40 protein-coding genes and 1 pseudogene (1 of these 41 running past the window's edge) are annotated in these 57671 nt (G+C 65.6%); 22 read left to right on the forward strand and 19 right to left on the reverse strand.

Annotated elements, in window-relative coordinates; all coding sequences use genetic code 11:
• Nucleotides 1–289: 289 nt before the first annotated feature.
• The 5 genes from ACVWZ5_RS10430 to ACVWZ5_RS10450 all read right to left on the reverse strand — a co-directional run bounded on the left by ACVWZ5_RS10430 (nucleotide 290) and on the right by ACVWZ5_RS10450 (nucleotide 4046).
• A complete protein-coding gene (locus ACVWZ5_RS10430; RefSeq protein ID WP_301141258.1) occupies nucleotides 290–1099 on the reverse strand; it encodes an OmpA family protein in 810 nt (269 codons plus the stop codon).
• Complete coding sequence (locus ACVWZ5_RS10435; protein ID WP_050704797.1) at nucleotides 1096–1449, reverse strand: DUF4398 domain-containing protein; 354 nt, start codon at nucleotides 1447–1449, stop codon at nucleotides 1096–1098. Before ACVWZ5_RS10435 ends, ACVWZ5_RS10430 begins: the two co-directional genes overlap by 4 nt.
• A gap of 9 nt (nucleotides 1450–1458) precedes the next feature.
• Nucleotides 1459–2280: a substrate-binding periplasmic protein gene (locus ACVWZ5_RS10440; RefSeq protein WP_062574664.1), complete on the reverse strand. Its 822-nt coding sequence runs from the start codon at nucleotides 2278–2280 to the stop codon at nucleotides 1459–1461.
• 86 nt (nucleotides 2281–2366) lie between these two features.
• On the reverse strand, nucleotides 2367–3296 hold the full coding sequence (locus tag ACVWZ5_RS10445) for an electron transfer flavoprotein subunit alpha/FixB family protein (RefSeq protein WP_028692906.1): 930 nt from the start codon (nucleotides 3294–3296) through the stop codon (nucleotides 2367–2369).
• The gene (locus tag ACVWZ5_RS10450) at nucleotides 3297–4046 is read right to left on the reverse strand and encodes an electron transfer flavoprotein subunit beta/FixA family protein (protein ID WP_062574665.1); all 750 of its coding nucleotides are present in this window, start codon (nucleotides 4044–4046) and stop codon (nucleotides 3297–3299) included.
• Nucleotides 4047–4588: 542 nt separating this feature from the next.
• Between ACVWZ5_RS10450 and ACVWZ5_RS10455 the strand changes: the two genes are divergently transcribed.
• Nucleotides 4589–6253: an electron transfer flavoprotein-ubiquinone oxidoreductase gene (locus tag ACVWZ5_RS10455; protein WP_062574666.1), complete on the forward strand. Its 1665-nt coding sequence runs from the start codon at nucleotides 4589–4591 to the stop codon at nucleotides 6251–6253.
• Between the two features lie 63 nt (nucleotides 6254–6316).
• Here ACVWZ5_RS10455 and ACVWZ5_RS10460 read toward each other — a convergent pair whose 3' ends face one another.
• The 4 genes from ACVWZ5_RS10460 to ACVWZ5_RS10475 form a co-directional block, all read right to left on the reverse strand.
• Nucleotides 6317–7966 carry a hypothetical protein gene (locus ACVWZ5_RS10460; RefSeq protein WP_062574667.1) on the reverse strand — a complete coding sequence of 550 codons (1650 nt, stop codon included), beginning with the start codon at nucleotides 7964–7966 and terminating at the stop codon, nucleotides 6317–6319.
• A 242-nt stretch (nucleotides 7967–8208) separates the two neighbouring features.
• A complete protein-coding gene (locus ACVWZ5_RS10465; protein ID WP_062574668.1) occupies nucleotides 8209–9534 on the reverse strand; it encodes an MFS transporter in 1326 nt (441 codons plus the stop codon).
• Nucleotides 9535–9587: 53 nt separating this feature from the next.
• A complete protein-coding gene (locus ACVWZ5_RS10470; protein ID WP_062574669.1) occupies nucleotides 9588–10073 on the reverse strand; it encodes a hypothetical protein in 486 nt (161 codons plus the stop codon).
• A 171-nt stretch (nucleotides 10074–10244) separates the two neighbouring features.
• Entirely contained in the window at nucleotides 10245–10721 is a 477-nt protein-coding gene (locus tag ACVWZ5_RS10475; protein WP_062574670.1) for a sigma-70 family RNA polymerase sigma factor, read from the reverse strand.
• Nucleotides 10722–10934: 213 nt separating this feature from the next.
• Between ACVWZ5_RS10475 and ACVWZ5_RS10480 the strand changes: the two genes are divergently transcribed.
• From ACVWZ5_RS10480 to ACVWZ5_RS10490, 3 genes are read left to right on the forward strand one after another with little or no spacing between them, the layout of a single operon-like run.
• Complete coding sequence (locus ACVWZ5_RS10480; protein WP_062574671.1) at nucleotides 10935–12113, forward strand: efflux RND transporter periplasmic adaptor subunit; 1179 nt, start codon at nucleotides 10935–10937, stop codon at nucleotides 12111–12113.
• A 1-nt stretch (nucleotide 12114) separates the two neighbouring features.
• Nucleotides 12115–14076, forward strand: a complete 1962-nt coding sequence (locus ACVWZ5_RS10485; protein ID WP_457340595.1) for a MacB family efflux pump subunit — start codon at nucleotides 12115–12117, stop codon at nucleotides 14074–14076.
• A 3-nt stretch (nucleotides 14077–14079) separates the two neighbouring features.
• Entirely contained in the window at nucleotides 14080–15483 is a 1404-nt protein-coding gene (locus ACVWZ5_RS10490; RefSeq protein ID WP_084942217.1) for an efflux transporter outer membrane subunit, read from the forward strand.
• Between the two features lie 72 nt (nucleotides 15484–15555).
• Here ACVWZ5_RS10490 and pvdP read toward each other — a convergent pair whose 3' ends face one another.
• Nucleotides 15556–17178 carry a pyoverdine maturation tyrosinase PvdP gene (gene pvdP, locus ACVWZ5_RS10495; protein ID WP_062574674.1) on the reverse strand — a complete coding sequence of 541 codons (1623 nt, stop codon included), beginning with the start codon at nucleotides 17176–17178 and terminating at the stop codon, nucleotides 15556–15558.
• 135 nt (nucleotides 17179–17313) lie between these two features.
• Here pvdP and ACVWZ5_RS10500 point away from each other — a divergent pair, with 135 nt between their 5' ends.
• On the forward strand, nucleotides 17314–18246 hold the full coding sequence (locus ACVWZ5_RS10500; RefSeq protein ID WP_084942218.1) for a siderophore-interacting protein: 933 nt from the start codon (nucleotides 17314–17316) through the stop codon (nucleotides 18244–18246).
• Between the two features lie 84 nt (nucleotides 18247–18330).
• On the opposite strand, the gene ACVWZ5_RS10505 is transcribed toward ACVWZ5_RS10500, so the two are convergent.
• From ACVWZ5_RS10505 to ACVWZ5_RS10515, 3 genes are all read right to left on the reverse strand, one after another.
• Entirely contained in the window at nucleotides 18331–19731 is a 1401-nt protein-coding gene (locus ACVWZ5_RS10505; protein ID WP_084942219.1) for an aspartate aminotransferase family protein, read from the reverse strand.
• 228 nt (nucleotides 19732–19959) lie between these two features.
• On the reverse strand, nucleotides 19960–21282 hold the full coding sequence (locus ACVWZ5_RS10510; protein ID WP_084942220.1) for an ATP-binding protein: 1323 nt from the start codon (nucleotides 21280–21282) through the stop codon (nucleotides 19960–19962).
• Nucleotides 21279–21962, reverse strand: a complete 684-nt coding sequence (locus ACVWZ5_RS10515; protein ID WP_062574678.1) for a response regulator — start codon at nucleotides 21960–21962, stop codon at nucleotides 21279–21281. The genes ACVWZ5_RS10510 and ACVWZ5_RS10515 overlap by 4 nt, the downstream gene beginning before the upstream one ends.
• Nucleotides 21963–22159: 197 nt before the next feature.
• Between ACVWZ5_RS10515 and dsbD the strand changes: the two genes are divergently transcribed.
• Genes dsbD through dsbG form a run of 3 tightly spaced genes read left to right on the forward strand, consistent with a single transcriptional unit; the run spans nucleotide 22160 to nucleotide 25468 of the window.
• On the forward strand, nucleotides 22160–23878 hold the full coding sequence (dsbD, locus tag ACVWZ5_RS10520) for a protein-disulfide reductase DsbD (protein ID WP_062574679.1): 1719 nt from the start codon (nucleotides 22160–22162) through the stop codon (nucleotides 23876–23878).
• Nucleotides 23878–24708: a TlpA family protein disulfide reductase gene (locus tag ACVWZ5_RS10525; protein WP_062574680.1), complete on the forward strand. Its 831-nt coding sequence runs from the start codon at nucleotides 23878–23880 to the stop codon at nucleotides 24706–24708. The genes dsbD and ACVWZ5_RS10525 overlap by 1 nt, the downstream gene beginning before the upstream one ends.
• Before the next feature lies 1 nt (nucleotide 24709).
• Nucleotides 24710–25468 (forward strand): thiol:disulfide interchange protein DsbG, encoded by a 759-nt coding sequence (gene dsbG / locus ACVWZ5_RS10530; protein WP_028692889.1) that lies wholly within the window; start codon nucleotides 24710–24712, stop codon nucleotides 25466–25468.
• Nucleotides 25469–25550: 82 nt separating this feature from the next.
• Here the strand turns inward: dsbG and ACVWZ5_RS10535 are convergent.
• The 4 genes and pseudogenes from ACVWZ5_RS10535 to ACVWZ5_RS10550 all read right to left on the reverse strand — a co-directional run.
• Nucleotides 25551–25730: pseudogene (locus tag ACVWZ5_RS10535) on the reverse strand (hypothetical protein); the annotation flags it as partial.
• A gap of 89 nt (nucleotides 25731–25819) precedes the next feature.
• The gene (locus ACVWZ5_RS10540) at nucleotides 25820–26239 is read right to left on the reverse strand and encodes a hypothetical protein (protein WP_028692888.1); all 420 of its coding nucleotides are present in this window, start codon (nucleotides 26237–26239) and stop codon (nucleotides 25820–25822) included.
• 11 nt (nucleotides 26240–26250) lie between these two features.
• The gene (locus ACVWZ5_RS10545) at nucleotides 26251–30810 is read right to left on the reverse strand and encodes an RHS repeat-associated core domain-containing protein (RefSeq protein ID WP_457340596.1); all 4560 of its coding nucleotides are present in this window, start codon (nucleotides 30808–30810) and stop codon (nucleotides 26251–26253) included.
• A gap of 150 nt (nucleotides 30811–30960) precedes the next feature.
• The gene (locus ACVWZ5_RS10550) at nucleotides 30961–43908 is read right to left on the reverse strand and encodes a non-ribosomal peptide synthetase (protein ID WP_457340597.1); all 12948 of its coding nucleotides are present in this window, start codon (nucleotides 43906–43908) and stop codon (nucleotides 30961–30963) included.
• A gap of 318 nt (nucleotides 43909–44226) precedes the next feature.
• Here ACVWZ5_RS10550 and ACVWZ5_RS10555 point away from each other — a divergent pair, with 318 nt between their 5' ends.
• Nucleotides 44227–44754 (forward strand): RNA polymerase factor sigma-70, encoded by a 528-nt coding sequence (locus ACVWZ5_RS10555; RefSeq protein ID WP_028692886.1) that lies wholly within the window; start codon nucleotides 44227–44229, stop codon nucleotides 44752–44754.
• Between the two features lie 138 nt (nucleotides 44755–44892).
• On the opposite strand, the gene ACVWZ5_RS10560 is transcribed toward ACVWZ5_RS10555, so the two are convergent.
• Nucleotides 44893–45693, reverse strand: coding sequence for a substrate-binding periplasmic protein (locus ACVWZ5_RS10560; RefSeq protein ID WP_081100318.1), 801 nt, complete (start codon nucleotides 45691–45693; stop codon nucleotides 44893–44895).
• A gap of 188 nt (nucleotides 45694–45881) precedes the next feature.
• Between ACVWZ5_RS10560 and ACVWZ5_RS10565 the strand changes: the two genes are divergently transcribed.
• Nucleotides 45882–46433 (forward strand): exonuclease domain-containing protein, encoded by a 552-nt coding sequence (locus ACVWZ5_RS10565; RefSeq protein WP_062574681.1) that lies wholly within the window; start codon nucleotides 45882–45884, stop codon nucleotides 46431–46433.
• Nucleotides 46434–46506: 73 nt separating this feature from the next.
• Nucleotides 46507–46791: a pyrimidine/purine nucleoside phosphorylase gene (ppnP, locus tag ACVWZ5_RS10570; RefSeq protein ID WP_028692883.1), complete on the forward strand. Its 285-nt coding sequence runs from the start codon at nucleotides 46507–46509 to the stop codon at nucleotides 46789–46791.
• 61 nt (nucleotides 46792–46852) lie between these two features.
• On the opposite strand, the gene ACVWZ5_RS10575 is transcribed toward ppnP, so the two are convergent.
• Nucleotides 46853–47545: an alpha/beta family hydrolase gene (locus tag ACVWZ5_RS10575; protein ID WP_062575756.1), complete on the reverse strand. Its 693-nt coding sequence runs from the start codon at nucleotides 47543–47545 to the stop codon at nucleotides 46853–46855.
• A gap of 49 nt (nucleotides 47546–47594) precedes the next feature.
• On the opposite strand from ACVWZ5_RS10575, the gene ccoN (ACVWZ5_RS10580) reads away from it, so the two are divergent.
• From ccoN (ACVWZ5_RS10580) to ACVWZ5_RS10630, 11 genes are all read left to right on the forward strand, one after another.
• Nucleotides 47595–49019, forward strand: a complete 1425-nt coding sequence (gene ccoN / locus ACVWZ5_RS10580) for a cytochrome-c oxidase, cbb3-type subunit I (protein ID WP_062574682.1) — start codon at nucleotides 47595–47597, stop codon at nucleotides 49017–49019.
• A gap of 13 nt (nucleotides 49020–49032) precedes the next feature.
• On the forward strand, nucleotides 49033–49641 hold the full coding sequence (ccoO, locus tag ACVWZ5_RS10585) for a cytochrome-c oxidase, cbb3-type subunit II (protein WP_028692880.1): 609 nt from the start codon (nucleotides 49033–49035) through the stop codon (nucleotides 49639–49641).
• Nucleotides 49642–49646: 5 nt separating this feature from the next.
• Nucleotides 49647–49841, forward strand: a complete 195-nt coding sequence (locus ACVWZ5_RS10590) for a cbb3-type cytochrome oxidase subunit 3 (protein ID WP_028692879.1) — start codon at nucleotides 49647–49649, stop codon at nucleotides 49839–49841.
• The gene (ccoP, locus tag ACVWZ5_RS10595) at nucleotides 49838–50779 is read left to right on the forward strand and encodes a cytochrome-c oxidase, cbb3-type subunit III (protein WP_028692878.1); all 942 of its coding nucleotides are present in this window, start codon (nucleotides 49838–49840) and stop codon (nucleotides 50777–50779) included. The genes ACVWZ5_RS10590 and ccoP (ACVWZ5_RS10595) overlap by 4 nt, the downstream gene beginning before the upstream one ends.
• Nucleotides 50780–51210: 431 nt before the next feature.
• Nucleotides 51211–52653, forward strand: a complete 1443-nt coding sequence (gene ccoN / locus ACVWZ5_RS10600) for a cytochrome-c oxidase, cbb3-type subunit I (protein WP_028692877.1) — start codon at nucleotides 51211–51213, stop codon at nucleotides 52651–52653.
• Entirely contained in the window at nucleotides 52653–53261 is a 609-nt protein-coding gene (ccoO, locus tag ACVWZ5_RS10605; protein WP_028692876.1) for a cytochrome-c oxidase, cbb3-type subunit II, read from the forward strand. Before ccoN (ACVWZ5_RS10600) ends, ccoO (ACVWZ5_RS10605) begins: the two co-directional genes overlap by 1 nt.
• Nucleotides 53262–53266: 5 nt before the next feature.
• Entirely contained in the window at nucleotides 53267–53458 is a 192-nt protein-coding gene (locus ACVWZ5_RS10610; RefSeq protein WP_028692875.1) for a CcoQ/FixQ family Cbb3-type cytochrome c oxidase assembly chaperone, read from the forward strand.
• Nucleotides 53455–54435 carry a cytochrome-c oxidase, cbb3-type subunit III gene (ccoP, locus tag ACVWZ5_RS10615; protein WP_084942223.1) on the forward strand — a complete coding sequence of 327 codons (981 nt, stop codon included), beginning with the start codon at nucleotides 53455–53457 and terminating at the stop codon, nucleotides 54433–54435. Before ACVWZ5_RS10610 ends, ccoP (ACVWZ5_RS10615) begins: the two co-directional genes overlap by 4 nt.
• Before the next feature lie 311 nt (nucleotides 54436–54746).
• Nucleotides 54747–56162 (forward strand): cytochrome c oxidase accessory protein CcoG, encoded by a 1416-nt coding sequence (gene ccoG, locus ACVWZ5_RS10620; RefSeq protein ID WP_069017297.1) that lies wholly within the window; start codon nucleotides 54747–54749, stop codon nucleotides 56160–56162.
• 15 nt (nucleotides 56163–56177) lie between these two features.
• Entirely contained in the window at nucleotides 56178–56705 is a 528-nt protein-coding gene (locus ACVWZ5_RS10625; RefSeq protein ID WP_062574684.1) for a FixH family protein, read from the forward strand.
• 129 nt (nucleotides 56706–56834) lie between these two features.
• Nucleotides 56835–57671, forward strand: the 5' end (the start) of a protein-coding gene (locus tag ACVWZ5_RS10630) for a heavy metal translocating P-type ATPase (RefSeq protein ID WP_062574685.1). 1635 nt of this gene lie beyond the right edge of the window; only the first 837 of its 2472 coding nucleotides appear in the window; the start codon lies at nucleotides 56835–56837; its stop codon lies beyond the right edge, outside the window.

Raw genomic sequence — 57671 nt, forward strand, 5'->3', positions numbered from 1 at the left:
GGGCGCAGCGCTTGACGGGCATCCATGCCCGTCACCTCCCTCCGCAAGAACTCCGCTCGGCCTCCTGAAGTCGCAATTGGCGGCGCCTGAACTATTGTGCACTTAGAAGCAACAGCAAGATCAAGATCAAGATCAAGATCAAGATCAAGATCAAGATCAAGAAATGCGAAGTGGTAGTTAGCCGATTGGCAATAAAGGAACGAGCTTGACCCTATTGCTTGCAAACCCGCTTCTACAAGTCATGTATAACTTCTTGTAGGAACGGGCTTGCACGAAATCAAAGCAGACTTTAACGCGCTGGCGCGAGTTTACCCTTGTCATCGGAGAAGACGATCTCGACCCGACGATTCTGCGCCCTGCCCCGCTCCGAGGCATTGGCCTCCACCGGATACTGGTCACCATAACCCTCGACCTGGATCCGCTTCTCGTCTACCCCCAGATCGACCAGCATGTCGGCGACCGACTGGGCGCGATCACGGGACAGCTTGAGGTTCTCTTCCGCAGCGCCAGTGCTATCGGTGTAACCCTCGATCCGCACCACCCGCCGTGGATTGAGCTGAAGGAACTGCACCAGCTTCAGTACAGTACGGCTGGCAGAATTCTTCAGGTCGGCCTGGCCGGTATCGAACAGCACGTCACCCAGAGTCATCACCAGGCCACGATCCGTCTGCTCCGACGCCAGCGCGACAATCTGCGCCTCGACGAACTTGCCCTGCTGCTGGACGCTGGCCAACTTGGCCTCGCGCAGCGCCAACTGCAGGCGCTGGCGCTCCAGATCAAGCTTGGCCAGACGCTCCTGGTTCAACGCCAGCTTGGCATGCTCGCTGGCAATCTCGCTGTAGCGCTGGCTCAGGTAGGCGTAATGACGCACATCGCTGCCGGTGCCGACATAGCCAGCCAGACGCTCCGCGCGCGCCAACGACTCGCCGGCGCGGATCACATCGCGAGGCGCGCTGCGCAGCACATCGGAATCGTCCTTGACCTTCTGGAACGCGGCACTGGCGTCGCCCAACGCCGACTCGCTGCGCTGGCTGGCACAACCCTGCAAACCGGCCAGGGCCAGCAAGGCCAAGGCCGCCATGGGCTTGAGGCGCTTCATGGCTGCACCTCCAGTTGCTTGCGCAGGCGCTTGATCCGTGACTGCATCGCCTGCAGCTGCTCCTCGCTCTTCTGGTTCAGCACCCGCGCCTCGGCCAGGCGCGCATCGAGCTCGGCCTGCTCGGCGCGCATGCGCGCATCGCGATGGCTCTCGCCAAGCATGTTGCTCTTGGCCCGGGCCAGCTTGTCTTCGGCCAACTTGAACTCCGGCACCTGCTCATTGGCGCCGACCGCCTTGGCCTGCTCCAACGCCTGTTCCGACAGGCGCAGCTGTTCATTGGGTGCCGGGTCGTTGGCACAGCCGGCCAGGCCAAGCACGGCCAGGGCGAGCATCAAGGGTTGGATTCTCACTCACGCTTCCTACTGTTTGGGGGCACCCTGCGACGCCTGCATCTGCGCCTTCCAACGCTCGACATTGCGCTGCAGCACAGCCTCGCTCGCCCCGGAGATCGGCAATTCTGTCAGTTTTTTCGCCAGTTGTCCGCGCAACCAGCTGTCGTTGCACGCCGAGTTGTGCGAGACCGCCAGGTACAGCCCCGGACGGTCCACCGGCAAACCCCGGGCGATGAGGTCGTTGCCCACGCCCAGGCTCTGCGCCATGGCCATGCCCGAGTAGCGCCCGGCCAACACATAGTCGACCTGGCCGAGCACCAGCTTCTGGAAGGCCTGCGTCAGGTTCTGCGCCGGCTCCAGCTTGAGCTGGGCCTTGGCGAAGGCATCGAAGGCCGGGGTCAGGCGGGCCTTCTCGGACAGCGCGCCGCGGTACTGGGCGAGGTCTGCCGGGCCCTCGAACACCAATGTGGCGTCGTGGCGGGTCCAGACCAGGTACTCGTTGAGCTGCAAGGCCGGATGGATGTAGTCCAGGCTGGTCAGCTGGGTGACCTGCATCGGCGTGTCGAGCAGCAGGTCCATGCGCCCGCTGCGCACTTCCTCCAGGGCCTGCTCGCGCTTGCCTGCGTGCAGCACCTCGATCTTCACCCCAAGCTCGGCCGCCACCTGGCGCAGCAGGTCGACATTGGCGCCAATCAGGTGTTTCGGATCCTGCGGGTCCTGCCAGGAGTACGGCGGCGCATCCGGGCTGCCGGTGGCGACCAGGCGCTCGCACTTGCCCACCGCCAAGGCCTGCGTCGACAGCAGCGCCAGCACGCAGGCCAGCCCTCCCTTGCTCCAGCGAAACGCCATGCAACCTCTCCCCGCCCCTGAAAAAACCATGAAAAAACCCGGACCGCCAAGGGCGGGCCGGGTTCTTTATAAGTGAAGCAGGCGGATCAGACCAGCTTTTCCAGCTCCGGAACCGCTTCGAACAGGTCGGCAACCAGGCCGTAGTCGGCGACCTGGAAGATCGGCGCCTCTTCGTCCTTGTTGATCGCAACGATCACTTTCGAGTCCTTCATGCCGGCCAGGTGCTGGATCGCGCCGGAGATACCGACGGCGATGTACAGCTGCGGCGCGACGATCTTGCCGGTCTGGCCGACCTGCATGTCGTTCGGCACGAAGCCTGCGTCGACCGCCGCGCGCGAGGCGCCGACGGCGGCGCCGAGCTTGTCGGCCAGGGCGTACAGGTGCTTGAAGTTGTCACCGTTGCCCATGCCGCGGCCGCCGGAAACGACGATCTTGGCGGCGGTCAGTTCGGGACGGTCGGACTTGGCCAGCTCTTCGCCAACGAAGGCCGACTTACCGGCGTCATGGGCGGCAGCGACGGCTTCGACAGCGGCCGAACCACCTTCGGCGGCCACGGCGTCGAAGCCGGTGGTACGCACGGTGATGACCTTGACTGCAGCGCTCGATTGCACGGTGGCAATGGCGTTACCGGCATAGATCGGACGCTTGAAAGTGTCGGCGGATTCGACAGCGATGATCTCGGAGATCTGGTCGACGTCCAGCAGCGCGGCAACACGCGGCAGGATGTTCTTGCCATTGGTGGTGGCCGGGGCCAGCACGTGGCTGTAACCCTTGGCCAGTTCGACCAGCAGCGGCGCGACGTTTTCCGGCAGGGCGTGGGCGTAGGCGGCGTTATCGGCAACCAGCACCTTGGCTACGCCGGCGATCTTGGCGGCGGACTCGGCGACGCCACCGACGTTCTGGCCGGCGACCAGCACGTGGATATCACCACCGATCTTGGCGGCAGCGGCGACAGTGTTCAGGGTGGCCGGGGCTACGGCACCGTTCTCGTGTTCAGCGACAACCAGGATAGTCATTTAGATTACCTTCGCTTCGTTCTTCAGCTTCTCGACCAGTTCGGCCACCGACTTGACCTTGATACCAGCGCTGCGGGCGGCAGGCGCTTCGACCTTGAGGGTCTTGTTGGTGGAGGCGATGGACACGCCCAGCGCGTCTGGAGTGATGGTCTCCAGCGGCTTCTTCTTGGCCTTCATGATGTTCGGCAGCGACGCGTAGCGCGGCTCGTTCAGGCGCAGGTCGGTGGTGACGATGGCAGGCAGGTTCAGCGCGACAGTCTGCAGGCCGCCATCGATTTCACGGGTGACGTTGACCTTGTCGCCGGCGACTTCGACCTTGGAGGCGAAGGTGCCCTGGGCGAAGCCGGTCAGCGCGGCGAGCATCTGGCCGGTCTGGTTGTTGTCGCTATCGATGGCCTGCTTGCCGAGGATGACCAGCTGCGGCTGCTCCTTGTCGACAACAGCTTTCAGCGCCTTGGCCACGGCCAGGGAGTTCAGGTCGTCAGCGGCCTCGACCAGGATGGCGCGGTCGGCGCCCAGGGCCAGGGCGGTACGCAGTTGCTCCTGGGCGGCGGTCGGACCGATGGAGACGACGACGATTTCGCTCGCCACGCCCTTCTCTTTCAGGCGGACGGCTTCTTCCACGGCGATTTCGCAGAAGGGGTTCATGGACATCTTGACGTTTGCAAGGTCGACGCCGGAGTTGTCCGCCTTGACGCGAACCTTGACGTTGTAGTCGACCACTCGTTTGACAGCTACAAGAACCTTCATGGATTCCTCGTTACTCTCCGGTGAAAAGAAGATCGCCTGGGGACTGCCCGGCGAATGCGCGTGGGTACAAGGGCACCTCTAAAAACGTTCCGACGCCGACAAAGCTCAATTGACCGATCAGTCCTGTTTCGACCCTTGCGGGTAAAACCCGCGGGTCATTTTCTGTCGTGGCGTGTAGACTCCACTACAAAACCTGATTCGGCCCGTAAACCCTGCTCCACGCCTGGTCTTTAGGGGTGCACCTGCGCCCGACGGTCAGCCTACGGCGAACGCGAAAGCGCTCGTATCTTGACCGTAACACCCAATCCGGTCAATACGGCAAATTGGCCAGCCTCCAGCCGCCCACCTGCGATTCTACGGGCCTCCGGCAAATTCAAACAAACGTTTGTATTGGACCCGCCAAGTGGTGTAGATATAATGCGCGGCCAAGACAAAACGGTGTAGTCCATCACCTGCGAAGCTACAGCCTCTGCACGCCGCACGTGACCGTGAACACCCATAAAAGACAAGCAACGCGATGAGCCTTGAGTAGGAGAGAACCTGTGGAACGCGAATACATGGAATTCGACGTGGTCATCGTCGGCGCAGGCCCGGCGGGTCTGTCCGCCGCCTGCCGCCTGAAGCAGAAGGCCGCCGAAGCCGGTAGCGAGATCAGCGTCTGCGTGGTCGAGAAAGGCTCCGAAGTCGGCGCCCACATCCTCTCCGGCGCGGTGTTCGAACCGCGCGCCCTGAACGAACTGTTCCCCGACTGGAAAGAACTCGGCGCGCCGCTGAACACCGAAGTCAAACGCGACGACATCTATGTGCTCAAGGATGCCGGTAGCTCGACCAAGGTCCCCGACCTGTTCGTGCCCAAGACCATGCACAACCAGGGCAACTACATCATCTCCCTGGGCAACCTGTGCCGCTGGCTGGCCCAGCAGGCCGAGAACCTGGGCGTCGAGATCTACCCGGGCTTCGCCGCCCAGGAAGCGCTGTTCGATGAAAACGGCGTGGTCCGCGGCATCGTCACCGGCGACCTGGGTGTCGACCGTGAAGGCCAGCCGAAGGACGGCCTGTACACGCCGGGCATGGAACTGCGCGCCAAGTACACCCTGTTCGCCGAAGGCTGCCGTGGCCATATCGGCAAGCAGCTGATCAAGCGCTTCGACCTGGACAACGAGTCCGACGTCCAGCACTACGGCATCGGCCTCAAGGAAATCTGGGAAATCGACCCGGCCAAGCATGAGCAGGGCCTGGTGGTGCACACCGCCGGCTGGCCGCTGGATGTGATGAGCGCCGAGAACACCGGTGGCTCCTTCCTTTATCACCTGGAGAACAACCAGGTGGTGGTCGGCCTGATCGTCGACCTGTCGTACTCCAACCCGTACCTGTCGCCATTCGACGAGTTCCAGCGCCTCAAGCACCACCCGGTGATGAGTCAGTATCTCGAAGGCGGCAAGCGCATCAGCTACGGCGCCCGCGCCATCTGCAAAGGCGGCCTGAACTCGCTGCCGAAGATGGTTTTCAATGGCGGCGCGCTGATCGGCTGCGACCTGGGCACCCTGAACTTCTCCAAGATCAAGGGCAGCCATACCGCGATGAAGTCCGGCATGCTCGCCGCAGAGGCTGTGGCTGACGCATTGATTGCCGGCAGCGAAGGCGGCGACCAGCTCAACGGCTATGTCAGCGCATTCAAGGCCAGCTGGCTGCATGAAGAGCTGTTCGCCAGCCGCAACTTCGGCCCGGCCCTGCACAAGTTCGGCCCGTTGCTCGGTGGCGCGTTCAACTACATCGACCAGAACTGGTTCGGCGGCAAGCTGCCGTTCACCCTGCATGACACCAAGCCGGACTACGCCTGCCTCAAGCTCGCCGCCGACTCGAAAAAGATCGACTACCCCAAACCGGACGGCAAGCTCAGCTTCGACAAGCTCAGCTCGGTATTCCTCTCCAGCACCAACCATGAAGAGGAACAACCCTGCCACCTGAAGCTGACCGATCCGAATATCCCGATCGCCAGCAACCTGCCACTGTACGACGAACCGGCACAGCGCTACTGCCCAGCCGGTGTGTACGAAGTGGTCACCCAGGAAGACGGCAGCAAGCGCTTCCAGATCAACGCGCAGAACTGCGTGCACTGCAAGACCTGCGACATCAAGGATCCGGCCCAGAACATCACCTGGGTCACCCCTGAAGGCGCCGGTGGGCCGAACTACCCGAACATGTAAGCCCTGCCCTGGCAGCAAGCAAAAGCCCCTTGATCGTGAGACCCGGGGGCTTTTTCATGATCGCTATCCCTTGTACGAAACCACGGTTTGCGTGGTGTCCAGCCCCAGTTGTTCGAGCCGTTCCAGGACATGCCCCAGGCACTGCCCGCCATCGGGCTTGTAGTGTCCGGAGGCATCATTGACCAGACCAAGGATGTCGCTCACCGCGTTGCTGGTGGTCTTGCGGTCGATGCGCATTTCTCCGGCGCACACCACCGGCTGGCCACCGCCAAGCTGGCTGTGCCGGGTATAGCGCGTACGGTCCAGGGACTGGTCCCAGAACTTGACCAGAATGCTTTTTTGCGGGGTATAGACCCAGGTGTAGGCATCCTGGGCAGTATTGGGGCGCAGATAGGTCAATCTGCCGCTCTTGAGCTCATACGCCAGTATCTGACCGCGCTCCTCGCCGATCAGTTGGCAGACGCCATCGAGGGTTTCAGGCTGATAACTGCGCCATTTCAGCACGTCGATCAGCCATTGCTGCAACTGCACCGGGTAGGTGTAGCCGGCAAAGTCCAGGGGCGCCGAGATATCGGCCTTGCGCCAGTCCAGCCAGTTCACCCGGCCTTGCCATGCGACGCCGTCCCTGGCCTCGATCCAGCGGTTGTCGCTCCCTACCACGCGGTTGTTCAGTTGGTCATTGACCTTCAGGTCCAGCGACTGCATCTTCCAGGCCGGGCCGTACCCCCCCGCACTGGCCTGGTAGATCTCGACCGAGCGCAGCTCATCGGCATAGATCACGCTGCGCTGGAACATCTTGGCCAGGTCGACCTCGACCTTGAAGTGCGCCCCACGCTCGAAGTTGCCAGCCAACGGCTGTCGGTACTGGCTGCCATTGATCGAGAACGAAAGGGTATCACCTGTTCCGGCACTGTAGTCGACAGAGACAGCGAGGCACACGTTCAGTTTGTCTACGACCATGCTCGGCGCCTGACCCCGGCGGGGGAGCTGGGGCAGTCGTACCCGCCAGGCTTCGGAAGGCAGCGCCTCGCTTCGTCGCTGCAACCAGACCTCACCCGAAGTCGGCGCACTGCACAACGTACGACTGCCGTCACCATAGACAAGCTCGCCCTTTGAAGACAGCCGCCAGCGATCTCCCGAAGCTGCGCTCGCCTTGCCGCAGATTCCAAGCCCCAGAGCCTGCCCTGTGGTGGCATTGACCAAGTGCCCGCTCTTGTAGACCCACAGCATGGTCTTGGGATCAGGGTTCACGGCCAGGCACACGCCCTCCTCGTCCGCCATCAGGTAATCATGGCCATTGGTGAGCATGAACGGGATGCCGCTGGGCAGGCCGTTCACGGAGCCCCCGGCACCACCACTGCCATCCAGAGCCTTCAACTGGGTGAATTCAAGCGTTTGCTGGCGCTGCGCACTGTCGGTCAACAGCACCGCATGACTGTTGCTGGCCAGCTGGATACGGCTGATGTGGCGAAAGTCATGGAGGGGGTGTACGCCGGTCAATTGCTTGCCGTCACCGTAGACCACCACCCAGGCCTGGTCATGGTGGTTGCGGGACTCCAGCACGAAGGCCAAGCTACGACCCCAGCGAATAACCGGGGTCCTGGCCTGATCATCCGGTTTCGAACTGGCGGGGTTCGCAGCCGAAAAACTCATCTGGGGCGGAAACACCGGCAGTTGGGCCCGCGTCATCCAGGCGATGTTGAAACTGGACATGCATTCTTCTCCTGACTGTATGAACGGAGGGGTCCGTCAACGATCAGTCGAAATTACGCCCACATCCACGAAGGCGCTGTAGGGGTGCAGAGCTGCGGACGCTCAAAATCACTACCCTGCCTGTAGGACCTGTTGACTGCCCGGGCGTATCAGGCAGTCCTGACTTCATCGATTCGGCCAATAGGTTATTCCAATAACCCCCGCCCGGAAGTCTGCCTCACTGCCCAGCAGTCATTGCCGCCTTATTTGTCACCACACATGAGCGGCAACGACTGCGCAGCGAACTCCAGCGGCTCACGGCGCCCGAAATACAGCGCCGTCAGCAATCCGACCATGCCCATGACCATACAAAAGCCGACACACACCCATGGGCTCCAGGGCATCAAGGCGATCAGCGCCAACGGCGTGGTGCTGGCCCACAGGGCGTAGGCGACGTTGTAGGTGAAGGAGATGCCCGACACCCGGATCTCGGCCGGGAACAGCCCAACCATCACCGACGGCACCACCCCCACCACGCCACAGGACAGGCCAGCCAAGGCATAGGCCGCCCAGGTCTGCCCCCACTGCCCCACCAGGCTGGCGTACAAGGCGCCAATACCCAACGGCAAGAGCAGGCAGTAGAGCATCAGTGCCCGCCAGGCACCGATACGATCCACCAGCAGCCCAGCCAGGACGCACCCAATATTGAGGAAGACGATGCCCACACTGCTCAAGGCGAAGGTGTGCCCGGCTGTCATGCCGAACCGCTGTTGCATCACGGTCGGGGTAATCACCACCAGCACCACCACCGCCGAGGTCAGCACACAAGTCAGCAGCGCGGCTGGAATCAAGGCCCGTCGGTGAGTGCCCAGCACCCGTCGCAGGGGGAAGGCCACCGGCTGCTCCTGCTGCGCCCGCAGGGCCAGGAACACCGGGGTTTCACTCAACCAACGACGCAGCCAGACACCGATCACGCCAAACACACCGCCTAGCAGGAAGGGATAGCGCCAGGCGTAGTCGAGGATCTCCTGGGGCGTGAAAAGCTGCGCCAGCAGGGTCGCGGTCAGCGCCCCGAGCAAGTAGCCGAAGGTCAGCCCGGCCTGCAGGAAGCCCAGTGCATAGCCGCGACGTCCAGGGGGCGCATGTTCGGCGACGAAGGTCCAGGCGCTGGGCACCTCGCCGCCGACCGCCGCCCCCTGCAGGATGCGCAGGGCCAGCAGGATCAGCGGCGCGGCGTAGCCGATGTCGGCGTAGGTCGGCATCACCCCGATCAGCAGGCAGGGCAGCGCCATCATCAGGATGCTCAGGCTGAACACCCGCTTGCGCCCCAGGTGGTCGGCGAAATGGGCCATGAGGATGCCACCCAGCGGCCTGGCCAGGTAGCCGGTGACGAAGATCCCGAAGCTCTGCAGCAGGCGCAGCCACTGCGGCATCTCGGGCGGGAAGAACAGCTGGCTGAGGGTCAGCGCGAAGAACACGAAGATGATGAAATCGTAGATTTCCAGGGCGCCGCCCAGCGCGGCCAGCCCCAGGGTCCGGTGGTCGCGACGGCTGAACCGTGGCGGGCGGGTGGTATCGATGGCAGTCATGGCAGCTTCCGCAGCGAGGCAAAAGGCCAGAGGATAGCAAATCAACCCGCTGCTCAGGGATTGCGGCAGAACACCGTCTGCGCGAGATTGGTGCGCCGCCGGGCGTGGTTCGACGCCCCCGCCAACCCCGGCGGCAACGGCAACTGCCCGACCAGCACCGGCATGTCGATGATCGCCATGAACGACTCCAGCGCCTCGCTGTCGGGCGCATGGGGCAGGCTGATGCTGACGGCATGGCGATCGCTCGGCGGTACGGCCGGCACTTTCAGGTGAGGTGAATGGTAAAGCAGTGCATGCTGGATCTGCGAACTGACCCGGCAGAAACGCGCCAGGTCGACCCCGGCATGACTGGCCAGCTCGATGTTGCCCACCAGCAGGTTGAAGGGTTCCAGGGCGCTATGCACCAGGCGCTGCAGGTCGTCGAAACTTTCCACCGGGGCGATCCGGTAATAACCCAGGCCATTGAGCATCTTCTCCAGCTGCAGGCGCTGGCCGGGGTGCTCGTCGGCGATGAGGATGCGCATGGATTTGTTAGGCATCGTCCGGACCTGGGCAGTTGGGTGGTAACGGTAGCTCCATGACCATACTGCGCCGGCAACGGCAACGTCAGGCGGGATGCCTGAACGGGGGGTCTTTATTGATAGTTGTCGTGAACCCGGGAGAAATCAAGTCGCCCACTCACGGAATTTTCACATCCGCAGGCGGCCCCCTCAGGACTCCCACTGGCGCATGCGCACACGGCAGTGCTTCATGGCATTGACGATGTGCTTTTCCACCAGGCTGCGGGAAATGCCCAGGCGCTCGGCGATCTGCTGGTGCGACAGGCCATCGAGCTTGCGCAGCAGGAAGCTGTCGCGGCAAGGCCCGCTCAATTCATCCAGCGCCTGGCGCATCAGCGCCAGGCGCTGGTCGAGCTGCATGCTCTGGGTCAACGCCGGGGTATGCCAGCGCTCGTCGCTGTCAAGCACCTCCAGCGGCTCGGCTTGACGCACCAGATGTCGACGATGATGATCGACCACGAGATTCATGGCCGTGCGATAGAGGAAGGCGCGCGGGTGTTCGATATGCTCACCCTCCGTACGCTCCAGCACCCGGATGTAGGCATCGTGGGCGACGTCTTCGGCCGACTGGCGATTACCGAGTCGGGCGGACAGGAAGCTCACCAATTCGCGATAGTAATGTTCCACGACGGCACCTGGCGTCACCCTGCTCCTGCGTTGCAAGCCAAGGGCAGAGGTCTGGATGATATCAGCGTGCGATCTTACAAATTATAATTATTCGCAGCAACACGCAGCCCCCTTCTCTGCGCTAAATCGCCATCGATATCATTCGTTTAACTGGGACCCCCGAGCGCACGCCCCATCGCTGCACTCGGCCACTACCTCCGGCTGGAAGCCCGCATGACACGCACATCCAATACCCGCCGCCGAGTGCTGATCGGCGCCCTGGGCCTGGCCGGCCTCGGCAGCCTGGTGGCCTGGCAGGTCCTGCCGCTCGGCGGCGCGCCGGTCAGCACCGTGCCGGTGATCCGCGCCGACATCGAAAGCAGCGTCACCGCCCTGGGCACCCTGCAACCGCGCCGCTATGTCGATGTGGGCGCCCAGGCCTCGGGGCAGATCCGCAAGCTGCATGTGGAGCCCGGTGACGAAGTGCGCCAGGGCCAACTGCTGGTGGAGATCGACCCGTCCACACAGCAGGCCAAGCTCGATGCCGGGCGCTACTCGATCGAGAATCTCAAGGCCCAGCTCGCCGAACAGCGGGCGCAGTACCGGCTCGCCCAGCAGCAATACAAGCGTCAGCAGGATCTGGCCGCGGCCGGAGCCAGCCGCCAGGAAGACCTGCAGACGGCCGCGGCGCAACTGAAGGTGACCCAGGCGCGCATCGACATGTACCAGGCGCAGATCCGCCAGGCCCAGGCCAGCCTGCGCAGCGACGAGGCGGAGTTGGGCTACACGCGGATCTACGCGCCCATGAGCGGCACCGTGGTGGCGGTGGACGCCCGCGAGGGCCAGACCCTCAACGCCCAGCAGCAGACACCGCTGATCCTGCGCATCGCCAAGCTGTCGCCAATGACCGTGTGGGCGCAGGTATCCGAAGCCGACATCGGCAAGGTCAAGCCGGGCATGACCGCCTACTTCAATACCCTGGCCGGCGGCAAGCGGCGCTGGACCAGCACCGTGCGGCAGATCCTCCCTGTGCCACCCAAGCCCCTGGACCAATCCAGCCAGGGCGGGGGCAGCCCGGCCAGCACCACGGCCGGCACCACGGGCACCAAGGTGGTCCAGTACACCGTGCTGCTGGACGTGGACAACCCCGACGGCGCCCTGATGGCGGAGATGACCACCCAGGTGTTCTTCGTCGCCGGCCAGGCCAGCCAGGTGCTCAGCGTGCCATTGGCCGCGCTGGACGAGACCCCCGAAGAGGGCTTGCGCCTGGCCCAGGTGCTGAACGGCAAGGGCCAGGTCGAAGCGCGCCAGGTGCGCACCGGCTTGAGCGACCGCCTGCGGGTGCAGATCCTCGAGGGCCTGAACGAAGGCGAGCGCCTGGTCATCGGCCTGCCCGCCGCCAGTGGGGGTTGAGATGGCCACGCCCCTGATCGAGCTGTGCGACATCCGCAAGGTCTACGGCGGTGTCGATTCGCCCAGGGTCGAGGTGCTGCGCGGCATCAGCCTGAGCATCCATCCCGGCGAGTTCGTCGCCATCGTCGGCGCCTCGGGCTCCGGCAAGTCGACCCTGATGAACATCCTCGGCTGCCTCGACCGCCCCACCTCGGGCAGCTACCGCTTTGCAGGCCGGGACGTGGCCGAGCTGGACAGCGACGAGCTGGCCTGGCTGCGCCGCGAAGCCTTTGGCTTCGTGTTCCAGGGTTACCACCTGATCCCCTCGGGCTCGGCCCAGGAGAACGTCGAGATGCCGGCCATCTACGCCGGCACCCCGCCCGCCGAACGCCATACCCGCGCCCGCGCCCTGCTCGAACGCCTGGGGCTGGCCAGCCGCACCGGCAACCGTCCGCACCAGTTGTCCGGCGGCCAGCAGCAGCGGGTGTCGATTGCCCGCGCGCTGATGAACGGCGGGCACATCATCCTCGCCGACGAACCCACCGGCGCCCTCGACAGCCACAGTGGCGCCGAGGTGATGACCCTGCTCGACGAGCTGGCCAGCCAGGGCCATGTGATCATCCTCATCACCCATGATCGCGAGATCGCGGCCCGCGCCCAGCGGATCATCGAGGTGCGCGACGGCGAGGTGGTCAGTGACTCGGCCACCCCGTCATCGGCCGATGCCCCGCCCCGACAGGTGCAAGCCGACGACCTGCGCCAACGCCTGGACTTCGGCGCCACCCAGCGCGGCGCCTGGAAAGGCGAACTGGCAGAGTCCCTGCAGGCCGCCTGGCGGGTGATGTGGATCAACCGTTTCCGCACCACCCTGACCCTGCTCGGCATCATCATCGGGGTGGCCTCGGTGGTGGTCATGCTGGCGGTCGGCGAAGGCAGCAAGCGCCAGGTCATGGCCCAGATGGCCGCCTTCGGCTCGAACATTCTCTACCTCAACGGCAAGCACTCCTCCGAGGAACTGACCGGCATCGTCACCCTCGATGATGTCGACGCCATCGGCGAACTGCCGCAGGTCAAGCGCGTCATGCCGGTGATCGGCGACAAGCTCATGGTGCGCCACGGCAACAAGGGCGAGCAGTTCTACGTCGGCGGCAACAACACCGGATTTCCCGAGATTTTCAACTGGCCGGTGGTCGAGGGCAGCTTCTACAGCGAGGCCGACGAAGCCAACGCCGCCGCCGTGGCCGTGATCGGACAGAAGGTGCGCGAGAAGATGTTTGGCGCAGGGAGCAATCCGCTCGGCCAGTACCTGCTGATCGGCAACGTGCCGTTCCAGGTGATCGGCGTGCTCCAGGGCAAGGGCGCCAGCTCCGGCAGCGAGGACAGCGACGAGCGCGTGGTGGTGCCCTACTCCGCCGCCTCCATCCGCCTGTTCGGCAGCCGCGATCCGGAATACGTCACCATTGCCGCCCTGGACTCCGGCCGGGTCAAGGAAACCGAGCAGGCGATCGAGCGCCTGATGCTGCAGCGCCACCAGGGCAAGCATGACTTCGTCCTGACCAACGATGCCGCGCTGATCCAGGCCGAGGCCCGCACCCAGAACAGCCTGTCGCTGATGCTTGGGGCGATCGCCGCGATCTCGCTGCTGGTCGGCGGCATCGGCGTGATGAACATCATGCTCATGACCGTGCGCGAGCGCACCCGCGAAATCGGTATCCGCATGGCCACCGGCGCGCGCCAGCGCGACATCCTGCGCCAGTTCCTCACCGAGGCGGTGATGCTGTCGATGGTCGGCGGCGTGACCGGCATCGTCCTGGCCCTGGCCATCGGCGGCGGCCTGTTGCTGGCCGACATCGCCGTGGCCTTCGCCCTGCCCGCCATCCTCGGCGCCTTCGCCTGCGCCGTGATCACCGGCGTGATCTTCGGATTCATGCCGGCCCGCAAGGCCGCCCGCCTCGACCCGGTCAAGGCCCTTACCAGCGAATAGTTCATGACGATTCCCAGCCGTACCAGCCTGTTGACCCTGAGCCTTTGCCTGGCCGCCTGCAGCAGCCCGCCGCCACCGGCGGCGAACATCGACACGCCACCCGCCTGGCAGGGGCCGGCCACAGCCCAGCCCCTGCCTGACAGCCAGTGGTGGCGCGCCTTCGCCAGCACCGAGCTGGACCGGCTGGTCGAACGCGCCCGCCTCAACAGCCACGACCTGGCCGCCGCCGCGGCGCGGGTGCGCAAGGCCCAGGCCAGCGCCGTGATCGCCGGCGCGCCATTGCTGCCCGAGGTGCAGTTGGGCCTGAACGGCAGCCGCCAGCGCTTGCTGCGCGGCGAGGGCAACGACCAACTCGACGCCAGCAGCAACGAACGCACCAGTACCTCGTTCGGAACCCGCCTGAGCGCCAGCTACGAGATCGACTTCTGGGGCGGCCTGCGCGCCACCCGTGACAGCGCCCTGCGCAGCCTCGACGCCAGCCGCTTCGATCGCCAGACCGTGGAGCTGACCCTGGTCAGCGCCGTGGCCGACAGCTATCTGCAAGGCCTGGCACTCGACGAGCAACTGCGCATCGCCCGCCTCAACCTGAGCAACGCCCGCGACGTGCTGGGCCTGGTCGAAACCCGTGAACGCTCGGGCTCGGCCACCCGCCTGGAACTGGCCCAGCAGCGCAGCCTGGTGGCCGCCCAGGAGCGCCAGTTGCCGCTGCTCGAACAACGCCGTCAGGACAACCGCATCGTCCTAGCCACCCTGCTGGGCGATCCTGTGCAGGCGCTGCCCGCCACCGACGAAACCATCGGCAACGTGCAGTGGCCAACCATCGGCAGCGGCGTGCCCAGCGAACTGCTCGGCCGCCGCCCGGACATCGCCGCCGCCGAGGCACGCCTGGCGGCGGCCAGCGCCAATATCCAGGTAGCTCGGGCGGCGATGCTGCCGCGCCTGATACTGGGCGCGGACCTGGGCAGTGGCGCCCGGACCGTGCCCAATATCTTCGACAGCCCCTACTACACCCTCACCGCCGGGCTCACCGCGCCGATCTTCAACAACGGTCGGCTGAGTGCCGCCCGGGACGTGGCCCGCGCCGAACAGCAGGAGTTGCTGGAGCTGTACCGCGCCAGCATCCTGGCCGGTTTCTCGGATGTGGAGAAAGCCCTGAACGCCATCGCCGGCGTGGAGCGCCAGCGCCGCTGGCAGGACCAGGAAGTGGAACAGGCGCGTATCGCCTTTGATTTGGCCCAGCAACGCTACACCGCCGGTGCAGAGACCCTGCTCACCGTACTCGAGACCCAGCGCACGCTGTACCTGGCCCAGGACCAGCAAGCGCAGCTGCGCCTGGAGCAGTTACGGGGGAGCGTGGCTTTGTACAAGGCACTGGGCGGAGGCTGGCAGGCGCCGCAGACGCTGTAGGAGCAGGCTTGCCCCGCGAAAGCGCCAGGCCAGAGAACTTCATTGTCTGGTCTGGCGCTTTCGCACGGAGCCTCAGGAAACGATGTTCTTCAACGAAAGGTGTCGCGCATACCAGGGCCGTTGCGGCACCTTGCGCAGCAGGTTGTCGAGCTTGTCCTCGTCACCGAAGGTGATGCGCAGGGCCAACTTCATGGTCTCCACGTCCATCTCCACCGACTTGCCCGGGCGCATGCCCGGCTGCGTGCTGCAGCCATGGGTATCCGGACCCAGCCAGGGATCATCGACCTCCACCCAGCGCCCGGGAGCGAACCAGGGCACGCCGTTGACTTCGAGGCGACGTACCTGACCGGGGTGATGGCGCTCATGGGCACGGAACCAGTCGTCGATGCGATCGTCGATCCAGCCGTGGAACCCCCAGAAGACCGGGTGCACATGGGATGAGAACGGATCACCGAGGAAGTCGTTCTCAGGCTCGAACCAGCGCGCGGCGAAGTCCGCCTGGTCGCGGGCGAACGGCACCGGCGCGCCATTGTTGGGATCGCGCGGCACCGACGCCCAGCACATGTGCAGCCAATCGTGCAGGTTCATCTCCAGTTCCGAGCCGAAGGCGCCCAGGGTCAGTTTCGACAGGTACACCGGGTCCTGGTACTGCGACTCCCACACCTGGAAGTTGCTGCAGTAGGTCTCGCCGGCCTTGATCGCTCCCACCCACTGGCCATAGGCGTCGTCGCCCGGCGCCTGCCAGCCTGGCGGCACGCAGTAGCCGTCGTGGTTGTCGAAGTAGCGGGCGAAACCTGCTCGATCGAACTCGACGCTTGGTTGCGGTAGCGGAAAGCGTTGCCAGGAAGGCAGGTCCTGCAGTGTGCGGGCATACATCAGCATGTGCCGGTGCATGAACAGGAAATCGATACCCGAACCATTGCGGTGCTTGCGCGGGCCGCGGGCATCACGCTCACGGTCGCGCGGCCCAGGTTGCCAGCCCAGGCCACGCAGAGCGTTCTGCTTGGTCTGCGGCAACTTGTGCCACTGGTCTCGGGTGGCATGCCAAAGCTGGTGGAACAGGCGATGCTCAGCGCCGACCACCCACTCGCGCATTTCGGGGGTATAGGGCAGACGCTCGCGGGCCTCGGGGAACAGACGCTTGACCGCGACGAAACGGCTGTCGGGCACCGGCAGGGTCAGCGGTCGATCCAGGCGCTGTACGCGGCCACTCAACGTGCCGCTACCGGCATTGGCGAACTCGGCCCAGACCTCGTCGAGACTCGCCACGCATTCATAACCCGGCCCGCCGTGCTGGTTGACCAGGCGCCAACGCACCTCGGTGCTGCTGGCACCGACCAGGTCACCGAGCACACGATAGGCCGGCTCGGCAGCACCGCGAAGCCCCTCGCCGGTATCGACGAATCCGCGCAGGCCACGCCCCTTGGTGGCGACGTCGAGGAACATCTCGACGCCCTGTCGAGGCAGCCCGTCAAGTCCTCGTTCTGCACCGTCGAAGCGGATCTCCCACACACCGCGCAGCCGGTCGGCCAGGACCTGCCCGGCATAGTCGGCCAGTTCCACGCTGGCCTCGCCGGGCGTGACGATATCGTCTTCAGGGTCGTGGGTCAGCTGCTTGTGCGCGTAATAGGCCGCCGTGCCTGTGGCGCCCGCCACTGCCAGGCCAGCGATGAATCCTCGTCGGGAAATTGTCATTGCGCCTCAATCCGTCTTCGCGTGCCGCGACTTCTATCCAAGCTAGGACGTAGATAGGCCGGGAAAATTTAGCTGTCTAATTAACCACCCGGCGCGCTCGTCTGTTGGTTATCTCCCGCTGACAGAGGCATACCCATGACCTCCCTGCACGATCGCCTGACCCAACCGCTCAAGGCCACGCCCTACCGCGTCTTCGACATTGATCTGAAGACCATTGAACCCTTGAGCCCGTCGCTGAGCCGCTTTGTCTTCACTGGCGAGGACGTGGCGCAGATGACCACCCTGGCCCCCGACCAGCGCGTCAAGCTGCTGTTTCCGACGCCCGCAGGAGCACCGCCAAGCCTGCCCAAGCACGCGCAATGGCAACAGGCGCGGCGCGAGCTGGCGGCGCAGGACATGCCACCGATGCGCACCTACACCATCCGCGCCCTGCGCCGCGAAGCCCTTGAGGTAGAGGTGGACTTTGTCCTGCATGGCGTCAATGGCCCGGCCTCGGCCTGGGCCACCCATGCCCGTCCGGGTGACCGCCTGCAGATGGTTGCACCCAACCTGGCCTATGCCGACGACCCCGGCGGCTACGAATGGAAGCCGCCGCACAGTATCCGGCGCATCCTGCTGATCGGTGACGAAACCGCCCTGCCGGCCATCGCCGGCATCCTCGAGCAGTTGGCCACGAACACGCCGGAACTACAGGTGGAGGCCTTTATCGAAGTGCCGCTGGAAGCCGACTGCCTCGACCTGCGCCACAGCCCGGCCACCCGCCTGCACTGGCTGCCGCGTGACCTGCTGCGCAGCGAACATGGCCAGGGCATGCAGCACGCCGTGCGCGAACTGGCCAGCCTGCCGGCGGTGCGCGGCGCATCGACGGTCGAGCTGGAAGACGTGGATATCGACGAGCGCATCCTCTGGGAACAGGCCAGCGGCGAGCACGGCGACTTCCATGCCTGGATCGCCGGGGAGTCGGGGACCGTCATGGATATCCGCCGACACCTGATCAAGGAGCGCGGACTGCCAAGGGAGAGCCTGACGCTGATGGGCTACTGGCGCGCCGGGCGCACGTTCGACTGAAACCTGCGCCCTGCAGGACCCGTGGGAGCGGCGTTGCGCGACACAAGGCCGCTCCTACAGGGGGTTTCGCCTGGATCCGGACACTCAGCCAGCCGATACCGCCGCCGCGACGGCCTCGGCAAACCTTGCCGCCACCTCGTCGATCTGTTCGGCACTGATGATCAGCGGCGGCAGGAAGCGCACCACCGCACCATGGCGGCCGCCCAGCTCGAGGATCAGGCCACGGCGCAGGCATTCGCGCTGCACCTTCGGCGCCAGCTTGCGGCAGGCCGGCGGATGGCCTTGGACGTCGCGCTTGCCCGCCGGATCCACCAGTTCCACGCCCAGCATCAGGCCACGGCCACGGATATCGCCAAGCTGCGGATAGTCCTGCTGCAACCGTTGCAGGTGCCCACGCAGGCGCTGGCCCATGGCCTCGGCGTGCTCGCACAGGCGGTGCTCCACCAGGTACTTCATCACCGCCGAGCCCGCGGCCATGGCCATCTGGTTACCACGGAAGGTGCCGGCATGGGCACCCGGCGACCACTGGTCGAGCCAGTCGCGATAGACCATCACGGCCAGCGGCAGGCTGCCGCCAATAGCCTTGGACAGGGTGACCACGTCGGGCACGATGCCGGCGTGCTCGAAGGCGAACATCTTGCCGGTACGGGCGAAACCGCTCTGGATCTCGTCGACGATCAACGCCACCCCGGCCTGCTCGGTGATCCGGCGCAACCCGCGCAACCACTCGATATCGGCGGGGATCACACCACCCTCGCCCTGCACAACCTCAACGATCACTGCCGCCGGCAGCGCAACGCCGGCCTCCGGATCGCACAGCAGGTTTTCCAGGTAGTGCAGGTTGGCGCGCACGCCCGCCTCGCCGCCGAGGCCGAACGGGCAGCGGTAGTCATAGGGATAAGGCAGGAACTGCACGCCATTGTTCAGCAACGCGCCGAGCGGTTTTTTCGGCCCCAGGCTGCCCATCAGGCTCAGCGCGCCCTGGGTCATGCCATGGTAGGCCCCCTGGAATGCCAGCACGGTGCTGCGCCCGGTGACCGTGCGCACCAGCTTGAGCGCAGCCTCGACCGCATCGGTACCGGTCGGGCCGCAGAACTGGATCTTCGCTTCCCGGCGCAGACCCTCGGGCAGCAGGGCGAACAGGTCCTGGACGAACTGGTCCTTGACCGGCGTGGTCAGGTCCAGGGTGTGCAGCGGCAGTTCGTCGGCCAGCACGCGCTGGATCGCGTCGATCACCACCGGATGGTTGTGCCCCAGGGCCAGGGTTCCAGCACCTGCGAGGCAATCGATGAACTGGCGGCCCTCGACGTCCTCGACGTACAGGCCACGGGCGCGCTTGAGCGCCAGGGGGATGCGCCGGGGGTAGCTGCGGGCGTTGGATTCCTGCTGCTGCTGGCGCAGCAGCAGGGGCGAATCCTCGAATTCGTACAGGGGGCGCGGCGCGGTGGCCGGCAGCACCTGGGCAAGGCTGGAAGCGGTCGACATCGGAAAAACCCTCGCAAGCAAGCGAATGTGCCCGCCACGCGCCCTGTAACCGGATGTGTGTCGGGTTCTTATCGCTTGAAAAACGCTTCAGCGAGGTGCGGATTTAGCGGTTGTCGTGGGATTTGTTGTAGATGTGCGGCCTCTGTCGCGGAGCAAGCCCGCTCCTACGGGCTCATGCACCACGCTGCGTGGGAGCGGGCTTGCCCCACGATGGGTACAGCGCCGAACTCAACTTCCCGAACGCGCCGGCACCTGCAGGCTCACCCGCAAACCATCGGCCCGGCTGTCGAACCGCAGGCTGCCAGAGCAGCGCTGGACGATGGCCTGGACGATCGCCAGCCCCAGCCCGCAACCTCCGCTCTGGCCGTTGCGCCAGAAACGTTCGGTCAGGTGTTCGAGATCTTCCTGGGCAATCCCCGGCCCATGATCGCGCACCAGGAAGTCCACCTGCCCGTCCTGCGCCTGTACCTCCAGCTCCACGGCGGCATCGCCGCCATGGCGCAGGGCGTTGTCCAGCAAGTTGCGCAGCGCCGCCACCGCCAGTGGTGCCGGCATGCTCAGGTAGACCTTGGCCGCCGCCTCGGGCAGGCGCAGGTGAATGCGCCGGTTGTCGCCGCCACCAGCATCCTCGATGGCCTGCCGGGCAACCTGCTCGGCGCTGCACTGCACGCCATCGTCGAAGGACAGGCTGCCCTCGACCCGCGCCAGCATCAACAGTTGCTCCAGCGTACGGTGCATGCGGTCGGTCCCGTGCTCGGCATGCTCCAGCGCTTGCTCACGCACGGCGCCATCGGTCATCCGCGCCACCTGAAGGTGGGTCTTGATGGCGGTCAGCGGGCTGCGCAGCTCATGGGCGGCGTCGTCAGTCAGGCGACGTTCGCGCTCGATGGTCTGGGCGATGCGCAGGAACAGCTGGTTCTGGGTATCGAGCAGCGGTTGCAGCTCGCTGGGCAGGCCGGCCACCTGCAACGGCTCGACGCTGTCGGCGCGGCGCCTGCGCAAGGCATCACGCATGCGATTGAGCGGCTCCAGCCCCTTGCCCAGGCCGATCCACAACAGTCCCAGGCTGCCCAGCAAGGCCATCAGCACCGGCGCCGAGGCCGCCAGCAGGATTGACTGGTTCAGCGCCTCGCGCTCCTGGTGCCGGTCGGCGGTGGTGATGCGCACATCGCCATGGTTGTAGGTGAAGGTACGCCAGGAGGCGCCATCGATGGTCTGGTCACGGAAGCCGCTGCGCTCGTCGTCCATGGCGCCGTCGTGCTTGTGGTTGCTGGCGAGGATCTCGCCGCGCAGCGAGCTCACCTGACAGGCCATGCCGTCCGGCACGCTGAACTGGTCGGCGGAAAAATGCGCATCCTGGCCCTTGGCAGTCAACGGTTGCGGCAGCTGGTCGATCAGCCCCGCGACCATGCGCGCCGATGCCACCAGGCGCTGGTCGAGGGAGAACATCATCTGCTGGCGCAGGTCGCGCAGCATCCAGGCAGCCGCCAGCGCCCAGATGACGATGAACACACTGCCGAGAATCAGTGACAGGCGAACCCGCAGGCTCATGACGCGCGCTCCTCCGGTGCCTGGGCCGGCCCCAGGCGGTAGCCAAGGCCGCGTACGGTCTCGACGATGCTGTTGCCCAGTTTGCGCCGCAGGTGGTGGATATGCACGTTCAGCGCGTTGCTTTCGACCTCGTCGCTGAAACCGTAGACGCAGTCCTTCAGTTGCTCGCTGGACAGCACGCGCCCCGGGTTTTGCAGCAATGCCTGCAGCAGCGCCTGTTCGCGGCGCGACAGGTCCACCGCCTGGCCGGCCAGGGTGGCCTCGCAGCTGCTGGGATCGTAGCGCAGCGGGCCATGCTCGATGACGTTCACCGCCCGCCCGGCGACGCGACGCAGCAGGGTATGCAGGCGAGCGGCCAGTTCGCGCAGGTCGAAGGGCTTGAGCAGGTAGTCGTCGGCGCCGGCCTGCAGGCCGTCGACCCGGTCGGTGACCGCGTCGCGGGCCGTGAGCACCAGCACCGGCAGGGTCTCGCCCTGCTGGCGCAGGCGGCGCAGCAGCTTGAGGCCGTCCTCGTCGGGCAGGCCCAGATCGAGGATCATCACGTCGAACTTCGCCGTCCCGAGCACCTGCCGGGCCTGCGAGGCGCTGGCCACCCGGTCCACGGTCAGCCCCTGGGCCGAGAGGCCGGCGCAGATGCCGCTGGCGATCAGGTCATCGTCCTCGCAGAGCAGAACGTGCATATGGGGTCTCCTGGGTGGGGAAGCTGGCATTGCACAGGGTGGCGATTAAGGGGGGATTATGAACGGATTTGGAGGACTTCGTCGGGCTGATAGCATCGGGACAGACAAGGCTGTCGCCGGTCCTAAGACCAACTTAACCTTCAGTTAATAACCCAAGGCCAGCATGGCCCTCTTCAAAGCTCTGCCAAGGCGTCGACATGCGTGTTCTCCTGCTCTTCCTGACATTCCTGCTCGCCGGCCCCCTCCAGGCCAACCCCTTTGCGGTCAAGCCGGACTTCCTGCCGGTCAACGAAGCCTTCGTCCTGACCCACGATCGCCTGGAAAACGGCCAGATGCGCCTGCATTTCCAGATCAAGGACGGTTACTACCTTTACCAGAAACGCCTGAAGTTCGACGGCCTGCCCCCTGAGCAGCACCCCGTACTGCCCCAGGCCGAGAACCACCACGACGAGTTCTTCGGCGACAGCGCAGTCTATCGCTCCGAGCTGGAACTGCTGCTGCCGGCCGGCGCCGGCGGTGAACTGCGCCTGGGCTGGCAAGGCTGCGCCGACGCTGGCCTGTGCTACCCGCCGCAGACCACGCCGATCGCTCTCGGCGGTAGCGCCACGCCAGTCGCCGCTGCCGAACAGGCCAGCGACCAGGCGCTGGCCGGCACCCTGCAACGGGACAGCCTGGCCTGGAGCCTGCTGGCATTCTTCGGCCTGGGCCTGCTGCTGGCCTTCACCCCCTGCTCGCTGCCGATGCTGCCGATCCTCGCCGGACTGGTCCTGGGCAACGGCGCCAGCGCCCGGCGCGGCTGGTGGCTGGCCGGTGTCTATGTGCTGAGCATGGCGCTGGTCTACGCCGCCCTGGGCGTGATCGCCGCGCTGCTGGGCGCAAGCCTGCAGGCCTGGTTGCAACAGCCCTGGCTGCTGGGCAGCCTGGCCGGCCTGTTCGTGCTCCTGGCCCTGCCGATGTTCGGCGCCTTCGAACTGCAGTTGCCGTCCGCCCTGCGTGACCGCCTGGACCGAGCCGGACAAGGCACCCGTGGCGGCAACCTCTACGGTGCGGCATTGCTGGGCGCGTTGTCGGGCCTGCTGCTGGGACCTTGCATGACCGCGCCACTGGCCGGCGCGTTGTTGTTCATCGCCCAGAGCGGCGATGTGCTGCAAGGCGCGCTGGTGCTGTTCAGCCTCGGGCTGGGCATGGGCGTGCCATTGCTGTTGCTGGTCACCCTGGGCAACCGCTACCTGCCACGCCCGGGTGCCTGGATGAACCTGGTCAAGGGCTTGTTCGGCTTCGTGTTCCTGGCCATGGCCCTGTACACCGTGCGTGGCCTGCTGGCGGAAACGCTGGTGCTGGCCCTGGCCGGCGCCTGGCTGATCGCCCTGGGCTGGGCCGCCTGGCCGGCCCTGCAACGCCTGCCCGCCTTGCGCGCCATTCCTCTGCTCGGCGCCCTGTGGGGTGGCCTGCTGCTGGTGGGGGCCGCTGCCGGGGGCAACGACCTGTGGCAACCTCTACAGCCCTTCGCCGGCAAGGGCACGGCAGCAGCCCCGGCCAACGCCCACGACGCCTTCGTCACCGTGAGCGCGCCGGCCGACCTGCAACGTGAGCTCGATGCCGCCAAGGCCCGCGGCCAATGGGTGCTGGTGGACTACTATGCCGACTGGTGCGTGTCGTGCAAGGTCATGGAAAAGCAGGTGTTCGGCCGTGGCGATGTCCAGGCCAGTCTGGCCGGCGTGCACCTGCTGCGCCTGGATGTGACCGCCGACTCCCCGGCCAGTCGCGAACTGCTGCAGCGCTACCAGGTACCAGGCCCGCCCAGCCTGATCTGGATTGGCCCGGAAGGCGACGAGCGCCGCGCCCGCCGCATCACCGGCGAGATCGACGCCACCGGCTTCCTGCAACACTGGGCCCAGACCAGGAGCCAAGGCTGATGCTGACCGTCACCCTCGGGCCACTGACCATGGCCCTGAACCACCTGCTGCTGCTCGCGGCGCTGGGCATCGCCAGCCTGGTCGGCTGGCGGGTGGCCAGGCGCGGCGGCGAGAATCCGGAGTCGGCGCTGTTCAACCTGTTCCTGCTGGGATTGCTGTTCGCCCGCCTGGGCTTCGTCCTGGCCTACTGGCCGATGTACCGCGACGACCCGCTGCAGGTCATCGACATCCGCGACGGCGGCTTCCTGCTCTGGGGCGGCCTGCTGGGCATCGTCCTCGGCACCCTGTGGCAGGGCTGGCGGCGCCCCGGCCTGCGCCGGCCACTGGGCTGGGCGTTGTTCAGCGGCGCGCTGTTCTGGGGGCTGTCCAGCCTGGCCAGCCACCTGTACAGCAAGGGCACCGAGCTGCCGGACCTGAGCCTGCGCGACAGCCGCGGGCAGGTGGTGGCCCTGCACAGCTACCGCGGGCGACCGCTGGTGATCAACATCTGGGCCACCTGGTGCCCGCCCTGCCGGCGCGAAATGCCGGTATTGCAACAGGCCGAGGACGACTACCCCCACGTGACCTTCCTGTTCGTCAACCAGGGAGAAACCCCGGAGAACGTCAGCACTTTCATGGCCACCACTGGCCTCACCCTGTCCCACGTACTGTTTGACGGCACTGGCGAACTGGCCCGCAAGGTCGGCTCCATGGCCCTGCCCACCACCCTGTTCTACAACGCCGAAGGGCGGCTGGTCGGCAGCCACCTGGGCGAACTGTCGCGCGCCAGCCTGCGCCACGCCCTGGAACCCTTCGAACGCGCCGATGCGCCCGCCCCACAAGGAAACTGACATGCGATTGAATGCGCTGCTGCCCCTGACCTTCACCCTGCTCGCCGCGCCCCTGCTGCACGCCGAAGAGCTACCCAAGCCGATCCAGCAACTGCAGGCCAAGGGCGCCGTGATCAAGGGCAGCTTCGACGCCCCCAATGGCCTGCGCGGCTATGCCGCCGAGTACCACAACAACGGCATCGCCCTGTACCTGACGCCCGACGGCAAGCACGTGCTGGTGGGCAGCCTGTTCGACGAGCAGGGCAAGGACCTCAGTGCCGAGCCACTGGAAAAGCTGGTGTACGCACCGATGAGCAAGGCGGTCTGGGCGAAGATGGAAAAGACCGCCTGGATCCAGGACGGCAAGGTGGACGCACCCCGTACCGTCTACCTGTTCAGCGACCCCAACTGCCCCTATTGCAACATGTTCTGGCAGCAGGCCCGGCCCTGGGTCGAGTCGGGCAAGGTGCAGCTGCGCCACATCATGGTCGGCATCATCCGCGAGGACAGCCCGGGCAAGTCCGCCGCGCTACTCGCCGCCAAGGACCCGGCCAAGGCCTTGCAGGAACACGAGAAGGCCGGCAAGGCCAGCACGCTCAAGGCGCTGGACAAGGTGCCGGAGACGGTTCAGAAGAGGCTCGAGGCGAATCTGGCGCTGATGGAAGAACTGGGCCTGGCCGCGACACCGGCGATCTTCTACCAGGATGAGCAAGGGCAGTTGCAGAGCCAGCAAGGGGCGCCGCGGCCGGAGATGCTGGGGAAGATACTCGGCAAGCGTTAAACGGCAATCTATCTGAAGGTGCAACGATAGCCTTTGGCGAATACCTCGACAGGGCTGTCGTAACCCACCAGCAGACAGCGCTTCAAGCCCAGCGACCCTGACGGGTCGCAAAGCGCTTTGCGTTCGCCTGGGCACTGTACGAAAAGTAATGCCATGAACACCGCCGCCAGCAAGCCATCCTGATCATTGCAGCAAAGCTTTCCGCCAGCTTGCAGCGGCGTGTACCCAGGCGGCGGTTCTCCTTCAGCCAACCAAATAGTCGTGGACAAGGAGATACGGTCGGCACACGGCCGGAGCCGTCCTTTACACGCTCATTGATACGCCCGCTTCACCCTCGACCTTGACCATGGCTCAAGCCATCAAGGTCTCGGAAAATAGAGTGTGTATACGCTGACAGAAATCTGATTTTTCGACACTGTCCGGCAACACCAATACATAGTAAAAAATTCGATTGAAGCGCAAATTGATATCGTACGGTTCGAAATCCGAATCACCTTCAAACTCGAATAGCGTAGCGATCCCGTTCAACGCTGCTGGCTTTGCCTCAACGCCGAAGCACCCCTCGCCCGTCGCCCCCAAATTGTAACCTTGCTCAAGGTGGGCCTTCAGCATCCCCTCATCTTTATAGAAAAGAATAAACTCCTCTCCCCGAATGCACTCCTGCTGTGACTGAAACCCCAGACGTGCTGCTTTTTCCGTCAATGCCGCGAGCCCCGCCTCCAGCGACGTATCGGTATAAAAGCCATACATGACACCCGACCAATCAGCCATTTCACTGTCTCCTATAGCTTGCATCCGGAAGCACCGTGACTGACATCAGCGCGAAGTCTTCTATTAGCGTCCCGGAGCTGAATATCTTCTTGTATATAGAGCCTTAGATAAGCATTCTGCCGATCCACTTTTTTAACTTTCCCGCTATCAACCTCAAATGAAACAAAATGGGTACTTTTCTCTTTGGTCAGCCCCATTTTACCTCTTACATTGGTGCTCTCCATTTCCTCAGGCGTTAGTGTCGTCACGTAGACACCTTTGGGCTTGCCTTGAATAGCGCCTCGCCCCCTGGCGCCGGGGTCACTTTGATTAATCACGCCTGTCCCCATGATTCCCTTATAACCTTCCTTGCTCGTGTAATGATAAACACGCACCACCTCCAAGCCTAACGGATCGATCCATGACAGAGGATTAGGCGCATATTGATAGAGGTTGATCCCGCCCCTCAAACCTAGCGGGTCTTGCTGGGTAAACCGCCCGATATCCGGGTCATAGAATCTGAATGTGTTGTAGTGCAGCCCAGTTTCCCGATCCAGGTACTGCCCCTGAAAACGCACATTCTGCCGGCTGACCTGCTCCGGCGCATGCCATTCCTCGCAGTTGTTGCCCCATACCTGGTACTGCCCCTGCCAGGCAGTTATCCCGTGTTCGTCGGTCAGTTGCTCTACCAGGCCGACCAGATTCGTATGAAAGTGGAAAACCTGCTCATGTCCAGGCAGCCCATCTACCCTGGCCAGTGGCTCATGGCCCGCCGCGTCTGCGTACAGATAGAGACTCGGTTTGCCGTCCTGAACTTCTCGCAACAGACGAAGGCCTTGCCACTGAAACTCGGTTCGGCTGACCGGCACGTCCAGCTCGTCACGGTAGACCCTTTTGTCGATGCGCCTGCCCAAGGGGTCGTAAGCAAACTCGATCCGTTCGCGAAGCGGCCCCCGCCGCTGACGGATACAGACCAGCCGGTGCTCTGCATCGTACTCAAAACGCTGGAGCAGACGATTGCCGGAGCGTTTCTCCTCGAGCCGACCAAAGCGGTCGTAGCGATAGCGTCTGTCTTGGAACACCTTGACCCGGTTATGCCGTACCCGACCGTTGACCTGATATCCCTCTAGCAGGTTGCCGGCAAGGTCGTAGCCAAAGTGCTCGACCATCGGCTGTTGCTGAGGCAACTGGCGTGACGCGCCATGGATTCGTTCGGTGGGCCCATAGTCATAACCAATGCGCCCCTGGTAGCTGCCACGCCCACCGGCACCGGCCTGGAAACGACCGACCAGATGCTCAAGCTCGACCCCCAGCCCGCTACCAGCGCGCTGCGTCTGGGTCAGTACCTCGCCGACAAGGTTGTCTGTCGCATCGTACTCATAGTCCTTCTGCAGCAATGGCAAGCGGGTGGGCTCGCCATCCTGATATTCCACAGCCTTGCGCAGCAGGCGCCGCGTGCTGTCATAACGGGTTCTGGTAAGCAATGCGCCCTGGCTGCGCAAGACCTCGCCGTGTAGCGCATCGCGCTCGAAATCGCTGATCACCCGCCCATCGAGGTTGATCTGGTGCAGATGTCCGCTGCCGTAACACAGGTAGTTGATCCGGCGAGAGTCAGGCAGCGTCAAGGTCTGCAGGTTACCGAGGGGATCATAGGTGTAACCGAGTTGCCCTGGACCCTGACTTTCGCTCAGCAATCGCCCCATGGCGTCGTAGGTGAAGTCCAACTGCTGGACCTGACCATTACGGTGAGTGAAACGGATCGCCAGCAGATTGTCAGCAGCATCGTAGCGGTAGGTCGTCTCGCCATCGTCGGTCCGCCTGCACAACAGACGACCGACCGCATCGTGTTCATGGTAGTGAACCTGTGCAAACACTTCGGGCTCATCCGGGCTGCCCGGCAACACGGGCTCCGCTTCGCGGCATGGGTGCACGGTGCGTTGGGTGATCGCATCCAGGGCATCATAAAGCAGACTGAAACCGCCACCATCGAGGTTACGCTGACCAACCAACCGATCTAGCGCATCCCACTGGAAGCGATAGTGCTCGCCATTCTCGTTTTCCAACTGCTGCAAGCGGCCATAGGCATCCCAGTGCAACCGCACGGTGTGCCCCAGCGCATCAGTACGCTGCAGCAGTCGACCGCTGCCATCATATTGCCATTGGGTCATGCGCTGTGCTGGGTCGACATGGCGGGCCAACTGCCCCGCCGCATCGATCTGGTAGTGCTCGACCCTGCCGTCAGCCAACTCGCGCTGCAACAGGCGACCACGGCTGTCGAAGCGATAGCGCGTGGTGCCACCCTCGGCGTTGCGCACCTCACTCAGGTGCCCGCGCCAATCGTAGCGATAGTGGGTCTGTTGAGCAGAGCAGTCACGCGCACAGATCAGTTGGCCGCGATCATTCCAATTGAACGAACGCTCCTTGCCTATGGCGTCGACACTACGCACCATACGCCCCTGACGATCGTGGTCGTAACGTGTCAGTTGCCCGAGTGGATCGACTTCGGACAACAGGTTGCCCCGAGCATCATAGGTATAACGACGCTCATGCCCTGCTCCATCGACGATGCGGGTGGGCAAGGCCCAATGTTCGGTGTAGCCGATGCTTTCACGACGCCCCAACGGGTCGGCAGTGGCAACCACGCGCCCGAGCGCATCGTAGCTATAGGACCACTCGCCACCTTGTGGATCGAGGGTGCGTCGCAACAGGCCATCGACATAGTCGTGCCGCCAGCGATATCCCAGCGCATCGATGTAGGTGTGTACCTCGTTCAGCGCGCCCCAGTGATAGTGTTCCTCACGCCCCAGGCCATCGATGACCTGGGTATGGCCCTGCTCCAGGTCATAGATGAAGCGATAGTCCTCGCCGTCGCTGCCCCAGTGCCGAACCACGCGCCATTCATGCTCAGGCTGTGCCTCCAACAGCGCAGGCATGGCGTAAGGCGTGCCATCCAGACTGCACGGTTGGCGCGCCGGCGGTGGCGTGAAGCAGGCCCACTCGTAGTACCGGGTAGCCCCCATGGGCAGCGTATGGCTGGCCAGCAACCCTTGGTCGGTGTAGGTAAACTGCCTCAGCAATTGCCCTTCGGCATCGGCGACAGCCTCCAATTGCCCTGCCGAGGTGTAGCGATACTGCACCAGGCATTCGCGCTGCTCGACGGCAAAGGCCCGGCCGGACCGCAAGGACAGTCTGTGGATCTCGGCTACCCGGCGCGGTTGCCCGTCGGCATAGCACAGTTCGATGAAGATCCGGGCCGAGCTGTCGCCGAGGAACTGCAATCGGCCGTGTTCATCGTAGAACAGCTCCAGGCAATTGAGGTTGCGATCACCGACCTTGACCAGGCGCGACCGCCGACTGTCCAGTGGATCGGTATGAAACACCCGGTACAAGCCGCTGTTGATGTCCTCGACGATGGTGAAGCCGTTGTCCTGATGAAAAAACGCCAGGCCATCGAGAATGCTGACAAAGGCACTGCCGACCTGCAGACGCCCGAGCTCCAGCCTGGCGCCCTCATCATCGACGTAGATCCACAACTCGCCCCCCTCAGGGTGCGCGACACGCTCCAGGCGCACTTCGTAGGGCACACTCCAACCCATGCCGAACAGGCCATCGCTACGCCGGTCGTTGCTGTCATAGCGCCGCGCCCAATTGATCGGGACCATCGCTGCGAGAGTGAAATCCACATCCTCGGGGCCGTCCTGGAATTTGCTGCCCATCGCTGGAGCCACCGGGTTGCCCACCCCGCAGCGGCGCCCCTTGAGCATGCCCCGGCGACTGATGAGCATCCCGGCAATCAGGCCAATGATCTTCGCCGCGGCGCTCTTGCCGTCGTGGATGTCGCGCACGGTGGTGGTGCCGCCACCGATGCGCACATTGGGCGAGTAGGTCATGCCGATCGGCCCGTCGCAGGTGGTCTTGTCTCCAACCCGCGCTGCCGGCTGACCATTGATGAACACCTTGTCCGAGCCCTGGGCAACGAACTGTTCGGGCATCGGTGGGTGCTTGCTGCAGACCGCCTTGTCCTCGGGCTTGGGAATCGATCCGGGCGCGGCCGGCGTGGTCACCGGCGGGTTGAAGATGCTGTTGATCTCCTGCGCCAGGCCGATCACCGGCAACACCATCGAGGCGCCGACCATGGCGTAGGCACCGATGTTTTCGAGGATCGACGGTTCATCGGCTGGGCCCGGCGCCTCGACCGGGCCACCACTCACCCCGGCGGCGCGCGCCGCGAGGATGCCGTTGATGCGGGTGTTGTGCGAGCCACTGCTGATCGAGCCGTACGGCTCGGGCGGAAACAGCGAATTGCCGACCCAGTTGCTGAAGTCGCTGATATGGTCGCCAATGCTCTTGTCTTCACCGGCCGGCAGCATGGCGGCGGCACTGACCATGACCCCGGCAATCAGCGGTGTGAGCACGGCGGCGGCGCCGCCGGTACCGACCACCGCGACCACCGCGCCACCGATGGCGGCGCCGACCGCGGCGACCGCCGCCGCATAGACGGCGGCCTCGACCAAGCCACTGACCAGCTCGGCCATCAGCGGGGGATGAAGAATGAGATCGCCCATGCGGGCGGCATGCAGGCTATCGTCCATGAAACCAGTGAAATCCTTGCGCAGTGTGTGCAGCGTAGCACCGGCAAGGGTGAGGATTACAGGGTGGCCATGCGCCACTTCGGCACGTCGGCGCAGGGCTTGCCTGATCCTGTGGGAACAGGCAGGCCCTGCGCTGACGTGCCGAAGTGGCTACAACGCCTCCAGCTCCGCCATCAGGTCGCTCAACCGATCGACCTTGGCGTCATCCAGCGCGCTGTCCTGCAGCCCGCGCACATAGTCCGCCAGCTCTTCGACCGTGCTGCACTCGAACATCGCCCGCAACGGCACATTCAACTGCAGGGCCTTCTGCACCCGCGAGGCGATCTGCGTCGCCAGCAGCGAATGCCCGCCCAGCTCGAAGAAGTTGTCGCGCACGCCCACCCGCTCGGCCTTGAGCACATCGACCCAGATGCCGGCGAGGGTCTGCTCCAGATCGTCGCGCGGCGCCAGGTAGGCCTGGCTGTGCTGGCCGCCGATCTCGATGGCCGGCAGCGCCTTGCGGTCGAGCTTGCCGTTGGCGTTGTGCGGCAGGTTGTCGAACCAGCCCCAGTGCAGCGGCACCATGTACTCCGGCAGCTCGGCGCGCAGGCGCTGCTTGAGCTGGTCGAGCAGCACGGCGTCGGCGGCGACGCCCTGGTGCGCCACCAGGTAGCCGACCAAATGCTTGCCGTTGATTCCTTCCTGCACGCCCACCGCAGCATCGCGCAGCTCGGCTTGCTCGTGCAGGCGTGCCTCGATCTCGCCCAGCTCGATGCGGTAGCCGCGGATCTTCACCTGGTGGTCGATACGCCCGACGTACTCCAGCACGCCATCGGGACGGCGCCGGGCCAGGTCGCCGGTGCGGTACAGGCGCTCGCCCGGCGCACCGTACGGGTGTGGGATGAAGGCCTGGGCGGTGCGCAGCGGATCGCCGACATAGCCACGGCCCACGCCGGTGCCGGCGACGCACAGCTCGCCCACCGCGCCCAGCGGCACCAGGGTCTGGTCCTCGCCGAGCAGATACAGGCGGTTGTTGTCAGTCGGCGTGCCGATCGGCAGGTAGCTGCCCTGGGTCGAGGCGGCGTCGACGCGGAAGAACGCCACGTCATCCGAACACTCCGCCGGGCCATAGGCGTTGACCAGGCCGATGGCCGGGTAACGCTGCAGCCACTGGGCGGCCAGCTCAGGCGGCATGGCCTCGCCGGTCGGCAGCATCCAGCGCAGGCCGTCGAGGGCCTGGTGGTCGTTGGCCAGCATGCCCTGGATCAGCGACGGCACGCTCTCCAGCACGGTGATGCCGGTGGCCTGCACATGGCTCAGCAGGCCCTGCGGGTCGTGGGCGATGGCGTTCGGCACGATCTGCACCTTGGCCCCGAACAGCGGCGCGGCGAGGAACTGCCACACCGAGATGTCGAAGCTCTGCGAGGCGGTCTGGGCGATCACGTCCTGCTCGTCCAGGGCCAGGTATGGCACCTTGCTCAGCTGGTTGTTGAGCATGCCGCGCTGCTCGACCATCACGCCTTTGGGCAGCCCGGTGGAGCCGGAGGTGTAGATCACGTAGGCGAGGTTGTCCGGCGCGCTGTGGATGCCGGGGTTGTGGCTGGCCACGGTGCTCGCCTGCACCTCTTCCCAGACCAGCAGCTTCGGCCGTGCCGCACCCGCCACTTCGTCGAGCAACTGGCGCGCCTGCTCGGCGCAGGCCGCGCTGCACACCAGCACCGGCGTGCGGCTGAGCTCGACGATGCGTTGCAGGCGCGCCGACGGCAGGCCCGGATCCAGCGGCAGGTAGCCGGCGCCGGCCTTGAAGCTGCCGACGATCATGCCCAGCAGCGCCAGGCCGCGCTCGGCCAGCAGCGCCACCGGTTGGTCGATGGCCACGCCGGCCGCGACCAGGGCATGGCCGAGGCGGTTGGCCGCCACGTTCAACCCGGCATAGTCGTAGGACGCCTCCAGGCAGCGGGCGACGGTGCGCTGCGGGTGCGCGGCGACCCGCGCCTCGAACAGCTCGACGTAGCTCTGCTCCAGGGCGTAGCTGTGCTCGGTGCGATTGCAGTCGTCGAGCAGGAAGCGCTGCTCCTCGGCGCCCAGCAGTGCCAGCTCATCCACCTCGCCATTGAAGCCCTCGACCAGCGCCAGCAGCAGGCGCTTGAACTCGGCGAGCAGGCGCTCGACGGTCGGATAGTCGAAGTAACGCTGGTCGAATGACAGGTGCAGGCCCAGGTCATCGCCCGGGTAGCACACCGCGGTCAGCGGGAAGTTGGTGTGGGTGCGGCCCGAGTCGGAGCTGGCGTCCAGGTGCTGGGCGTGGTCGAGCACGGCGGTTTCCACCGGGGCGTTCTCGAACACGAACAGGCTGTCGAACAGCGGCTGGCCCTTGGGCAGTTCGCTGCACTCCTGGATCGCCACCAGCGGCAGGTACTCGTACTCGCGCAGCTGCATGTTGTGCTCGAGCAGGCCTTGCAGCCAGTCACGCACGCTGCGCCGTTCGCCGGGCTGCGGCATCTGCACGCGCAGGGCGATGCTGTTGATGAACAGGCCGACCGTGCGCTGCATCTGCGGCAGGCTCACCGGACGCCCGGCCACGGTAACGCCGAACACCACGTCGCGGTCGCCGCTGTATCGGGCCAGGGTCAGGGCCCAGGCCGCCTGGGCGAAGGTGTTGACCGTCAGCTGGTGGGCCTGGGCCAGTTCGCGCAGGCGCGCGCCCTCGCTCACCTCGAGGCGGGTGTAGCAATCGCCCACTACCATGCCGTCACCGGCGTGATCGTGGCGCAGCGGTCGATCGCTGGGGATCGCCGTGGCCCGTTCGAAGCCGGCCAGGTTGGCCTGCCACCACTGGCGCGCCTCGTCGAGGTCCTGGCGCTGCAGCCAGCCGATGTAGTCGCGGTAGCGCGGCGGCACCGGCAGCTGGGCTTGGCGTCCCTCGCCCAGGGCCTGGTAGATCTCGAAGAAGTCGTTCATCAGCAGCGAGCGGCACCAGGCATCGATGAGGATGTGGTGGTTGCTCATCATGAACCAGTAGCGTGCCTCGTCGACGCGCACCAGGCGCAGGTGGAACGGCGCTTCGCGCAGCAGTTCGAATCCGGCCTCGCGCTCCTGCTTGTGCAAAGCCTGCAGGCGCGCCTCCTGGGTGGTCTCGTCGAGGCCGCGCCAGTCCTGGTAGTCCACCGGGGTCTTGCCGGGCTTGTGGATGATCTGCAGCATCGCTTCGCCAGCGTTCCAGCTGAACGATGCGCGTAACGCCTCGTGGCGCGCCACAACGGCCTGCCAGGCCTGGGCGAAGCGCTCGGGGTCCAGGGCGCTGTTGATGCGGTAGCGGTCCTGCATGTAGTAGATGCCGGTGCCCGGCTCGAGCAGGGTGTGCAGCAGCAGGCCTTCCTGCATCGGCGTCAGCGGGTAGACGTCCTCGATCTCGGCGGCCGGGATCGGCAGCGCGTCGATCTGCTCCTGGGTCAGTTGCGCCAGCGGGAAGTCCGACGGCGTGAAGCTGCCGTTGCCGTCCGCCAGGCAGTGGCCGATCAAGGCCAGCAGCTCCTGGCGGTAGGCTTCGGCCAGGCGGGCAATGGTCGCTTCGTCGTAGCGCTCGGCGCTGAAGCTCCAGCGCAGTTGCAGCGCGCCGCCGTACACCTGGCCATCGACGCTCAGCCAGTTCGGCAGCGGCGCATCGAGGTCATGGGCCAGGCCCGCGGGGGCGTCCAGCGGCTGGAACAGCGCCGCCTGGTCGAACTGCTGGTCGAACTGGCCCAGGTAGTTGAAGGTGATGCGCGCCTGGGGTAGCGCGGCCATGCGTTCGCGCCCGGCCTCGTCGGCCAGGTAGCGCAGCACGCCATGGCCCAGCCCCTTGTGCGGCACCTGGCGCAGTTGCTCCTTGATGCGCTTGATCGACCCGGCACGGGCCGACTCGTCCTCGCCCATCTGCGGGCTCAGGCTCAGCGGGTAGGCGTTGGTGAACCAGCCGACGCTGCGGGTCAGGTCCATGTCCTCGAACAAGCCGTCACGGCCATGGCCTTCCAGCTGCACCAGCACCTGTTGATCACCGCTCCACTGGCACAGGGTGCGCGCCAGGGCGGTCAGCAGCAGGTCGTTGACCTGGGTGTGGTAGGCCGCCGGCGCCTGTTGCAGCAGCTGGCGGGTCTGTTCGACGTCCAGTTCGATGGCGATGCTGCGGGCATGGCGGTGCAGGTTGCCGCCCTGGGGATGGTCGCAGGGCAGTTCGCGACGGGCGCTGCCCAGTTGCGCCTCCCACCAGTCCAACTCGTCACGCAGCGAATCGCTGCCGGCATAGCTGGCCAGGCGCGCCGCCCAGTCGCCCATGGCATGGGTCTTGGCGGCCAGCGTTTCACCCCGGTAAAGCGCCTGCAGGTCTTCCAGCAGGACACGCCAGGACACGCCATCGACCACCAGGTGATGGATCGCCAGCAGCAGGCGCTGGGCGCCCTGCTCGTCGCTGACCAGCAAGGCGCGCAGCAGCGGCCCCTCGGCAAGGTCGAGGCTGCGCTGCACATCGGTATAGAGCGCCTGGCAGTCCTCGAAATCGCTCACGGTCGCGGTCCACAGCAACGGCTGGGTGCTCGGCTGGGCGTACTCGGCCTGCCAGCGGCCGTTGGCCCGGCCGAAGCGCAGGCGCAGGCTGTCGTGGTGTTCGACCAGCGCGGCCAGGGCCTGCTCCAGCGCCTCGGCCTGCAGCGGCTGGCGTACCTGCAGCAGCACGGCCTGGTTCCAGTGCTGCGGTTGCGGCACTTCGCTGTCGAAGAACCAGTGCTGGATTGGCGTCAGGCCGGCTCTGCCCTCACGCGGGCCCTGCTCGATGCTGCCCGGCGCCTCGCTGCGGGTCACCACCGCCGCCAGGGTCTGGATGGTCTGGTGCTGGAACAGGTCGCGCGGGGTGAACTGCAGCCCCAGCTGACGGGCCCGGCTGACCACCTGGATCGACAGGATCGAGTCGCCGCCCAGTTCGAAGAAGTTGTCCTGCACGCCGATGCGCGGCAGGTTGAGCACTTCGCGCCAGACCTGCGCCAATTGGCTTTCCAGCTCATTGGCCGGTGCCTGGTAGTGCTGGAGCGCCTGCTCCAGGTCCGGCGCCGGCAGCGCGCGGCGGTCGAGCTTGCCGTTGCCCATCAGCGGCAGGCTGTCGAGCAGCACCAGGTGTGCCGGTACCATGTAGTCCGGCAGGTGCTGGCGGGCATCGGCCTTGACCGCCTCGCGCAGCAGGGCCTGGGCCTCGCCGTCGGCGCTGGCCTGCGGGCACACCAGGTAGCCCACCAGTTGCTTGCCGCCCGGCAGGTCGAGGGCCAGGACCACCGCCTCCTCGACGGCGGCGTGCTCCTGCAGGCGGCTCTCGATCTCGCCCAGCTCGATACGGAAGCCGCGGATCTTCACCTGTTGGTCGGCACGTCCGACATACTCCACCAGGCCATCGGCGCGCAGGCGCACCAGGTCGCCGGTGCGGTACAGACGGCCACCGTCATGGCTGAACGGGTCGGCGACGAAGCGCTCGGCGCTCAGGCCCGGACGGTCGTGGTAGCCCTGGGCCAGGCCCGCGCCGCCCACGTACAGCTCACCGATCCCGCCCTGTGGCAACAGGGCCAGGTCGTCGTCGAGGATGTAGGCGGTGCGGGCGCCGATCACCCGGCCGATCGGCACGCTGCCGGCATCGACGGGCAGCGTGTCCGGTGCCAGGCAGGCCAGCGGCATGACCACGGTCTCGGTCGGGCCGTAGGCGTTGAAGAACTGTTGCGGGGCAAAGGCCTGGCGGATGCGCTGCAGGTGTTCGCCGGTCAGCGCCTCGCCGCCGGTGATCACCAGGCGCACCGGCAACTGCTCGCCCTGCCCGGCCAGGTACTGGGCCAGCTGGCTGCCGTAGCTCGGGGTAAAGCCAAGCACGCTGACCTGCTGCTCGCGCACCAGCTGGCAGATTTCCTCGGCGCCCCACTGCCCTTGGGCGCGCAGCACCACGCGGGCGCCGCACAGCAGCGGCACCAGCAGGCGTTCGCTGGCGGCGTCGAAGTTGATCGAATAGAAATGCAGCTCGCAGTCGTCGCTGCGCATGCCGAACTCGGCGATTACCGCCTTGCAGTGCATGGCGATTTCACCGTGGCTGACTACCACGCCCTTGGGCTTGCCGGTGGAGCCTGAGGTGTAGATCAGGTAGGCCTGGTGCTGCGCCAGGTTGAGGTTGTCCAGGGCGGCGTCGCTGTAGGCGGACAGGCTCGCGGCATCGTCCTCCAGGCTCCAGCGCGCGACACCCGGCGGCAGTTCGCCCAGGGTGTCGAGCAGGTCGCGCTGGCCGATCAGCAAGCCAAGGCGGCTGTCCTCGATCATGTAGCGCAGGCGATCGAGCGGGTACTCCGGATCCAGCGGCACATAAGCGCCACCGGCTTTGAGAATGGCCAGCAGGCCCACCACCATCTCCAGCGAGCGCTCCAGCGCCAGGCCCACCCGCACCTGCGGGCCGACGCCGCGCTCGCGCAGGGCGCGGGCCAGGCGGTTGGCCTGCTGGTCGAGCTCGGCATAGCTCAGGTGCTGGCCGGCAAAGGTCAGGGCCAGGGCCTGCGGGGTGCGCTCGGCCTGGGCGGCGAACAGCCCGTGCAGCGTCTGGTTCAGCTCGAAGTCCTGCTCGCCCTGGAGCTGGCCGATCAGCACCTGCTGTTCGGCTTCGGCGAGCATCGGCAGTTCGCACAGGCGCTGTTGCGGGTCATCGATCAGCGCCACCAGCAACTGCTGCCAGTGCTCGGCCATGCGGACGATGCGCGGCTCGTCGAACAGGTCGCGGCTGTAGGTGAAGCAGCAGCCCAGGCGGCCATCGAGGTCGGTGACCTCCAGGTACAGGTCGAACTTGGTGGCGCTGGCGTCGTTGACCAGGTAGTCCACCTGCATGCCCACCAGCTCGCGGCTCTGCTGGAAGGCCCAGCGCTGCACGTTGCACATCACCTGGAACAGCGGGTTGTAGGCGCTCGAACGCGGCGGCTGCAAGGCCTCGACCAGTTGCTCGAACGGCAGGTCCTGGTGCGACTGGCCGTCGATGATGGTCTGGCGCACCTGGTCGAGCAGCGCGTCGGCGCTCATCTGCCCGTCCAGCTCGCAGCGCAGCACCTGGGTGTTGAGGAAGGCGCCGATCAGCCCTTCGCTTTCCGGACGGATGCGGTTGGCCACCGGCGCGCCGATGCGCAGGTCGCGCTGGCCGCTGTAGCGGTGCAACAGCGCGGCCAGGGTGGCGGTCATGGTCATGAACAGGGTCAGGCCGCGCTGGCTGTTGAAGGCATGCACGCGCTTGACCAGCGCCGGATCCAGGTCGAAGCGGTAGAGCCCTCCCTGGTGGCTCTGCACCGCTGGGCGCGGACGATCGGCCGGCAGCGCCAGCACCGGGTGCTCGTCGCCCAGGCGGTTTTTCCAGTACGCCAGCTGACGGGCGCCCTCGCCGCTTTCCAGCCACTGGCGCTGCCACACGCTGTAGTCGAGGTACTGCACCGGCAGCGGCGCCAGCGGCGACTCGCGCTCGTCGACGAAGGCCTCGTACAGCTCGCCCAGTTCACGGGCGAAGATGTCCATGGCCCAGCCTTCGGTGACGATGTGGTGCAGGGTCAGGACAAAGTAATGCTCGCGCTCGCCGGCCTTGACCAGGCAGGCGCGCAGCAGCGGGCCGCGCTCCAGGTCGAACGGCTGGTGCGCCTGGTCGTCGGCCAGTTGCTGCAGGCGTTGCTGGCGGGCCTCGTCGGCCAGGGCGCTGAAGTCGTGCCAGTGCAATTGCAGGTGGCTGTCGTCGGCCACGCACTGGTACGGCTTGCCGTCGATGCTGGGGAAGGTGGTGCGCAGGGTCTCATGGCGCACGATCAGCGCCTGCAGGGCGCGCTCGAAGGCGTCCACATGCAGCGGCCCCTGGAAGCGGGCCATGCCGCCGACGTTGTAGGCGGGGCTGTGCGGGTCCATCTGCCAGAGGAACCACATGCGCTGCTGCGAGTACGACAGCGGCACGGCCTGGCGGCGGTCGACACGCGCGATGGCGCCCTGGCGGTTGCGCTCGCCGCTGCCCTGCAGGCGGGCGATCTCGGCGCAGAACGCGCCCAGCTCGCTGGCGTCGAACAGGGCCTTGAGCGGCAGCTCGACATCCAGCGCCTGGCGGGTGCGCGAGACGATCTGGGTGGCCAGCAGCGAGTGGCCGCCGAGGGCGAAGAAATCGTCCTGCAGGCCGATTTGCGGCAGGTTCAGCACCTCGCGCCAGATCGCCGCGACCTGCTGCTGCAGCGCGCTCTGCGGCTCGACATGTCCACGTTGTTGCCAGACCGGCGCCGGCAGTGCCTTGCGGTCGACCTTGCCGCTCGGCCCCAGGGGCATCTGCGCCAGGTGGATGAGCTGCGCCGGCACCATGTAGGCCGGCAGGCGCTCGGCCAGCGCGGCCAGCAGCGCGTCGCTCTGTTCAATGCCGCTGTAGTAGCCCACCAGCTGGGCGCCGACGGCGTCCTGGTGGATCAGCACCAGCGCCTGGGCGACGCCCGGCTGGGCCAGCAGCACCGCCTGCACTTCCTCGGGTTCGACGCGGAAACCGCGCACCTTCACCTGCTGGTCGAGGCGGCCCAGGTACTCCAGGGCCTGGCTCTGCACATGCCAGCGGGCGCGGTCGCCACTGCGGTACAGGCGCGCGCCGTCGCCATCGGGCTGGGGCACGAAGCGTTCGGCGGTAAGCCCTGGGCGGCCGAGATAGCCACGGGCCAAACCCGCGCCCCCCAGGCACAATTCGCCGGGCACGCCCGGCGCGCTCAGCTCGAATTCGTCGTCCAGCACCCGGCACAGCACGTTGCCCAGCGGGCGGCCAATGGGCGAGCGGGCGCCATCACTCGCCTGGCAGTGCCAATGGGTGACGTTGATGGCGGTTTCGGTCGGGCCGTAGCGGTTGTGCAGTTGCACTTGCGGCAGCAGCTGCAGCACGCGGTCGCGCAGGGCCGCGGACAGCGCCTCGCCCCCGGAGAACAGCCGGCGCAGGCTGGTGCAGCCGGCGGCCAGCGGCTCCTGGACAAACACCTGCAGCAGCGGCGGCACGAAGTGCAGCGTGGTCACCCCGTGTTGCTGGATCAGCTGGGCGATGCGCTGCGGGTCACGGTGCTCGCCGGGGCCGGCCAGCACCAGCCGGCAACCGCTGACCAACGGCCAGAAGCACTCCCACACCGACACGTCGAAACTGATCGGCGCTTTCTGCATCAGCACATCGCTGTCGTCCAGCGCGTAGGTGGCCTGCATCCACTGCAGGCGTTCGGCCAGGGCCGCGTGGGTGTTGCCCACGCCCTTGGGCTGGCCGGTGGAGCCGGAGGTGTAGATCACATAGGCAAGGTTGTCACCGTGCAGGTGCAGGCCGGGGGCCTGGCTCGGCCAGCTGTCCAGGTGCAACTGGTCGAGGGCGATGGCGCTGACGCCGTCCACCTGCGGCAGCTTGTCGAGCAGGCTACCGTGACTGAGCAGCAGGCCGGCCTTGCAGTCGGCCAGCATGTAGGCCAGGCGCTCGGCCGGGTAGTCGGTGTCCAGCGGTACATAGGCGCCGCCGGCCTTGAGGATGGCCAGCAGGCCGACCAGCAGCTGTGGCGAACGCTCCAGGGCGATGGCCACGCAGGTGTCCGGGCCGACGCCCTTGTCGCGCAGGTAGTGGGCCAGGCGGTTGGCCTGCTGGTGCAGCTCGGCATGGCTGAGCTGGCCGCCCTCCCACACCAGCGCGGTGCGCTCGGGGGTCAGGCGAGCCTGTTCATTGAGTTGCTCGACCAGCAGGCGCGGCGCGCTCGCCATCGGCGCCTGCCCCCAGCCGAGCAGTTGCGCGCGGCCCTGCTCGTCGAGCAGGCGCACCTCGCCGAGGGCCAGCTGCGGCTCGGCGCAGACCTGCTCGAGCAAGGCCAGCAGATGGCTGGCCAGGCGCTTGACGGTGGCTGCCTCGAACAGCCCGGCGGCGTAGTCGAAGGCCAGCGTCAGGCGGCCCTGGTGGTCTTCCTCGCTGTGCAGTTGCAGGTCGAACTTGGCTTCGCGGCTGTGCCACGGCAGCTCTTCGGCCAGCAGCCCGGGCAGGCGGCGCAGGGCCGACAGGTCGCGCTGCTGGTGGTTGAACATGACCTGGAACAGGCCCTGTTCACGGGCCTGCGGCAGCGCTTCGAGCAACTGCTCGAACGGCAGGTCCTGATGGGCCTGGGCCTCCAGGGTGGCCTGGCGCGCCTGGGCCAGCAGCCCGGCGAACGACAGGCGGCCGTCGAGTTCGGCGCGCAGCACCTGGGTGTTGATGAAGAAGCCGACCATGCCCTGGGTTTCCAGGCGCGGACGGTTGGCGTTGGGCACGCCGACGCGGATGTCGCCCTGGCCGCTGTAGCGGTGCAGCAGGGCCTGCCAGCCGGCGAGCAGGACCATGAACAGGCTGGCCTGCTGGTCGCGGGCCAGCTCCTTGAGGGCGCTGGTCAGCGCCGCCGGCACCTTGAGGCTGTGACGCGCGGCGCGGGTGTGCTGTTGGCTGGCGCGGGGCTGGTCGGTGCACAGGTCGAGCACCGGTAGTTCATCACCCAGTCTGTTTTTCCAGTAGTCGAGCTGACGGGCGCTCTCGCCGTCAGCCAGCCACTGGCGCTGCCATTGGCCGTAGTCGGCGTAGCCCAGCGTCAGTTCGGGCAGTTGTACGGTCTGGCCCTGGGCGGCGTACAGGCGGGCGAACTCATCCAGCAGGATGTTCAGCGACCAGCCGTCGGCGACGATGTGGTGCAGGGTCACCCACAGCTGGTGCTCTTCATCGTCCAGGCGGGCCAGGGTCACCCGCAGCAGCGGCCCCTGGCGCAGGTCGAACGGCTGCTGCGCCTCGTCCTCGCGGCGCGCGGCCACCTCGGCGGGCGACAGTCCTTCGAGGTCCAGCTGACGCAGGCTGAACGACTGACTCGGCAGGATGCGCTGCACGGCCTGGCCGTCGACTTCGTCGAACAGCGTGCGCAAGGATTCGTGGCGGGCGACCAGGGCCTGGAAGCTCGCCTGCAGCGCCGCCTCGTCCAGCTCGCCGCGCAGGTGCAGACCGGCGGGGATGTTGTAGGCGGCGGACTGCGGCTCCAGTTGCCACAACAGCCACAGGCGATTCTGTGCCAGTGACTGCGGCAATGCCTGGTCGCGGTCCTGGTTGCGGATCACGCCAACTGTGCTGCCGCCTTCGGCGACAATGGCCGCCACGGCGGCGCTGTACTCGGCCAGGGTCGGTGCTTCGAACAGGGTGCGCAGGCTCAGTTGCAGCCCCAGCTCGTCGCCCAGGCGCGCGGTCACCTGGGTGGCGGCGATGGAGTTGCCGCCCAGCAGCAGGAAGTGATCGTCCGCCGCCACCGCCCCGACCTTGAGCAGTTCACGCCAGATACCGGCGATCCGTGCCTGCAGGTCGTCACCGGCCAGGACATGGCCCTGCGCCGTTTGCGCCATCGGGAACCGCGCATAGATATCCAGGCTGCCGTCGTTCATGCGCAGGCGGCAGGCCGAGCGCTGCAGCTTGCCGCTGGAGGTCTTGGGCAGCGCGCCGGGATTGAGCAGCAGGACCACGGCCGGCGCCTGGCGGCAGGCGTCGGCAATGACCCGGCGCAGGGTAGTGATCAGCGCCTCGGGCGTATGCGCTTTCTGCACGTTGCGGCTGATCTCCACCGCCACGCCGATGCCTTCCTCGCCCTGGTCGTCGACGGCGAACACCGCCACCCGGCCCTTGCGCAGCACCTCGACCTCACGCTCCAGGGTCTTTTCCAGGTCCTGCGGGTAGAGGTTCTGGCCACGGACGATGAGCATGTCCTTCAGGCGCCCGGTGACGAACACCTCGCCGTCGCGCATGAAGCCCAGATCGCCCGTGCGCAGCCAGGTCTGGCCGTCCATCTCGACGAAGGTACGGGCGCTGGCCTCGGGGTTGCGCCAGTAACCCAGGGCGATGCTCGGGCCGCCGGCCCAGATCTCGCCCACCTGGTTGTCAGCCAGCACCTGCAGCTGTTGCGGCTCGACGATGCGCACCGCGTGGCCCGGCTGTGGATAGCCGCAGCTCATCAGTACGCTGCCCTTGCCCGGCTCGGCACGGTTGGCGGCGAAGGCCTCGGCATCCAGCTCCAGGGCGCCGATGCCCTGGCCGCGGCGGCTGCCGCTGACGAACAGGGTGGCCTCGGCCAGGCCGTAGCTGGCGAAGAAGCTGCTGGCGTCGAAGCCACAGGCGGCAAATTTTTCGGCGAAGGTGTCGAGGCTGTCCTGGCGAATCGGCTCGGAACCGGAATAGGCCACGCGCCAGCGGCTCAGGTCCAGGCCGGCGAGCGCGGCCTCGCTGACCCGCTCGCTGCACAGCCGGTAGGCGAAGTCCGGGCCGCCGCTGATGGTGCCGCCGTACTCGCTGATCGCCTGCAGCCAGCGCAGCGGTCGGGCGAGGAAATAGCCCGGCGACATCAGCACGCAAGGTACGCCGCTGAAGATCGGCTGCAGCAGGCCACCGATCAGGCCCATGTCGTGGTACAGCGGCAGCCAGCTGACGATCACGTCATCCGGGTTCAGGTCGATGCCGAAACCCTGGCGGATCAGTTGCTCGTTGGCCACCAGGTTGCCGTGGCTGACCTGCACGCCCTTGGGCAGCGCGGTTGAGCCGGAGGTGTACTGCAGGAAGGCGATGTCATTGCCTTTGAGCTGAGGCTCGCGCCACTGCCCGGCCAACTGCGGGTCGAGACGGTCCACGGCCAGCAGGCCCGGAGCGCTGGCGCCAGCCAGGGCTTCGAGGCCCTGCAAACTGTCACACAGCGCTTCTACCGTCAGCAGCAGGCGCGGCTCGGCGTCGTCGATGATCGACAGCAGGCGCTCCTGGTGATGCTGGCGCGAAGACTCCGGCGGGTAGGCCGGCACGGCGATCACCCCGGCGTACAGGCAGCCGAAGAAGGCCGCGACATAGTCCGGGCCGCTGGGGAACAGCAGCACGGCACGCTCGCCGAACCCGGCCCGGGCCTGCAACGCCGCGGCGATGGTCCGCGCGCGGTGGTCGAGGTCCCGGTAGCTGAGCACCGCCTGCTCGCCGGGCGCGTCGGCCAGGAAGCGCAAGGCGATGCGCTCTGGGGTCTGGGCGGCGCGCTGCGCCAGGGCCTGGACCAGCGAGTGCGGGAGTTCGAAGGCGTCCGTCATGGAATGTTCCTGCCAGTGTCTGGGTGAGTCGCGCCTGACTGACCCGCGCACGACAGGCGGGCAGTGTTCGGCAGCCGAGATGTACACAGGGGAACGGATGGGCCGGGGAAGAAATTAGGCCTGTCGGACGGCCCGGGAAGGCCGGGCGCAGAGGGATGGAGTGAAGCAGTTCACAGCCTGGAGCTTAGAACCAAAATGGATCAAAACTCATTAACTTTCGTATTTGACAATCATTATCATTACGAATAGTTTGTCGCACGTCGTAGGAAGCCTCCTTCAGGGGGCGCTCCCACTCCTCTTCGAGACAAGGTGATTTCCATGGCGGAACAACTATCCACAAGTAAGTGCGATTCACCATTACTCCAGGCATTCGTCGACAACCGCAGCATCCTGGTGAAGATCGCCGCGCGCATCACCGGTTGCCGCTCCCGCGCCGAGGATGTGGTGCAGGACGCCTTTTTCAGGCTCAGCGCCGCCCCGCAGATCACCTCTTCCTTCAAGGCCCAGCTCAGCTACCTGTTCCAGATCGTGCGCAACCTGGCCATCGATCACTACCGCAAGCAGGCCATGGAGCTGAAATACACCGGCAGCGAAGAGGAAGGGATGAATGTGGTCATCCAGAATGCCTCGCCCGAGGCCACCCACATCAATCTCGCCACCCTGGAACACATCGCCGACGCCCTCGACGAGCTACCCAAACGCACCCGCTACGCCTTCGAGATGTACCGCCTGCATGGCGTGCCGCAGAAGGACATCGCCAAGGAGCTGGGCGTGTCGCCGACGCTGGTCAACTTCATGATCCGCGATGCGCTGATCCATTGCCGCAAGAGCAGCCGCCTGGGCTGAAACCGCCATCGCAGGGCAAACCTCCAGTTCCTGCGCGAGCGTCCTCGTGTCGCGAAAGGGCCGCTACAGGCACGTTTGCCTCGGACCCTGCACAATCCTGCACACTCATTACTGAATACGCGGCGGCCTAGTCGAAATTTAGTCGTGCGGGGCTTCGACGGTGATCTTGTAGGGCTGGAAGATGCGCAGCAGCTCGCCATTTTCCCGCAACTGACGCAACAGGCCGGCAAAGGCTTCGGGGCTGATGGAAGCCCCTGGACGCAGCAAGGCGTAGTGATGGTAGACCTGATCGACCCGTTGCGACGCCAGCAACTGTCCGGTGCTGTCCGGATTGCGCTTGAGGAAATCACTGAGGTACGAGCGGGTGACCAGGGCGATGTCAGCTCGCCCACGCTCGACCATGTTGAGGTTGCTGTCGTGGGAGTAGGTCAGCGTGGCACGGTAGCGCTTCTTCAACCAGGCCGGGTCCGCGTTGAAATCGGCAAAGGCATAGTGATAGCCATTGAACAGCGCCAGGCGCTTGCCCTCAAGATCGTCGAAGTAATGCTGGTCACGCCCTGACTGCTGGCGGCTGACGAAGATCTCGGCATCCTCCAGCCCCATGTCCACCGCCTTGTGCTCGATCTCCTGCCAGCCCCACTGCGGATTCTCGAAGATCGCCATGTCGGTGCGGCCCTGCTGGAAATCGCCGAAGCGCCGGGGAATCGAGGTGGGCACCAGGACGAAACGGTACAAGGACTGCAAGCGGTTCAGCGACTCCACCAACTGCGGCAGCAGACCGGTGTCGGCGCCCTGCTCCGGACGCACGGTGTAGGGCGGGAAATGCGCGGCCCCGATCTTCACTTCCCGCACCACCTCGGCCTGTGCCGCGGCATTCAGCAAAACCGTCGCGAACAGCAACAGGAAGGACGACAGCTTGGCACTGGGCAGTGGAATCAAGTCGGGACACTCATCACGGGTAAGGGCCTGAATGCGCCTAAGCTAGGCGTTTTCCCGCACGGGCACAACCGCCGAATATGCCAAAGTGCCAGGGGATGTCGTGAGCCTCGAGTTTGGCTACGCTCTACTGGCCAGCGCACGCGCCCCGGCAAGTGCGCAGGTTTTTCTGCATTGATAGGGAGCCTGGCATGGGCCACTGGTTGGTGATCGACCTGGAAGCCACCACCGACGACGGCGGCTGGCCGGTCACGGAGATGGAAATCATTGAAATCGGCGCAAGCCTGGTCACCCGCGACGGGCGCGAGGTCGACCACTTCCAGCGCTTCGTGCGGCCCCGGCGGCGGCCGCAGCTGACCTCCTTCTGTCGCGAGCTGACCCATATCGGCCAGGCCGAGGTCGATGCCGCCGCGCCCTTCCCCGAAGTCTGGGCCGCGTTCGAACGCTGGCTGGGTCATCACCAGGCACAATTGCAGGCCTGGGTAAGCTGGGGCGACTACGACCGCAAGCAACTGCTGCTGGAATGGCAGGCGCACCATGTGCGCAGCCTGCTGGAGCAACTGCCGCACATCAACCTCAAGCAACGCTTCGCCAAGGCCCGCCACCTGCAGCGTCCGGCGGGCCTGAACAGCGCCCTGCAACTGGCCGGCCTGCAGTTTGCCGGGCAACAGCACCGGGCCCTGGAAGACGCCCGCAACACCGCACGCCTGCTGCCCCTGAGCCTGCCGCCAAGCAGCACCTGAAACAGATGACGCAGGGGCGGGCCTTGGGCATACTGGCCAGCCCTTTTTTCAGTCCTTTTTCAGGAGTCGCCCGATGTTCAAGGTCAATGAGTACTTCGATGGCACCGTCAAGTCGATCGCCTTCGAAAGCAAGGAAGGTCCGGCCACCGTGGGTGTGATGGCCCCGGGCGAATACGAGTTCGGCACCGCCAAGCGCGAGATCATGCACGTAGTCTCCGGCGCCCTGAGCGTGAAGCTGCCAGGTAGCGACAACTGGGAAACCTTCAACGCTGGCGACAAGTTCAACGTGGCCGCCGACAGCAAGTTCCAGCTGAAGGTGGCCGTGGATACCGCTTACCTGTGCGAGTACCGCGACTGAGCTGAGGCCCTCATCGCGAGGCAAGCCCGCTCCCACGAAGAGCGGGCTTGCCTCGCGATGGCTACACCCGCAGGAAAGCCGCCACCCGCTCCGCCGCCGCCTGCATGTGCTGCTCATGACTGAACCCTGACGCCTTCAACGGCTTGAGGTCATGATCGGCCGCCACCAGCCAGCTCACCTCGATCGCCGGCGATAGCGCATACCCCGCCACCGCCTCACGATTGCCCAGGGCATCCCGCTCGCCCTGCACGATCAACGTTCGCGTATGCAGCCCGGCCAAGTGCTCCACGCGTGGCTTTTCAGGCTTGCCCACGGCATAGAACGGATATCCCAGGCACACCAGCGCATCGGCGCCCAGTTCGTCCGCCACGAGACTGGCCATGCGTCCGCCCATGGACTTGCCGCCGACAGCCAACCGCCCTGCGACCAATGGTCGCAGCTGGTCGTATACAGTCCGCCAGCATTCGAGCAACACCTTCTGCGGATTGGGCGGCCGCTTGCCGCCGTTCAGACGCCGCTCGGCCATGTAGGGGAACTCGAAGCGCACCACCCCTACCCCTTGCCCCGCCAGCCTTTGCGCCATGTCCTCCATGAACCTGCTGTCCATTGGCGCACCGGCGCCGTGGGCCAGGATCAGGCAGCTGGAAATGCCACGATCCTGCGGAATTTTCGGAGGATCGCAGCGCAAGCCTGGGACATTTCCGATCTTCGCCCATTGATCCCCGTCAATACCGGCACTTTGCCCATTAATCATGCTTGCCTCGCTGTCTAGCCTGCCTATAACCGTGGATGGGAACCCATACATGAACACAACCAGCAGTACCGCCTACAACTATCAGGTGGTCCGCCAATTCGCCATCATGACGGTGGTGTGGGGCATCGTCGGGATGGGGCTCGGCGTCTTCATCGCCGCCCAGCTCGCCTGGCCCGCCTTCAACCTCGACCTGCCGTGGACCAGCTTCGGCCGCCTGCGACCCTTGCACACCAACGCGGTGATCTTCGCCTTCGGCGGCTGTGCCCTGTTCGCCACCTCCTATTATTCGGTGCAACGCACCTGCCAGACCACCCTGTTCGCGCCACGCCTGGCCGCGTTCACCTTCTGGGGCTGGCAACTGGTGATCCTGCTGGCGGCGATCAGCCTGCCGCTGGGCTACACCAGCACCAAGGAATACGCCGAACTGGAATGGCCGATCGACATCCTGATCACCATCGTCTGGGTGGCCTATGCCGTGGTGTTCTTCGGCACGCTGATGAAGCGCAACACCAAGCACATCTACGTGGGCAACTGGTTCTTCGGCGCCTTCATCCTCACCGTGGCGATCCTGCATGTCGTCAACAACCTGGAAGTACCGGTCAGCCTGACCAAGTCCTACTCGCTGTACGCCGGCGCCACCGATGCCATGGTGCAGTGGTGGTACGGCCACAACGCCGTGGGCTTCTTCCTGACCGCCGGCTTCCTGGGGATGATGTACTACTACGTGCCCAAGCAGGCCGAGCGCCCGGTGTATTCGTATCGCCTGTCGATCGTCCACTTCTGGGCCCTGATCACCCTGTACATCTGGGCAGGCCCGCACCACCTGCACTACACCGCGCTGCCGGACTGGGCGCAGTCGCTGGGCATGATCATGTCGCTGATCCTGCTGGCGCCAAGCTGGGGCGGCATGATCAACGGCATGATGACCCTCTCGGGCGCCTGGCATAAGCTGCGCAGCGACCCGATCCTGCGCTTCCTGGTCGTCTCGCTGGCGTTCTACGGCATGTCCACCTTCGAAGGCCCGATGATGGCCATCAAGACGGTCAACGCCCTGTCCCACTACACCGACTGGACCATCGGCCACGTCCACGCCGGCGCCCTCGGCTGGGTGGCGATGATCTCCATCGGCGCGTTGTACCACACCATCCCGAAAGTGTTCGGCAAGGAGCGCATGTACAGCCTCGGGCTGATCAACGCGCACTTCTGGCTGGCCACCATCGGCACCGTGCTCTACATCGCCTCGATGTGGGTCAACGGCATTGCCCAGGGCCTGATGTGGCGCGCGGTCAACAGCGACGGCACGCTGACCTACTCGTTCGTCGAAACCCTGGTGGCCAGCCACCCAGGCTTCGTCGTGCGCTTCGTCGGCGGCGCGATCTTCCTCAGCGGCATGTTCCTGATGGCCTGGAACACCTGGCGCACCGTGCGTGCCCCGGCCGCCGAGCAAGCCCCCGCCAACGCCCAGCTGGCTTGAGGAGTAGAGCCTGATGAACCATGAAGTCGTTGAGAAAAACATAGGCCTGATGGCCCTGCTGATGGTGTTCGCCGTCAGCATCGGCGGCCTGACCCAGATCGTCCCGCTGTTCTTCCAGGACGTCACCAACAAGCCGGTCGAGGGCATGAAGCCCTACACCGCCCTGCAACTCGAAGGCCGCGACATCTACATCCGCGAAGGCTGCGTGGGCTGCCACTCGCAGATGGTCCGGCCATTCCGCGCCGAGACCGAGCGCTACGGCCACTACTCGGTGGCCGGCGAGAGCGTATGGGACCATCCGTTCCTGTGGGGCTCCAAGCGTACCGGTCCGGACCTGGCCCGCGTCGGCGGCCGCTACTCGGACGACTGGCACCGCGCGCACCTGTACAACCCGCGCAACGTGGTACCGGAATCGAAGATGCCGTCATACCCATGGCTGGTGGCCGCGCAGGTCGACAACAGCCACACCGACGTCAAGATGCGTGTCCTGCGCGGCCTCGGCGTGCCCTACAGCGACGACGACATCGCCGGCGCGAAGGACGCGGTCAAGGGCAAGACCGAGATGGACGCACTGGTCGCCTACCTGCAGGTGCTCGGCACCGCGATCAAGAACAAGAGGTGAGTGCGATGGAAATGGACATCGGCATGATCCGCGGCCTGGGCACCCTGGTGGTGATGATCGCCTTCATCGGCCTGTCGCTCTGGGTGTTCAACCGTCGCCGCGACCGTGATTTCGCCGAAGCGCGCCTGCTGCCCTTCGTCGACGACCGCCTGCCCCCCGCCGGGCAGGAACCTGCCGTATTGAGGAGTACCCAGCAATGACCACCTTCTGGAGTACGTACATCAGCGTACTGACCATCGGCAGCCTGATCGGCCTGACCTGGCTGCTGCTCGCCACCCGAAAAGGCCAGAGCAGCGACACCACCGACCAGACCATGGGCCACAGCTTCGACGGCATCGAGGAGTACGACAACCCGCTGCCCAAGTGGTGGTTCTGGCTGTTCGTCGGCACACTGGTGTTCTCGGTCGGCTACCTGATCCTCTACCCGGGCCTGGGCAACTGGAAAGGCATCCTGCCTGGCTACGAGAATGGCTGGACCCAGGTGGACGAGTGGCAGAAAGAGATGGACAAGGCCGACGCCAAGTTCGGCCCGATCTTCGCCAAGTATGCCGCCATGCCGGTGGAGGAAGTGGCCAAGGACCCGCAGGCACTGAAAATGGGCAGCCGGCTGTTCGCCTCCAACTGCTCGGTGTGCCACGGCTCCGACGCCAAGGGCTCCTACGGCTTCCCCAACCTGACCGACAACGACTGGCGCTGGGGTGGCGAGCCGGAGACCATCAAGGCCTCGATCATGAACGGCCGCCACGGCGTCATGCCGGGCTGGTCCACGGTGATCGGCGAGCAGGGCGTGGCCGATGTGGCAGCCTTCGTGCTGACCAACCTCGATGGCCGCAGCCTGCCGGAAGGCGTCAAGGCCGACCCGGCCAAGGGCCAGGAAATCTTCGCCACAAACTGCGTGGCCTGCCACGGGCCTGAAGGCAAGGGCACCCCGGCCATGGGCGCGCCGAACCTGACCCATCCGCAGGCGTTCATCTACGGCTCGAGCTTCGCCCAGCTGCAGCAGACCATCCGTTACGGCCGTCAGGGCCAGATGCCGGCGCAGCACGACATCCAGGGCAACGACAAGGTCCACCTGCTGGCGGCCTATGTGTATAGCCTGTCGCAAGAGCAAGCAGCAGAAACCGTAACAGCCAAGTAAAACCCCGTGGGAGCGGTAGTGCGCCGCTCCCACGACTCCCTCCCTCGCCCCTCCCCGCCTTGCACCCCCTCCGAACGCAACTAAGCTTGTTGCCACAGTGGCTCCGCTCGCAGCGACCGGAACAGACGTGGTGCACAGCCTGACATCACGCATCGACTCCACGCTCACGAGCCTGCGGCTTTGGGATGACGCCTTGCGTGCCCGTCCCGATCAAAAAGCTTGACCGAACGATCAGAAAAACATGGAAAACGGTACACATTACAAATATTTATTTGTGTACAATCATCCAGCCCAAAAACCGCGGGACGGCGGTGAGAAGGGCCTGGACACGGGTCGGCGCAGGTTTCCTTGCGTTGCCATAACCCTGGTGGTTATCGATACTGGCGCCGATTTACCAACCAACAAGAACACCCAAACCGTGGAACCTTAGAATGAGCACTGCAATCAGTCCGACTGCTTATAACTATAAGGTCGTCCGCCAGTTCGCCATCATGACGGTGGTCTGGGGGATCCTTGGCATGGGGCTCGGCGTCTTCATCGCCTCGCAACTGGTATGGCCCCAGCTCAACCTGGACCTGCCATGGACGAGCTTCGGCCGCCTGCGCCCACTGCACACCAACCTGGTGATCTTCGCCTTCGGTGGCTGCGCCCTGTTCGGCACCAGCTACTACGTGGTGCAGCGTACCTGCCAGACCCGCCTGATCTCCGACAGCATGGCCGCCTTCACCTTCTGGGGCTGGCAGGCGGTGATCGTCGGCGCGCTGATCACCCTGCCGATGGGCTTCACCACCACCAAGGAATACGCCGAGCTCGAGTGGCCGCTGGCGATCCTGCTGGCCATCGTCTGGGTCACCTACGCCCTGGTGTTCTTCGGCACCATCGTCAAGCGCAAGACCAAGCACATCTACGTCGGCAACTGGTTCTACGGCGCGTTCATCGTGGTCACCGCGATGCTGCACATCGTCAACCACATCTCGCTGCCGGTGAGCCTGTTCAAGTCCTACTCGGCCTACGCCGGCGCCACCGACGCGATGATCCAGTGGTGGTACGGGCACAATGCCGTGGGCTTCTTCCTCACCACCGGCTTCCTCGGGATGATGTACTACTTCGTGCCCAAGCAGGCCGAACGCCCGATCTACTCCTATCGCCTGTCGATCGTGCACTTCTGGGCGCTGATCACCCTGTACATCTGGGCCGGCCCCCACCACCTGCACTACACCGCGCTGCCGGACTGGGCGCAGTCACTGGGCATGGTGATGTCGATCATCCTCCTGGCGCCGAGCTGGGGCGGCATGATCAACGGCATGATGACCCTCTCGGGGGCCTGGCATAAGCTACGTACCGACCCGATCCTGCGCTTCTTGGTGGTGTCGCTGGCGTTCTACGGCATGTCCACCTTCGAAGGCCCGATGATGGCCATCAAGACGGTCAACTCACTGTCGCACTACACCGACTGGACCATCGGCCACGTCCACGCCGGCGCCCTCGGCTGGGTGGCGATGATCTCGATCGGCGCGGTCTACCACATGATCCCGAAACTCTACGGCCGCGATCAGATGCACAGCGTCGGCCTGATCAACGCGCACTTCTGGCTGGCCACCATCGGCACCGTGCTGTACATCGCCTCGATGTGGGTCAACGGCATCACCCAAGGCCTGATGTGGCGCGCCATCAACGACGACGGCACCCTCACCTACTCCTTCGTCGAAGCCCTGCAGGCCAGCCACGCGGGTTACATCGTCCGCGCCCTGGGCGGTGCGTTCTTCGCCTCCGGCATGCTGCTGATGGCCTACAACGTGCTGCGTACCGTGCGCGCCGCCAACCCGGTTCAGGCTGAGGAAGCCGCCAAGATCGTCGTCGTGGGAGCCCACTGATGAAGCATGAAGCAGTCGAGAAGAATATCGGCCTGATGGCCTTCTTCATGGTCATCGCCGTCAGCGTCGGTGGCCTCACCCAGATCGTCCCGCTGTTCTTCCAGGACGTCACCAACAAGCCGGTCGAGGGCATGAAGCCACGTACCGCGCTCGAGGTCGAGGGCCGCGACATCTACATCCGCGAAGGCTGCGTGGGTTGCCACTCGCAAATGATCCGGCCGTTCCGCGCCGAGACCGAACGCTACGGCCACTATTCGGTGGCCGGCGAGAGCGTGTGGGACCACCCGTTCCTGTGGGGCTCCAAGCGTACCGGGCCCGACCTGGCCCGCGTCGGCGGTCGCTACTCGGACGACTGGCACCGCGCCCACCTGTACAACCCGCGCAACGTGGTACCGGAATCGAAGATGCCGTCGTACCCGTGGCTGGTGGAAAACAAGCTCGACGGCAAGGACACCGCCAAGAAGATGGAAGTGCTGCGCACCCTGGGCACGCCGTACACCGACGAGGACATCGCCGGCGCCCGCGACGCCGTCAAGGGCAAGACCGAGATGGACGCCATCGTGGCGTACCTGCAAGGCCTTGGCACCCTCATCAAAAGCAAACGGTGACACTGATGGATATCGGGATGATTCGCGGCCTGGGCACCGTCGTGGTGCTGGTGGCCTTCGTGGGCCTGGCGCTGTGGGTGTTCAGCCCGCGGCGCAAGCAGGAATTCGACGAAGCGACGCAATTGCCGTTCGCGGACGATCCAGAAGCCACCCGCCACGTCGAGCAAGCAAAAGCTTCTAGGAGCAAACAACAATGACAACCTTCTGGAGTCTGTACGTCACCGTCCTGACCCTGGGCACCATCTTCGCCTTGACCTGGCTGCTGCTGTCGACCCGCAAGGGCCAGCGCGAAGAGATCACCGACGAAGTCGTCGGCCACGCCTTCGACGGCATCGAGGAGTACGACAACCCGCTGCCGAAATGGTGGTTCTGGCTGTTCGTCGGCACCGTCGTCTTCGCCCTCGGCTACCTGGTGCTGTACCCGGGCCTGGGCAACTGGAAAGGCATCCTGCCGGGCTACGCCTACGTCGACAACGACAAGAAGACCGAGTTCTCCAACGGCCAGGCCGGCTGGACCGGCGTGCACGAATGGGAAAAGGAAATGGCCAAGGCCGACGCCCGCTTCGGGCCGATCTTCGCCAAGTTCGCCGCCATGCCGCTGGAGGAGGTGGCCAAGGACCCGCAGGCCCTGAAGATGGGCGCTCGCCTGTTCGCCTCCAACTGCTCGGTATGCCACGGTTCCGACGCCCGCGGCGCCTACGGCTTCCCCAACCTGACCGACAACGACTGGCGTTGGGGCGGTGAGCCGGAGACCATCAAGACCACCATCATGAACGGTCGCCACGGCGTGATGCCGGGCTGGGCCACGGTGATCGGCGAACAGGGCGTGGCGGACGTGGCGGCCTTCGTGCTGACCAACCTGGACGGGCGCAAGCTGCCCGAGGACGCCAAGGCCGACCCGGCCAAGGGCCAGCAGATCTTCGCCACCAACTGCGTGGCCTGCCACGGCCCCGAGGGCAAGGGCACCCCGGCCATGGGCGCGCCGAACCTGACTCATCCGCAGGCGTTCATCTACGGCTCGAGCTTCGCCCAGTTGCAGCAGACCATCCGCTATGGCCGTCAGGGGCAGATGCCGGCCCAGGCGCAGATGCAGGGCAACGACAAGGTCCATCTGCTGGCGGCCTACGTCTACAGCCTGTCGCACCAGGAGCAACAAGAGCCAAAAGCCGAGTGATGGGTCAAACGTGGGAGCGGCGGTGCGCCGCTGCGACTTGCCCCGCGATGGCCGTGAAGCGGAAACCGCCATCGCGGGGCAAGCCCGCTCCCACGTTCATTCGAGCATAAAACGAGCCGAAACTGACCTGAATCAATTGACACCCGCCATAACACGATTCACACCACGAACCCAACGCGACTAAAGGTCGCAGCGCGCCCCGCACGCGCCATCTCAGGCGTATCATGGGCCGCAGAGCGCTAGCAGAACGCGCGAGACTGCGGCCGGCACGCACTGGCCGCGGCATTTCTCCACTGCCGTGGGACTTGATGATGAGCAAGCAAATTCCGGTACATGACGTCACCCCGCCTGCCAGCAAAGGGAAGGATTCCGTCGACCTCTACGCCTCGCGCGAAAAAATCTACACCCGCGCCTTCACCGGCATCTTCCGCAGGCTGCGGATGGTCGGTGGCGCGGCGCTGTTTTTGCTGTACTTCGGCACCGTCTGGCTGAACTGGGGCGGCCACCAGGCCGTCTGGTGGAACCTGCCTGAACGCAAGTTCTACATCTTCGGCGCCACCATCTGGCCCCAGGACTTCATCCTGCTCTCGGGGATCCTCATCGTCGCCGCCTTCGGCCTGTTCTTCATCACCGTGTATGCAGGGCGGGTCTGGTGCGGCTACACCTGCCCGCAAAGCGTCTGGACCTGGGTGTTCATGTGGTGCGAGAAAGTCACCGAGGGTGATCGCAACCAGCGCATGAAACTGGACAAGGCGCCCATGAGCGCCAACAAGTTCCTGCGCAAGCTGGCCAAGCACAGCCTGTGGCTGCTGATAGGCTTCGTCACCGGCATGACCTTCGTCGGCTACTTCTCACCGATCCGCGAGCTGGCCATCGAGTTCTTTACCGGCCAGGCCGATGGCTGGGCCTACTTCTGGGTCGGTTTCTTCACGCTGGCCACCTACGGCAACGCCGGCTGGCTGCGCGAGCAGGTGTGCATCTACATGTGCCCGTACGCGCGCTTCCAGAGCGTGATGTTCGACAAGGACACCCTGATCGTCTCCTACGACCCGCGCCGCGGCGAGACCCGCGGCCCGCGCAAGAAAGACATCGACTACAAGGCCAAGGGCCTGGGCGACTGCATCGACTGCACCATGTGTGTGCAGGTCTGCCCCACCGGCATCGATATCCGTGATGGCTTGCAGATCGAGTGCATCGGCTGCGCCGCCTGCATCGACGCCTGCGACAGCATCATGGACAAGATGAACTATCCCAAGGGCCTGATCAGCTATACCACCGAGCACAACCTGTCCGGGCAGAAGACCCACATGCTGCGCCCGCGCCTGATCGGCTACGCCCTGGTGCTGCTGGTGATGATCGGCGCCTTGGTCACCGCTTTCGCCACCCGTTCGCTGATCGGTTTCGACGTGGCCAAGGACCGCGTGCTGTACCGCGAGAACGCCCAGGGGCGGATCGAGAACGTCTACAGCCTGAAGGTGATGAACAAGGACCAGCACGACCACGTCTACGTGCTCGACGCCGCTGGCCTGCCCGACCTCAAGCTCGAAGGCCAGCGCGAGATACGCGTCACCGCCGGCGACATCGTCAACCTGCCGGTGCAGTTGTCGGTCGCCCCTGAACAACTGCCCTCGACCACCAACGAAATCACCTTCATCCTCAAGGACGCCGACGACAGCGCCAACCAGGTTGAAGCCAAGAGCCGTTTCATCGGCCCACAGATCCGCTGAGAGAGAACATCGACAATGCCTGCAGCCACCGCCGCCAGCCCCTGGTACAAGCACCTCTGGCCCTGGATCATCATCGGCATCCTGGCCACCTCGGTGTGCCTGAGCCTGACCATGGTCAGCATTGCCGTGCGCAACCCGGACAACCTGGTCAACGACAACTACTACGAGGCCGGCAAGGGCATCAACCGCTCGCTGGACCGCGAGCTGCTGGCCCAGACCCTCAACCTCAAGGCCAGCGTGCACCTGGACGAGCTGACCGGCGAGGTGGAGGTGCGCCTGACCGGCAACAGCGACCCGCAGGCGCTGGAACTGAACCTGATCTCGCCGACCCAGCCGGACAAGGACCGCAAGGTGCCGCTGATCCGCGCCGAGCAAGGCCGCTATGTCGGCCAGCTCGACGACAAGGTCCAGGGGCGGCGCTTCGTCGAGCTGCTGGGCAGCCAGGATGAGCATGTGTGGCGGTTGTTCGAGGAGGAGAAGGTCGAGCATGGGGTGACCTTGCAACTGGGGGATGAAGCGCTGCAAGGGGCCGAGCACCAGTAACGGCGATATCACCAAACCTCGTGGGAGCGGGCTTGCCCCGCGATGGGGCCGGGCCTGAAAACGAGTATCCCGGGCCCATCGCGGGGCAAGCCCGCTCCCACGAGCCCGCACCGGCAAGAAGAGATGTCGATGACCCACCCCACCCCCTGCTACCACTGCGCCCTGCCCGTCCCCGCCGGCAGCCGCTTCACCGCCGTGGTCCTTGGCGATCCGCGACAGTTCTGCTGCCCCGGCTGCCAGGCAGTGGCCGAGTCCATCGTCGCCGGTGGCCTGGAGCACTACTACCAGCACCGCAGTGACACCAGCGCCAACCCCGAGGCCCTGCCCCGCCAGCTCCAGGATGAACTGGCGCTGTATGACCGCAGCGACGTGCAGCAATCCTTCGTGCGCCATGCCGGGGAGCTGGCCGAAACCATCCTGATGGTCGAGGGCATCAGCTGCGCCGCCTGCGGCTGGCTGATCGAGAAGCACCTGCGCAACCTGCCTGGCGTCGACGACGCCCGCCTCAACCTGTCCAACCACCGCCTGCTGGTCAGCTGGGACGACCAGCAACTGCCGCTGTCCAGGCTGCTGGCCGAGCTGCGCCAGATCGGCTACGCCGCCCACCCCTACCAGCCCGACCAGGCCGCCGAACAGCTGGCCCGGGAGAACCGCGGCGCCCTGCGCCGCCTGGGCGTGGCCGGGCTGCTGTGGTTCCAGGCGATGATGGCGACCATGGCCACCTGGCCGGAATTCAACATCGACCTGTCGCCCGAGCTGCACACCATCCTGCGCTGGGTCGCACTGTTCCTCACCACTCCCATCGTGTTCTACAGCTGCGCGCCGTTCTTCAAGGGCGCGGCCCGCGACCTGCGCACCCGCCACCTGACCATGGACGTCTCGGTGTCGCTGGCCATCGCCCTGGCCTACTGCGCCGGGATCTGGACCGCGATCACCGGCAGTGGCGAGCTGTACTTCGACACCGTC

Source organism: Pseudomonas sp. TE6283 (assembly GCF_054060555.1).

What these genes read in the sequence shown, in the direction of transcription:
- ACVWZ5_RS10610 (WP_028692875.1), top strand. Translation starts at nt 53,267, where the DNA reads ATGGATATCGGGATGATTCGCGGCCTGGGCACCGTCGTGGTGCTGGTG.
- ACVWZ5_RS10465 (WP_062574668.1), bottom strand. Translation starts at nt 9,534, where the DNA reads ATGACTGCCATCGATACCACCCGCCCGCCACGGTTCAGCCGTCGCGAC.
- ACVWZ5_RS10515 (WP_062574678.1), bottom strand. Translation starts at nt 21,962, where the DNA reads ATGCACGTTCTGCTCTGCGAGGACGATGACCTGATCGCCAGCGGCATC.
- ccoP (WP_028692878.1), top strand. Translation starts at nt 49,838, where the DNA reads ATGACCACCTTCTGGAGTACGTACATCAGCGTACTGACCATCGGCAGC.
- ccoO (WP_028692876.1), top strand. Translation starts at nt 52,653, where the DNA reads ATGAAGCATGAAGCAGTCGAGAAGAATATCGGCCTGATGGCCTTCTTC.
- ACVWZ5_RS10575 (WP_062575756.1), bottom strand. Translation starts at nt 47,545, where the DNA reads ATGATTAATGGGCAAAGTGCCGGTATTGACGGGGATCAATGGGCGAAG.
- ACVWZ5_RS10485 (WP_457340595.1), top strand. Translation starts at nt 12,115, where the DNA reads ATGGCCACGCCCCTGATCGAGCTGTGCGACATCCGCAAGGTCTACGGC.
- ACVWZ5_RS10445 (WP_028692906.1), bottom strand. Translation starts at nt 3,296, where the DNA reads ATGACTATCCTGGTTGTCGCTGAACACGAGAACGGTGCCGTAGCCCCG.
- ACVWZ5_RS10540 (WP_028692888.1), bottom strand. Translation starts at nt 26,239, where the DNA reads ATGGCTGATTGGTCGGGTGTCATGTATGGCTTTTATACCGATACGTCG.
- ACVWZ5_RS10590 (WP_028692879.1), top strand. Translation starts at nt 49,647, where the DNA reads ATGGAAATGGACATCGGCATGATCCGCGGCCTGGGCACCCTGGTGGTG.
- ACVWZ5_RS10510 (WP_084942220.1), bottom strand. Translation starts at nt 21,282, where the DNA reads ATGAGCCTGCGGGTTCGCCTGTCACTGATTCTCGGCAGTGTGTTCATC.
- ccoN (WP_028692877.1), top strand. Translation starts at nt 51,211, where the DNA reads ATGAGCACTGCAATCAGTCCGACTGCTTATAACTATAAGGTCGTCCGC.
- ACVWZ5_RS10450 (WP_062574665.1), bottom strand. Translation starts at nt 4,046, where the DNA reads ATGAAGGTTCTTGTAGCTGTCAAACGAGTGGTCGACTACAACGTCAAG.
- ppnP (WP_028692883.1), top strand. Translation starts at nt 46,507, where the DNA reads ATGTTCAAGGTCAATGAGTACTTCGATGGCACCGTCAAGTCGATCGCC.
- ccoG (WP_069017297.1), top strand. Translation starts at nt 54,747, where the DNA reads ATGAGCAAGCAAATTCCGGTACATGACGTCACCCCGCCTGCCAGCAAA.
- ACVWZ5_RS10565 (WP_062574681.1), top strand. Translation starts at nt 45,882, where the DNA reads ATGGGCCACTGGTTGGTGATCGACCTGGAAGCCACCACCGACGACGGC.
- ACVWZ5_RS10480 (WP_062574671.1), top strand. Translation starts at nt 10,935, where the DNA reads ATGACACGCACATCCAATACCCGCCGCCGAGTGCTGATCGGCGCCCTG.
- ACVWZ5_RS10430 (WP_301141258.1), bottom strand. Translation starts at nt 1,099, where the DNA reads ATGAAGCGCCTCAAGCCCATGGCGGCCTTGGCCTTGCTGGCCCTGGCC.
- ccoO (WP_028692880.1), top strand. Translation starts at nt 49,033, where the DNA reads ATGAACCATGAAGTCGTTGAGAAAAACATAGGCCTGATGGCCCTGCTG.
- ACVWZ5_RS10550 (WP_457340597.1), bottom strand. Translation starts at nt 43,908, where the DNA reads ATGACGGACGCCTTCGAACTCCCGCACTCGCTGGTCCAGGCCCTGGCG.
- ACVWZ5_RS10490 (WP_084942217.1), top strand. Translation starts at nt 14,080, where the DNA reads ATGACGATTCCCAGCCGTACCAGCCTGTTGACCCTGAGCCTTTGCCTG.
- ACVWZ5_RS10440 (WP_062574664.1), bottom strand. Translation starts at nt 2,280, where the DNA reads ATGGCGTTTCGCTGGAGCAAGGGAGGGCTGGCCTGCGTGCTGGCGCTG.
- ccoP (WP_084942223.1), top strand. Translation starts at nt 53,455, where the DNA reads ATGACAACCTTCTGGAGTCTGTACGTCACCGTCCTGACCCTGGGCACC.
- ccoN (WP_062574682.1), top strand. Translation starts at nt 47,595, where the DNA reads ATGAACACAACCAGCAGTACCGCCTACAACTATCAGGTGGTCCGCCAA.
- ACVWZ5_RS10545 (WP_457340596.1), bottom strand. Translation starts at nt 30,810, where the DNA reads ATGGACGATAGCCTGCATGCCGCCCGCATGGGCGATCTCATTCTTCAT.
- ACVWZ5_RS10555 (WP_028692886.1), top strand. Translation starts at nt 44,227, where the DNA reads ATGGCGGAACAACTATCCACAAGTAAGTGCGATTCACCATTACTCCAG.
- ACVWZ5_RS10460 (WP_062574667.1), bottom strand. Translation starts at nt 7,966, where the DNA reads ATGTCCAGTTTCAACATCGCCTGGATGACGCGGGCCCAACTGCCGGTG.
- ACVWZ5_RS10500 (WP_084942218.1), top strand. Translation starts at nt 17,314, where the DNA reads ATGACCTCCCTGCACGATCGCCTGACCCAACCGCTCAAGGCCACGCCC.
- pvdP (WP_062574674.1), bottom strand. Translation starts at nt 17,178, where the DNA reads ATGACAATTTCCCGACGAGGATTCATCGCTGGCCTGGCAGTGGCGGGC.
- ACVWZ5_RS10470 (WP_062574669.1), bottom strand. Translation starts at nt 10,073, where the DNA reads ATGCCTAACAAATCCATGCGCATCCTCATCGCCGACGAGCACCCCGGC.
- dsbD (WP_062574679.1), top strand. Translation starts at nt 22,160, where the DNA reads ATGCGTGTTCTCCTGCTCTTCCTGACATTCCTGCTCGCCGGCCCCCTC.
- ACVWZ5_RS10505 (WP_084942219.1), bottom strand. Translation starts at nt 19,731, where the DNA reads ATGTCGACCGCTTCCAGCCTTGCCCAGGTGCTGCCGGCCACCGCGCCG.
- ACVWZ5_RS10525 (WP_062574680.1), top strand. Translation starts at nt 23,878, where the DNA reads ATGCTGACCGTCACCCTCGGGCCACTGACCATGGCCCTGAACCACCTG.
- ACVWZ5_RS10625 (WP_062574684.1), top strand. Translation starts at nt 56,178, where the DNA reads ATGCCTGCAGCCACCGCCGCCAGCCCCTGGTACAAGCACCTCTGGCCC.
- dsbG (WP_028692889.1), top strand. Translation starts at nt 24,710, where the DNA reads ATGCGATTGAATGCGCTGCTGCCCCTGACCTTCACCCTGCTCGCCGCG.